Below are 57,524 nucleotides of genomic sequence, written 5' to 3' on the forward strand. Positions count from 1 at the left end.
TGATCAGCAGTGCCGCGGTTGCCGAGATCAACCAGCGAGGTGGGGTCTCCGACACCGTCTGCAGATCTGGGTCGAGACCCAGCATCTGCGCCAGACCCCCGAACGCGAAGAAGCTGATTCCACCCAGCGCGAAACCACCGTTCCGGAGTGTCGGTCCAAACGCCGACGTTGGCTTTGCCACCCTTGTCGCCGGAACGTGCCGCGACCACCGAGCCCAGCGGTCGTCGGGTCACCGGCCGCTGATCAGGGTCAGCCCGAACACCGTGTCGTGGTGACGGGCTGACCATCGGGTCCGGACGGCCGGAGCGCGATCAGACGGTGTATCGGTCGAGGATCTTCAACCGCCACCCTTGCCGCCACAGCTCGTCGTAGCGCGCCCGCAGGTCGTCGTACTCCCAGCCGTGCACCCATACCTCCGGTTCCCGCGTATTGCGCCACACCGCTGTAATGCGCGGGCCGTTCAGGTTGTAGGTGGAAATGAATTTCAGCCGCCAACCGCCGGGCCAGAGCTCGTCGTAGCGCTGTTCGAACTGCTCGTACGTGGCGCCGTAGATCTGGGTTTCGGCGACGGTGGACCGCTTCCACACCGCGGTGTAGCGCGGTTGCCCGCTCCTGGTGACGACGTCGATGAGCTCGAGCCGCCACCCTTGCGGCCACAGTTCGTCGTAGCGCGCGCGGTACTGCGCGTACGTGGCGTCATAGATCTGAATCTCGCCATGTGTGCCGGGTACCCACGCCGCGGTGTATCTGGTCTGACCGCGGTCTTCGTACCTGGTCAGCAGCTTGAGCCGCCACTTCCGCGGCCACAGTTCGTCGTACTGGGTTTTGTACTCTGCGAATGTGGCGCCGTAGATTTGGATTTCACCGCCACTGCCGGGACGCCACACCGCGGTGTACAGGGGTTTCCCGTTCACCGTGAGGACGTCGAGGCTGTGCAGGCGCCAGTTCTGGGGCCACAACTCGTCGTAGCGGGCCCGGTACTGCGCGTACGTGGCGTCGTAGATCTGGTACTCGCCGCTCGTGTTCTGCCCCCACGCCGCGGTGTAGCGGACCGATTCCCGCGGCGTGCTGGTGACCGAGCCGGTGAGCGTCCAGTCGCCTTCTCTGCGCCACCGCTGGGAGATGTCGATGACCTGCGCGGCCAGGTCGTCGTAGCCGAACACCCATCCCTGACTACCGATGAGGTCGTCGTTGTCACCGAACGTGGCGAACCAGACCTTCTCGGAGTCCGACATCGCGGCTTTCACCGCTTTCGTGACCTTGCCTGCCGCGGCGTCCTTGATCGCAGCGAGATCGGCCTCGATCTCGGCCTTCGTCGGAGCGGTCATCGCATGCCGGAACTCGGCGGCCACCTCGGTCACACCTTTTGAGACGGCTGACACCAATGCGGCGTAGGCCTTGCGTGGGACATCATCAGGCCAGCCGTCCTCCTCCATGAGCACGACAACGACCCCGGCAAAGCCGGGCAGATCATCCCCGAACCTGGCGCGCAACGTCTTGTCGAGGATGGGAATAGGTTTCAGGGCGCTTTTCCACACACCGATCCCGGCGGGTATGGCCACGTCGTGACCGGCATTCACGGTTTTCCCGTCCTCGGACCGGCCGAGGTTGCCGTGCCCGCCCTCACGAGACTCGATCACCGGCGACCCGGCGAGCCCGGCCGCTGCCGACCGCACGGCGTAGCCGTGGCCATCGATCTTGAAGAAGACCGGCCACAGATACGGTGCGGCATTCCCCGCGCCATCGCCTTCGTCGTGGCAGTGGAGGTTCTTCAGGGCGATCTTCAGATCCAGGGTTGCGCGAGTCATGATGTCGTCTCCTTCTGTTCGTGGAGACGGGGTCCCGGCTCCATCTGTCCGGTCGTCCGGACTGGTACCGATACTTGGGTCCCTGGGTTGCCATCGACTGGCGGAATCCTTGCAACAAGCAGCGACGCCGACAGTCCGAGCGGACAGCACGCGGGTGGTGACCGGCCGCCTGTGCGCAGAGCGAAGGAGCTGAGGCCCGGCTCGACTCCATGCCGTGTGTCTCGTCGACCGGTGTTGTGCAGCAGCCGGGGAGCCCGGTGGGAAGATAGTTGGATGGATGTGACCACGCAGCGGGTCGACATTCGTGTCCTCGGTCCCGTACATCTGTTCGTAGATGCGCGGGAGCTCTCGGTGGGCGGCCCCCGGCCGTCTGCCGTACTCGCTGTCCTGACCATCAATCGACGGCGGGTAGTGCCGATGGACGTCTTGGCGAATGCGGTGTGGGACCGGCATCCGCCCGAGGAATACGCCAACGGTTTGCACGTCTTCGTCGCGAGATTGCGCAGGTCCCTGGGTTCGGCGGGTGTCGACCGTAAGATCTTGCGAACCGTCACTCCTGGCTACCGCTTGGACATCTCCGACGCCGAGTGCGATGTCGGGCGGTTCGAATGCGCTCGCGAGGCAGGCAGGAAGGCCGTCGCATCCGGTGCCCCGGCCACCGCGGCCGCATACTTCCGGCATGCGCTCGACCAGTGGAACGGCGTGGCGTTGGCCAATCTGCGCGCCAATCAGTACGCGGACAATTTCTCCACCGCGATGGAGGAGGAACGCCTCGCGACCGTGTCGGATCGGATCAGCGCGGACCTATGCTGTGGTAGAGCCTCCGAGGTCGTCGGCGAGCTGCGTGCTCTGACGGCGGAGCATCCACTTCGGGAACAGCTATGGGGCCAGTTGATCACTGCGCTGTACCTGTCGGAGCAGCAGGCCGAGGCACTGAAAGCGTGCCGCAGGGTGCGTCAGATCCTGGCCGACGAGCTGGGGATCGACCCGTCTTCACCGCTTGTCCAACTGGAGCAGCAGGTGCTGCGGCAGGAACCGCTGGCCCTCGGAACGGATGGAGCCGCAGAGATGAAGGCCCAGACGATGACCTCGACGGTGGCCGAGATCGCCCGGACCCTTCGCAGTGGACGGTTACGGTTCGATGATGGCCGCATCGTCGCGGTTCCTTCGAAAGGGCTGCGGATCGGGCGGAGGCCCGACAACGATCTTCCATTGGATGATCCGAAGGTCAGTCGCCATCACGCTCGGATCTTGCCCAGCCGGGGAGGACTGATGATCAAGGACTTGGACTCGATCAACGGCGTATTCGTCGACGGCGTACAGATCGGGGCAGGCGTCGCGCTGTCGACCGGTGCGGTGATCCGAATCGGCGCGACCACGATGATCTTCGAGGAGATTTAGCCAGCGGACGAAGGCCACTCATGCGCGTCGACGGCGGATCATTGCCGGCGCAACGTCCCGGTGATGTCACCGAGGCCGATCCCCGACATGCGGAATCCGAGCGCGCCATCGGCAAAGAGTTCGAGCGTCGTCGTGGACCCGGTGTCGACACAATTGCCGGAGTTCGCGGAAAGTTCATCCTGGAAAGTCACCTCGGTGGAGGTTACCGATTTGAGCAGCACCCGGCTGTCGCAGCTGTCTTTCGACCCGAACTTCGCGGTTTGCCGCAATGTACCGACTTCCTCGCCGACCCGACCGGCGCGCAACGTGAGAAGGACGTCGAACGACAGGCCGGCGGCGTCGCGGATGGTCCCGTTCCAGACTCCGGCGTAATCGCCCGGTAGAGCATCGGGCGCGGCCGTGGTTTCGTTTCCGTTGACGGAATCGAAGACTTTGATCCCGGCCACCGCCATGCCGACGACGATAGCGCACGCAGCGATGATTGCGCCGAGGATGACCAACGTCTTACGTCGCCGAGGTGTATGCGCCGGTCTCGAAGCGGCCTGAACACTTTGTGGAAGCACCTCGTGGGGAGCGGCGGTGAATGATCGCGACGGCGGCTCGGGCCTGCCGCGCTGGGTCGGGGGCGGCATGGGGCGGGCGTGTTGCGTCGGTGACACCGAGGCGAGAGCTCGCTGGGCAGCTATCGCGAGCGCGCGGCAGCTCGGTGGACGATCGCCACGGTCCTTCGCCAACGCGTGGGCGATGACCTGGTCGAATGCCGGGGACAGCCCCGCTTCGCGCGCTGCGGGCACCCGGCTCGGCCGGGGTATCGACGCCTCGAGGTGACCGAGCATGAGTTGCTTGGGCGTGCCAGAATACGGCGGCGATCCGGTCAACAGGTGGTAGAACGTGCAGCCGAGTGAATACACATCCGCGCGAGCATCGAGGTCGACCTCCAGGTCGAATTGTTCGGGCGCGGCATAGGGGAAGCTCAGCAACCGCATGTCGGTTCTGGTCAGCCCCTGCGTGTCCTCGAGCGCCTTCGCGATGCCGAAGTCGGCGAGCACCACGATCTCGTCCTGGTCGCGGGGAGGTCGGCCGAGCAGGATATTGGCGGGTTTGACGTCCCGATGCAGGACCCCGATCTCGTGGGCGAAGTCGAGCCCTTTGGCGACCTCGGACAGGATCCGGACCGCCCGGTCGGCCGAAAGCGCACCGTGTGCGCCTAACACCGTGGCCGCGTCATCGCCATCGATGTATTGCATCGAGATCCACAGCTGGTCGGCTTCACGGCCCCGGTCGTAGATGGTGACGATGTTGGGGTGCTGAAGCCGGGCGACGTGGTCTGCCTCGCGCAGGAACCTGGCACGGATATCGTCGTCGCGGGTCAGGGTCCGATCGAGCAGTTTGAGCGCGACGAGCAGCGGCAGGCGCGGGTGGCGGGCAAGATAAACCGAGCCCATGCCGCCGGCGCCGAGTCGGCGCTGGATCACGTAACCCGCGAACACCTGGCCCGGGGTCAGTTCTTGCATGCCCGCCATTCTCGCCCCAGCACACTGCCCGCAACTTTGCGACAGGCGCTTTCGGTCGAAAATTTTCGCGCGCCGCGCCGCTGGTTCGTCTGCGGCACCCGTTCTCACCGGCTCGCACGGTTGCCGCCGAGGCGGTGGCGAGCGAGCCAACTCACGCGAGCTCGGCCCAAGCGGCTCGCGGCAGGGACGTGATAGCGCTTGACCGCGCCAACCGGCAGTGACTGCAACGCTCGACCCGGATCGGCGTGTCTTCTGCGCGTTCAGTCCGATGACCTGCCGGTATTTGACACAATCAATATGGATGCGCACCGGATCGTTTCCGCGTTGGCCCTTCAACCGGGAAAACCTACGGTGCGGGAATCGGCGATATCGAGCCGACGACTCAATACGGCGGGCGCGCTCGAAACCATTGCGATGAGACAAGAGATCAGCGAAGGAATCCCGGCATGGCTCGATACCTGTTGGCTGCGAGTCCATTACCTGGGCATGTGGCACCCATGCAGGCCGTCGCTGCCGACCTACGGCGGCGCGGGGATCAGGTGCGCTTGGTTACCGGGGCAGCGTTTCGCGCCTCCACTCGCGCGCTGGGTGTCGAATTCTCGGAGCTGCCCCGAGAGGCAGGGGTGGCGCGCGCTGCGCTGCCGCGCGGTCGGGCCTCGGATTTGGTTCGGCGCTGGCGGACCGGTCGGGCGGAGCTGCGGTCTGCTTTTCTCGCCCCGATATCGTCGCAATACCGGGCACTATGCTCTGAGCTGGATCGAACGGAATTCGACGCCGTTCTCGTCGATGTGATGTTCACCGGGGCCATTCCGCTGCTGTTGTCGCAGCGGAAACGTCCGCCGGTAATCGCCTGCGGCGTCGTTCCGCTGATGCTGTCCAGCGCGGACTGCCCGCCGTTCGGGATCGGCTGGCAGCCGCGAACGGGTCGTGATTACACGGCCATGAACCGGTTCGTGCAGCAAGTGCTTTTTCGTGGTGTCCAGGCCGAGCTGAATGTGCTCCTGCGCGCGCTCGACCTGGGGCCCGCGCCGGTTTTCCTGCTCGACTGGCCCCTTCTCGCCGATCGAATCCTGCAGTTCACGGTGCCTGGATTCGAATACCCGCGAAACGATTTGCCGCCGTCGGTGGTCTTCACTGGACCGATTTCCACCCCTGCGGCCATGAACGCCGCCATGCCGAGTTGGTTGCCTGCCCTGGGTGGCGCGCAAAAGATCGTTCATGTCACTCAGGGCACATGGGACAACCAGTGTCTCGATCAGTTGCTCCGCCCGACCCTGTCTGCGCTGAGCCAACGCTCCGATGTACTGGTCGTCGCGTGTACCGGCGACTCGCGCACACCGATCGGGCCCCTGCCCGCGAACGCGTATGCCACCGGCTTCATCCCATATGACCAGCTTTTGCCACGCGTCGACGTGATGATCACCAATGGTGGCTACGGTGGCGTGAACCAAGCACTCAGCTACGGGGTGCCATTGATCGTCGCCGGCGATACCGCGGACAAGCCTGAGACCTCGGCGCGCGTGGCATACACCGGAGCAGGCATCGATCTCGGCACCGCATGGCCGCGGCCCGCTGCCATCGCGGCGGCGGTCGACAGGGTACTGAGTTCTGGCAGCTTTCGCGACGCGGCAAACCGCTTGGCGTCGGAGACAGCGGATCGGTCACCCTTCGACGCAATCGCGACTGTTCTGTCGGAGGTGTGCGCGGGCCTCCAGCGCGCCGTTTCCGCACCCGCGGTCCAGGAGCGGCATCCGAGGGTAAGGAAGGACGAATGACAGTAGGTGCGTCTTTCGGCAGCGGCGCTCGGCCGATGCCTGCCGCTCCTGCTGCTGAGAGGAGGTGGAAATGATTCGCACGGAACTCGACGCCGCCGGCATAAAGGAACACCGACTCCGGCAGTCGTATCGGATCTGCCGCGAGCTCAACGCTCGCAATGGGAAGACCTTCTTTCTCGCCACTCGATTGCTCGCACCCGATCAACGGCCCGCCGTGCACGCGCTGTACGGATTCGCCCGACGCGCCGACGATATCCTGGACGAATTCGACCCGTATTCGTCAACGGCCGAACGCGCTGCCCGACTGGACAGGCTGGCACGGCAGTTCGAAGCCGGTGACACCGGTGGTGATCCGGTGCTGGCCGCGGTGCTGCACACCGCCCAGGCCTATCGCATACCGAACCACCTGTTCAGTGCGTTCCTGGCCTCGATGCGTCTGGATCTCTCCGTCACCGACTACCCGGACCGCGCCGCGTTGGACCGCTACGTCTACGGTTCGGCGGAGGTGATCGGGCTGCAACTGCTGCCGATCCTGGGCACCACGGACTCCGCGGCGGCCGCACCGTACGCGGCCGCCCTCGGGAAGGCATTTCAGCTGACGAACTTCCTGCGCGACGTCGACGAGGACTTGGCTCGTAACCGCGTCTATCTGCCCGCTGACGAACTGGCCGCCCACGGCGTGGACCGGGAGTTGCTGTCCTGGTGTCGCCGACATCGCCGGGCCGAGCCGCGAGTGCGTAGCGCGTTGGCGACACAACACGCCATAACCCGGAAGATCTACGATTACGCGCTTCAGGGGATAGAATTGCTCGCGCCCCGCTCGCGGCCATGCGTGACAACCGCGGCGACGCTGTACGCGGAGATACTCGACCGCATCGAATCCATGGATTTCGAAGTCTTCGGCCGACGTGCCAGAGTCGGAACAGGTCGGCGACTACGGGTCGGCGCAGCGGGACAGCTGCGAGCATGGCGGGTACGGCGACCAGCCGGACCGGCACGGCGGAACACGTCGCGCGCCACGCCGGACGATCCCGTATCACCGCTCGATTCCGCCGATCCGCGCGAACACACGTGAGGTGTTGGTATGGACAATTGGCGTTATCTCCTCGTTCTGGGCGCCTGCCTGGTGCTGACCGCTCCACTGGAGTTCCTCGGTCCCGGCGTCTACCGCCGACCGCGGCTATTGCTCGGTGCCCTGCTGCCCACCGTTACGTTGTTCGTGTTCTGGGACCTGGTGGCGATTGCCGCCGGCGTGTGGGATTTCAATCCCCGTTATCTCCTCGGTGTGTTCCTGCCCGGCGGGATTCCCCTGGAAGAGCTGCTGTTCTTCCTCGTTGTCCCGCTGTGCGCGCTGCTGACCTACGTCGCGGTCGAAACGCTGCTCGGCGCGGGCCGCCGCCACGGCAGCAGAAGCGTGACGAAAGGGCTGCACCGATGAGCATGGTGGGGCCGGGGTACACGCTGCCCGCCGTAGTGGCGGTCGTCGTGGCGTGTCTGGTCGAATGCGCGCTGTTGCGGACCGGGCTGTTCCGGCGACCCGGCTACTGGCTGACGATGCTGATCGTCCTAGGGTTCCAGATTCCCGTCGACGGGTGGTTGACCAGGCTCGACGCGCCGATCGTGCGGTACAACCCGAAACACGTCCTCGGACTCCGGTTTCCATGGGATATCCCGGTGGAGGACTTCCTGTTCGGCTTCGCCTTGGTGACATCGGCGCTACTCGGCTGGGAGTGGACACGGCAGCGGCAGCGGGATGTACGGCAATGAGGCTCGGTGCGTCGGCTTTTCGGCGCGGCGGGGATCCCCGGCGAGTGCGCTATCCGGCAGCCGCGGGGCACATGGATGTCGGCCGCGACGGACGGCAGCCGCGGGCCGTCGTAGTCGGTGCCGGGATCGCGGGCTTGGCGGCCGCGACGGGGTTGGCCGAACGAGGATTCCACGTCGAGGTGATCGAACGCGAGCGGTATCTGGGTGGTCGTGTCGGCGGCTGGACCGAACAGCTTCCCGACCGCAGCGCGATCGGCATGAACCGTGGCTTCCACGCTTTCTTCGCGCAGTACTACAACCTCCGGAAACTGCTGGCCCGCACCGACCCGCAGTTGCGCAGGCTACGCAGGCTCGACGACTACCCGCTCATCGATGCCGAGGGCCGCCGCGACACCTTTCGCGATCTTCCGACCACCCCGCCGTGGAACGCGCTCGCCTTCGCGCTGCGCAGCCCGACCTTTCGACTGCGTGATCTGATCCGTATGGACCCCCGGGCCGCCGCGCCGCTGGCCGCGGTCTCGGTGCCGGAGATCTACCACCGGATCGATCACCTGGATGCGGAAACGTTCCTGCGTCGCGTCAACTTTCCCGACGCAGCCCGCCACCTCGCGTTCGAGGTCTTCTCGCGCAGTTTCTTCGTCGCGCCCCAGCACATGTCCGCCGCCGAGTTGGCGATGATGTTCCACATCTACTTCCTGGGCTCCAGCGAAGGCCTGATCTTCGATGTGGCAGAAGACAATTTCGATGTCAGCCTGTGGACACCGCTCGCGGACTACCTCACCGCGCCACGAACGCCCGAGCGGCCGGGCACGGTCCATTTCCACACGGGTGTGTCCATCGACCGCATCGATACCGCCGACGCGTCCGGGTTCCGTCTCGTCGACGACACCGACGCCGAGATGACCGCCGACACCGTGGTTCTGGCCGTTGATGTCCCCGGGCTGCGCCGGATCGTCGCCGCGTCACCGACGCTCGGCAGTGCCCCATGGCGTGCACAGGTGATGCACATGGCTGCCGCACCGTCCTTCGCCGTGCATCGTCTGTGGCTGGACCAGCCGGTGCGCATCGACCGTCCCGGCTTCCTCGGCACCGGCAATCTCGATCCGCTCGACAACATCAGCGTGGTGGACAGGTACGAAAAGCAAGCAGCTGACTGGGCGCGCAGAAACGGTGGAAGCGTTGTCGAATTGCACGCCTATGCCGTGGCGGAAGGGACACCCCCCGACGCGGCACGCCAAGCGGTGCGCGACCGGTTGCTTGCCCGGCTGTACGAGATCTACCCCGAGACCGCCGAGGCCCGCATCGTGGGGGAGAGCATATTGTGGCGGCAGGATTGTCCACGGTTCGCGCCCGGGGACTTCGCTCGACGGCCCGGCGTGTCGACTCCACACCCCCGGTTGGTCCTGGCCGGCGATGGCATTCGCGTCGACCTGCCGGTAGCTCTGATGGAACGGGCCGCGACGACCGGCTGGATCGCGGCCAACACGCTGCTGCGTCAGTGGGCAGGCGCGGGGCACGATTTGCAGACGGTCCCCAGCCATGGCCGCTCGGCGATCCTGCGTACGCTCGCCACTCGCCAGAGGACGCCGTGAGCAATCGTCCCGAGCTCGGCAGATGGCCGAAAGGCATCCCGCTACAGCGATTCTCGCCCGAGGATTGGTCCCGGCAGCGGCCGACCCACGGGGATGCGAACCCCGGTCTGATCGCGGCCGCACTGCGATGGTCACAACAGCGGCCCGCAGGGAACTGGTACACCTTCGCCGCCAGTCGCAGTATCGGTCGCGATCGTCCGTTCAGCACGACCATCGGTGGGGTCGAAGTCGTTGCCTGGCGAGACGAGCGGAACGTCCTGCATGTCGGTCCGGGAGCGTGTCCGCACCTGGGAGCACCGCTTGCCGAGGCGCAGGTCGACGACGCCGCACTGATCTGCCGATGGCACGGCCTGCGGGTAGAAGCGTCCGGGTCCGCTCGATGGTGTCCCTACCCCAGTTACGACGACGGCGTGCTGGCCTGGGTGCGGCTGGACATGATCGGAGAGCAGACGCCCACCGAGACACCGATCATCGGCCCCCGCCCCGTCGACACCACCGTGCACGCGGTGACGCGCTTGACCGGCGTATGCGAACCCCGAGACATCATCGCGAACCGCCTCGACCCCTGGCACGGTTCATGGTTGCATCCATACTCGTTCACCCACCTGGAGGTCTCGCAGGCCCCACCGCGGCACGACATCACCGAGGAGAATCATCGGTTCCTGCTCAACGTGACTTTCCGTGTGACCCGCCGGCTCGGCGTGCCCGTCGAGGCCGAGTTCATCTGTCCGGATCCGCGCACGATCGTCATGCGAATCGTCTCCGGCGATGGAACCGGAAGCGTGGTCGAAACTCACGCGACCCCAATGGGTCCCGGCCCCGATGGCCGAGCGCGTACCGCGGTGATCGAGGCCGTGATCGCGAACTCGGAGCGGCCAGGGTTCCGGTTCGCGCGTCGGGCCCTGCCAGTGTTGCGTCCGCTGATGACTCGCGCCGCGACGCGGCTGTGGCGTGACGACCTGGCGTACGCCGAGCGCCGGTATCAACTGCGTACTCGACGTCCTGGATCTCGGTGAGTCGGCGCATGGTTGGGATGCTGTCACCCGGCTACGCCACAGCCCGGTCGCTTGTGGAGCGGCGATCAGGAATCGGCGCGGGTGATCCAGTCGAGGAGATCGTTCTCGACTTCGTCGCGGTTGAGTTCGCGGCCACCGCCTGGCCCACGCGATCAGTCGCCGGTATTCGGCCAAGGTGGCCTCTATCCGGACCGAACCGAGATCGATGTTTGTGCTCGGGTCCACCGCGGTGGCGGTGTGAGTGCTCTTGTGCGGATCGACACCGATGACGACCATGGGTAACGGGTCCCTCTCTGCTGTCCGGGTGGGGATCCGCGGCGGACAATCCGACTTCCAGTACCTTGCCCGTACTTGTGGTCATGCCTCTCTTCGGTCACGCCGCGAACGCAGGCCGGGTGGCGCGACATACCCCCGCAGAGTCAGCCGAGAATCATTCGGCGACAGGAACCTCAGGAGTCAAACCACCCGACCCGCTGCGGCACGCTACGGGCAGCTACCCCGACCACGAAACCGCTACCGGAGATATAAGTCGGAACCTCAGACCATGTCTCATAGGGATGCATGGTCTGTCAGTAGTGCTCTTCGCGGTAGACGTTGGCGTCGACGCCACAGCCCCACTCACCGAAGCCAGTGTTCGCCAGCTCCATGTTGACGACGAAGGAACCAGCCGCTGCGAGGGTGATCCTGAACGGATCGTCGTCAGCGTCGGGCAGGTTGTTCACGGCCAGCAACGGGAACTCTGCGGAGGCCAGTGCCCACTCGTCGGCGATCAGGACGAGAGTACTGTCAGGCCAGTCCTCGTCATCGCGCCCGATCCGCGCCTGGATCTGATCCACCGTGAAGCCCGTGTAGGCGCGGTTGTCGATGACGGTGATCGACTCGTATCGCCCTGAGTCTCCTTCGAGGGCCTGGAGCAAGCGCGCCCACTCATATGGCTGCTCGAAGGACGTCCGCACCAGGAGCGGACCGGCGGCCTGCTCGATCGTGGAGGAGGGCGGCTCGGGCTCGGCCTCCGTCCGCTCGCCGGGGATGACCTGGATGAGGAAGCGGGGCTTCTTGCCGTCCGACGACCGGTCACTGGCATGGACGCGGATCAGGTAGGGGCCGACTCCCGCGGTGGCGAGATTCTCTTTGCGCACAGGCGCGTATCCGCTGTCGCACAGGGCGAGGAAGCCGGTTGTGGAGATCACGGTGATCTCTTCGACCTCGTCCCATCCGCTGTCTGCTCCCGGATCATCTCCGGCGTAGAGGGTGACGATGGGGTTCTCCAGGGCGCTTCCGGCATCAATGTGCAGCCAGTCTTTCTCGGCGGCCAGGAATCCGCGGCCGCGCGGCGGCTTGCCGGCGTCGGGGTCCATCACGGCCAAATCGCCCCACTCCTTCATCTCGAGCGGCCGGGTGCGGCCGTCTAGGAGCGGCCAGTTGGAACGCTGCATGGAAAACCCCGTCCGTGCTTGCTGTGCCTATCGCGGCCCGTTCACTTTCGTAGTCGTCACGGTGCTCGATGACCAGCCCGACGGCCTTGGTCGCTTCGTCGTGCTCGGCAGGCATGATCTGCCCCAGAAAGAAGGCGGGCATCAAACTCGGGCGACTCGAACATCGTGCAGGACAGCCCGTTCCAGCGCAACGCCAACGAATCACCACCACGGAAGACATTGTCTCAGGCGGCGATGTCAGACCACCATCATCGTTTCGCGGTATCGGCGGGCGTTGTCCAGGTACTCGGCTACACCGCCGCCAGCATGGATACAAACGCGTCTGCTTCTCGATGAGGTTCGATGCTGGCCGGGGCACCCGATGCCCGAGAGAGGTCACCTCGGCCCGCTGGAGCAGGCACCGGCCGACGCTGTCGATGTGATCGCGCGCAGGGCGCACCCCGCGCTGACGGTACTGCTCACCCGCGGAGCCGACCTGTCGCGGGGATACGACATCGCCACCGAGATCACCGCGGCGCGGGCCGGGGACACCACGCCACTGCTGGACCTGCTGCGTCGGCACCCGATTCCCCTGAATCTGTTGCCGGTCCATGCCGGGGAGCCGGACCCGAACTACGTGCACGCGCCGATCTGGTGGGAACTCGTGACAGCGCGGATGAACGGCGAGCTGACCGTCGAACAGATCGCCGCCGAGGCGGGCTTGTCGCGCACCGCCTTTTTCCGGTACTTCGGCAGCAAAGAGGAGCTCGTCCTCGGCAAGATGGGTGAGTTCGGTCATGAGATCGTCACTGCGCTCGCGGCTCGCCCCGGCGACGAGGGGCATTGGGAAGCGCTGCGCCGCTCCTTCGACGTGATCACCGAGCCGGATGCTCGCGAGCCGCGGTCGTTTCTGGACCTGATGCGGTTGCTCGATGATGCCTGCGCCGTGATGACCGTCAGTGGGAGAAGACCCCCGGGCAGGGACGACCTTCGCGCGCAGGCCTTGGTGGCGTCGGCGTTGTGAGTGATGACGAGCAAGGCAGCAGTCGGTTGATAGGTTGCCGTTTCCCTATGCGGAGGCGTTGCGGTTACGAGCCGGGGGGTGTCGCGGACGAGGTGATCGCAGATCACAGCCCACCGCGACCCACCGATAGCCAGCCACAACGACGTGAGACACGGTCTGAGAACCCTGGCCCTTCAGGCTGCGTCGCTTCTACCCGCGGTGGTCGTCGGTTGGCAGCCTGATGTGCACGCATCAGTGCCGCGGCGTCGATATCACCTCCATCGCAATTGTCGACACCGTGGTTGCGGTGGAATGATTTTGCTCCAGAAGTCGTGGCGTACTGCATCCCACAACTTGGCCATTTCCGGAAGGAGTTCTCGTGCTTGTGCGAGATCCGGAAAGTCCTCGGGGCCGAAGGATACGATCGGCGTGGCACCGGATGTCTCGTGGACTGCCACGATGGAGATCAGGTGGTTCTGGAACGGGCGCCATGTCGCGCGCAATCCGCCGACTTCGGTTCGTCGCATATCATCCATTTCTATTTCCAACTCGTCGACTTTGTTCGAGAGTGATCCCCGACCGTTGTCGAGGTCGACCTTCCGTTGATGCTGTTGCGCGATTTTCCATCGGCCGGCTCCGGTGCGGTAACACGCAAAGTTACCTCGTTCACAAAGCGTAGACGTACCGGGTCGTAAAATCCTTCGATCGGCGGCGCTCTCCAGCGCGTGCGATGCCGTTCCGCGGCGCGAGCGGTCGACGCTGATCGACCGGAGTAATCCGCGCCCGCCCGCACCTGCTTACCTTCGGTAAGTGCGGGCAACCAATGCCGAGCGGAGACGCCATAGCCCGCTCGCCATGGTGGGATCGAATCCAGTTAGCTGATCGATCCGCTTGAGCCGGTAATCCACGGTGTTGGTGTGTACGTGCAGTAGCCGCGCGGTGCGCCTGCGGTTCAGGTTGTGCGCTATATGGATTTGCAGAGTCTCCAGCAGTTCCGGATATTCATCCAGTGGATCGAGCAGCGACCCGAGCTGTTCGCGGGCGGGGCCGGGGCGGGTGAGCTGGTATTCCAGAGCCAACTCGTCGAAGTGATACAGGCCCGGCACCGACCCGAGCCGGGTGACCATGTCGAGCAGTTCGTGGGCTTGATCCGCGGCAGTGGGCACGGTGTCGGTAGCGGCAGTGACCTCGGTCGCGGTGATGTGCACGCGGGCCGCCCGCGACAGATGCCCGATCAGTTCCTTCAGGCTGCCCTTGGTGATGTGATCGGCGGGAATGAGCAGGGTGCCGCCGTCGACCGAGAGCAGCGACAGCACGGTGTCGTCGCAGCGGGTGGCCAATTCCGCCTGCACACGCCGGAGTTTGCGACGGGCAACGACTTTCGCGTCCAGCATCGGGTTGGACTCGTCCGGGTGAGACGGGATGGCGAGCGCTATGACCCGATAGCGGTCGGAGATGTCGATGCCACACTCTCGGGCCATGGTGGAGGTGGGGTGTCCGCCGAGCAGCGCCGAGGTGAGCGTGTGCACTGCCGTGTGGTGCTCCGACACGACCGCGCGCAGTTCACGCACATAGGCCGCCGAGACCGCCGTGGTCATGGTGTCGAGCATTTCGACGACGAGTTTGGCGCCGTCGAGGATGCTTCGATAATCAGCCGTGCTGACGGTGGGCATCGGCTCGGTGTCAGCTGAGCCGGAGGCGTGCTGCTCGGCCAAGGCCGTGGACACCACCAGGTCGAAGCCGATCTTGAAGCCCTCATGGATAGCGTGGTGAATGGTACCGATGGGCACGCCTTCACGAGCCCATTGCGATGCAGCCTCCTCGAGTTGCCCGGTCTTCTCTGAAATATTGCTGCCGTCCAGCATGCTGACTGCCAGCTCCAAGCACACGCGGGTGATGATGGTGATGTCGCCATGGATCGCGTCACCAGGCAAGGTGCCGCAGGGGGCGACGGTTTCGACAAAATGCCCGACCATCTGCCGCGACAAGGCGCGCACGTCTTTCAGCGGCAGGGACATGGGCCGACCGGATACAGTGAGTCCTTGCCGTCCGGCGAAGGTGAGAGACATGGTGGAGCTTCCTTCCACCCCCGTTAACTGTGCTATTGCACCAGCGTAACTAGCGCAAGCACGTAGAGAATGGTTTACTCCGAGTAACGTGAATATCGGGAGAGCCGTCAGGCAGCGATGGTGATAGTTCACAATGACGGTTGGCTAGAGCCTCGACCTGATGTGCCGAGAGGCTGGTGAGCTGCGCAGCGCATTTTATCGGCTGTGCGCTCGCCTGGCGCAGGGGAGCGCACAGCGTCGGTGGATCACCCATCGGCGATCTTCTCCAGCAGATCCAGCGCTTCGTGCGCCTTGTTCAGTTCGTCGGACGGCAAGCTCTCCGACAGAATCGCGCGAAAGCATCGTGCAGTGCTCCCTGTTGACCCCGTGCCCAGGCAAGGCCGTCGTCGGTGAGCATCAGGTTCACGCGGCGTCTGTCGATCGGGTCGCGTACGCCGACGAGCAGCCCTTGATCTCGTAACCCGTCGATGACATTGCGCATCGTCCGCGGGCGCAACATCTCCAGGCGAGCCAGATCGGCAGCGGACATGGCTCCGCTTCGATGCAAGCGCCCCAGCACCGCCCACCCAAAAATTGGGAGCAACCTCAGCGACCTGACCCGCCGCTAATTCCGCAGGAGTGGAGTTGTCGGTGCCTGCTGCGATGCTGGTGGACAAGGAGTTTCGGCATGGAGGTCGGTGGTGGAAGACAACGCCCAGGACATGCCAGGGCTGTTCTCGATCGAGATCGCCGCGGACCCGATGCTGGCCGGATTCGCCGCCGCGCTGGCCGACCGCGACGACCTGGCCGCCCGGTCGCAGGAGACCTACCTCGAGCGGGTCGGGCACTACCTCGGCTGGCTGTCCGCCAACCGCGGTCACGACGACGCCTTGCACTCCCACACCGGCCGTGACCGCGCTGTGGACGCCTACCTGAGCGGCGGCGGTCGAGGAACGCGGGATCGTCGGCCGCACGGTCAATCTGACCCTCACCGCGCTCACCGTCTTCTACACCTGGCTCGGTCTGGGCGCCTCGGCCACGCCGCGGGTGGTGGTGGAGCCGATCAACCCCCGCACCCTCGGCCCCTCCGAACAGCGCGCACTGCTGCGCGCCGCCGCGGCGCGCGGGCCGCGCGCGTTCGCGATGATCGTCCTGGCCCTAGACGCCGGGCCCCGCAAATCCGAGATCGCTGCCCTAGCCTTGACCGGGCTGGATCTGGCCGACTGGCCCGGCACCCTCGCCATCACCGACTCCACCGGCGGCACGCGCACCGTGCCGTTGCAGCCGGGCACCCGCGCCGCGCTGGTCGCCTGGCTGGCCGAACGCCGCCGCCTGCTACGCGGCCAGCCCGAACAGGTCGCGCTGTTCCTCACCGAACACGCGCCGCACCGGCGCCTGGCGGTGCGGACCGTCGACGACGCCGTCCGCGCCATCGGCGCCGACGCCGGCCTCGACATCTCGCCGGGCACGTAAAGCCCCTCCGCCACCGGCTGGACCACCGTGGCGGCGGTCGTGGCGGGTATCTGGTAGTCCGCGGGCGCGGCAGCCGCTACCGCGGTGCCCGCGAAACGACACCGAACGGCACAGCCACCGCGAAAGCGATCGCCGATGCCAGTCGTGTACTTCTCATGTCATCCCCCGTCTGCTCGCGACCCCGTCCAGCGCAAACCTCTCCGGACGGCGATCTGTCCTGATATGGCGACGGCCGTCGAGTCCAGCGTCCATGAGGAAGCTCGAAGTCGTTGTCCGTCAATAAGGTTGGACAGCAAGACCGGGTCGGTTCCACCACCGTGCAGAATTTCTGAGTGATCTGGACCACGGTTACCTGAGCCTGCGGCTCAGGGCTACATGGCGATGTCCCCGAACAAGTCGAGCTGCTCACTACCGGTGAGCGCGAGGCGGGTACGCGGGCGCGCCGCCGTGCAGGACGCGGACCCGGTCGCGGTCGGGTGCCTGCTGCCCGAGCCGGGCGGCGACGACCGCCGGGGGGAGGCCTTCGCGCAGCATGCTGGAAGCATTTCTCGATCCGCCACCGAGCCCCCGCGATCCAGGCCAGGTCGGCGATGGTCGACCGGCGGGGTCCGTAGCAGACGTAGTAGGCGATCTCGCCGAGATTGGAGATGCTGCGTCGCGCCAGCAGCCAGTGCCCGGGTTCCCACCCGATACGGATCGGCACCCGCGCCCAGTCATAGTCGCGGGGTCCGTGCGCACCGGCACCAGCGGAGATCCGCTGCCACGCCTTGGCCGGGAGCGCGGCAACGAGCTCATCAGCACGGGCCTTGGTGAACAGGCCGGTGACCACGGTGTCGTTGCGGCGTGTGGCCAGCACGTGGGCGATGTCGTGTTGTTCGAGCCAGACCCGCAGATACTTGACCTGACCGTAGGCTTCATCCGCGGTGAACCACCGAAACGGCACCATCGCCGACACTGCCCGTTCCAGCATCGCCATCACCAGCCGTGGCTTGGTCGTGAACTCCACCTCGTAAGGGATGCCGACGGCGCGGCAGCGGTCACGGTCAACGAGGCACTGAACGTCCTCGACACCGAACACGACGTCAATCCGGCACCGTGCTGCTGGCCGAGTGGCTGACCAAGTACGTCAACAGCGCTCTCCTCGGGTGCGTGTCGGCGACGGCGAGGTTGAAGGCGTCCGGCTGAAGTCTGCTGTGGCGCGCCTGAGGATGCGTAGTCCGGGGTTCGCGACTGCGCCGAGCGGTCCGGTGAGGTCGGATCGGGGGCAGATGGAGACTTCGCGGCCGAGGCGTTCGCCGGGTTGCTGTGTGCCTGAGGTCATAGTGAATCATCGAAGTGAGGCACAACCTAACGTCGTGTACAGCTCTGGGGGTATCGAGGTACCCCGTCCGGGTTAACAGTGGCTCGTTTCGTTGCGTCGCCGCGCATGTCGGCGGAATTATCGCCTTACCGATCGACCCGTCGACTTGACAATTCGTCCGTGGCACGGGTGGTCGAGACACTGTCGAGAAGGTAGTCCTTTTCGGCTGGCCTCGGCCCGATCGGGCGGCTTTGCATCGGAAAATGCACTGGTCTCAGTCATCGAGAAATCATGGGATGGGCGGTCATGAGCGAGCTTTTCAAATTTTTCTCCCAAGAATGGTGCGACGCCGCACTCGACGCTGTAAACAGCAACCCGGCAATCTATGCCGGCTCGAAGTTGCTGATGGCAGGAAGGGTCAAGCTCGTAAAAGGCCCGATGGCGGCGGCCGTTCAAAATGCCAAGGTTTCACAATCGGCGCGACTGCGACATACCGAACGCAATCCAGCTGCTATCGGAGGAAGCTGAATTGACCAGGATCCAGAGCTCGGAATACCTCGTCAACCAGTACGACGAGGAGGGCGGCAATGGTGTGGCTAATAACGTTTCAACGTTACTTGAGCAGAATACTCAGAACACGCCGGGTCGTGCTCTTATTGCACGAAGGATGCGTCACGCCGTGGCGATCTACAGTACCCATACCGTTACGTCTTTCTCTGTTATGTTCGGTACGCCGGGGAATACTGTGTTCCACAGTATTGTCGGAAGTCCGCGCGTCATAGTCTTCGCGACTTTCGATCGGATTCTCGGCGTCTCCCAGTTGCGCATGTCGGCGGGCGGGTTGCTTCCCGTCAGTCTTTTGACCAAGCGAGGCATCACAGTCTTGAAGCAGATCCTTGCCCACCGTCGGCTGGTCGAAGGTCCACCCACGCACCCGGTCACTACGCTCCGGTTGCCGGCAGTGGTCTCGGTGATCGAATCATGACTGCGGTAGCTGTCCTCCTGCAGCGAACGGCCAGCAGGTCCCGGCGGGTGGTAATGCTTCGCGCCGGCGTCGCCCTGGCTGCTGTTCTGCTCACAGTCTTCTACTTGGCGCCGCGGGTCAACAATCTCATCGCGATGCCCAGCAGGCTGGATCGAGCCGTTGTGTCGGCGAACAATTACAACCCGGCTCTCGCGCAGATCGCCGCGCATGAAAAAGAGACAGTCGAGGCGTTCGGCGCCTTGGACCGAATGACCAGGTCGATCGATGATGTCAAACAGTCCGATGCGTCTGTCGCGAAAGAGCTGGAAACGCTGGTGAATCAGCTGCGAACCGATATTCGCGGTGCGCTGGAGAAATCCGCCGGCGAAGTCGATTCCCTCGTCGGCTCACTGAACGAACTGGCTGACCAGGTCGATTCGCTGCGTTCTCCTGTCGCTGGCGCATCCGAGGGGGTTGCGAAGAGCAGCGCCATGCTCGGGGCAGTGCTCGCCGATGTCCAACGTACGGCCGCGCATGTACACGCGACGAGTGCGTCAGCGGGCGCCACAGCCAACGATTTGTCGGGAAGGTGAGCGCTGTGCATTTCTTCGGACGCCCGGGCGGGCCCGCGCGAGCAGCCTGGAGCGTTGTCGCGGTAGGCGTGCTGTCGGTGCTGTTGTTCGTGCTGTTCAGCCTGAATCACCGGCTCGACAACCAGTACAGCGCCAACCGCCAGACTCTGCACAACTCGGTGACGGTGGTCCAGGTCAACGACCGACTCACCAGCCAGCTGAAGCAGTTGACCGATATCACCGCGGCGGCGAAAGGCGCGCTCCAGGCGACCGCGGCGTTGACGCCGGTGCTCGATGAGCTGGAAGCCGCCATCAAGCCCGCGGCGGACCTGCTGTCCTCTGCGGCAAGCAACACCCAGCTGTCCAACGAGCAGCTCACATCGATCTCGTCGGTCCTCGTGCAGGTTCGCGACACCGTAGTACCCCTTGCTGCAGCGACTCAGCATTTCGGTGACCTGGGTAAACAGCTTCTCAACACCGTGCAGACCCTGGTGTCCGATCTCGAGAACGCGGTCACGTCCGCACGGACGATCAACCAAATGCTGCCCTTACCGGGATGAGATCTCCGGCATTTCAACAACCAACAGGACCAGGCAAATGAACATCAGACAGAAGAGCCGGGCTGCGGTGTCGACACTTCGCCGGCGGGCCCACAACGAACAGCGTACTGACATCCCGGCCTCAGCGTTTCCTGACAGGCGGGCCCGGCGCGCCGATGCAGCTCCGGTCAACTGCTTCGCCCGAACGACACGAGCTTTGGGCTGGGTGTCCGCTGGTATGGCCGCGGTGCTTCTCGTATTGGTTGTGACAGCCATACACAATGGCCGGGAAGTGCGCGACAGCGCGACAGACATCGTCACGAACCTCCATACGGTCAATAACTACTTCGACAAGCGGGCAGACTTGACCGCGCCGCAGAGGGCGCGCGCAGAACTGGCTGAGCTCGCCGGAGTCCTCGGCGAATTGGATCGCCTCACTGCTCACAACGCGGACCGAGTCGCCGAGATGCTGCCGGATGCGAAAAAACTGGTCGCAGCCGGCAGCGGAGACGTCACCATCGCACACCAGCTCCGGGACCTCACCAGTGGCCTGGCCGGGGCCGCGCAGCAGATCAACTCGACAGCTGGCTCGGCAGATGGGTCGGTGGCTCAGATCGATACTGCCCTCGCCAAGGCAATCGAACTCGTCACCCAACTCAATTCCGAATTGAAACGGACAACCGACAAGCTGGCGCCCTTGCCCGCGCAAGGCGCCCTGATTCCCGCGCCAGGAGGCCAACGATGATCATCAGAGGACGAACCTTGGCCGGCGTTTTCGCCTTAGACCGTGTCTCATGTCGCTGATTTCGCTTTGGCCAGTTTCTTGTAGCAGGTCAGCGCGGCGGCAAGCGTCAGGAAGCCCAGGAAGTGGGTTCCTTTGCGGTCGTAGCGCAGGTTGAGCCGGTGGTAGCCGGTCAGCCACGAGATGGTTCTCTCGATCACCCAGCGGTGACGGCCAAGTCGTTCGGTGGACTCGATGCCTCTGCGGGCGATGCGCACCGACATGCCGCGGTGGCGAACCCACCGCCGCAGTTCGGGCTGGTCGTAGGCTTTGTCGGCGTGCAGTTTGTCCGGCCGGCGCCGCCGCGGGCCGCGGCGCGACCTCACCGCGGGGATCGCTTTCACCAAGGGTTTCAACGCTTGCGAGTCGTGCACGTTGGCCCCTGAAACCGCCACGGCCAGCGGAATACCCGCCGCATCGGACAACACGTGCAACTTCGAGCCGGGCTTGCCGCGGTCGACCGGGCTCGGACCGGTCATGTCGCCCCCTTTTTCGCTCGCACCGACGCCGCGTCGATCACCGCTCGCGACCAGTCGATCAAGCCTTGGTTGCCCAGCTCATCGAGCACGGCGCGGTGTAGCCGCCGCCAGACACCGGCCCTGGTCCACACGCTGAATCGACGATGAGCTGTCGGCACCGTCACCCCGAACGACGCAGGCAGCATCCGCCACGCGCAACCGCTGGTCAGCACGTACACCACCGCAGTGAACACCGCTCGCTGGTCGACCGGCGCGGTCCCGCCGCCCTGCGTGCGAGGGCTGAACTTCGGCAGCAGCGGCTCGGCCAACTCCCACAGCTCATCAGGAACCAGCCGCCTGGACAACTCATCGACCACGACGAGACATCATGCAACACAACACATCCCGATACACCGGATCGGGAGTCAGAGCGACATGAGACACGATCTTAGCCGGAATTGCTCCGGCAGTCGCACTTTGCGCGGCGAACGGCTTCGTGCCGGGCTGGAGCGACATCAGTGACCCGTTGGGGCGGCCCTCGCAACTGAGCGAGGACGTCATCCACTCCGCCGACCAACTCGACCAGATCACCGCACGTCTAGCTCCCAAGCATGCAGAGCTGTCCCGACGTGCTCAGGTGGTGACTGCGCTGTCGACGAGCCTTGGAGAACTCACCGACGCTGCAGGGCGTCTGCCTGGTGATGCGAGCAGGCTCAACACGACCACGACGGGGCTTGCCGCTGCCGCAATGTCGTTGCCGGGCCTCGTGGGCACGGTCACCGGCCGAGTACAGCAAGCGACACCGCAAGTGGACGCTTTGTCCGGCGGCGTCGGTACCCTCGCCGACCGGCTGGCCGTGCTCAACACCCGTCTCTCGACGGTTCAGTCGAATCTGAGCGAACTGGGGGCGAAAACATCGTCGATCGCATCGACCCTGGCCACGATCCAGGAAGAAGCTGCGCATGTCAGAGAATTCGGTCCCCTCCTGGCAATTGTCGGGCCGCTGGTCAACCAATTGGGCATCCCGCCTTTGGGATTTGAGGCTCCGCCACTGCCTGGATTACCCGAATAGAGCCGCGTACCGCGCGGAATCGAACTCCGATAGAAAGTAGTGCACTCCATGTTCCGGCTATCTTGGGCGCTCGCGCTCGCACTCACGGTCGCGGCCCTGACGGGGATTCTCATCGTTACTCGCGACCTCCATACCACGCGCGATGTCTTCGCGCGCGGTGTGGACGAGGGCCAGACGATTGAAGTGACAACCGACAAGGCGCTCGCGGGGGCCGCTCAGCTACCCGCAACAGTCGATTCGATCACTCGAGGGCTTCCGTCTGTCATCGGTGTATCGCAGTCGATGGCCCGGGCCGACAGTTCGCTGGCAGCAATGGCGACGAACCTCAATACCCTGGCAGCTGCTCTCGGCTCGGCCGATGGGCCGTTGGGTGCGGTAGTCGCGTCCAGTTCGTCTGCCGGCAGCGCGGCAACGGCGGCGGTGCCGCCCGTCGAGCACATCAGCGATACGCTTTCCGCAACCGACGCGAAAGCAATACAACTCGGTCGGCTTCTGGATCAAACCCAAGTTCTGAGTTCTACCATCGATTCGAAGCTGCGCGTAGCGTTGTTGCTGCCGAAAGTCGGCAGGTGACGGACGGTGCCAACGGAGGCGCCGGCAGACGGTCGAGAAGGCGCGAGCGGTGCCTGCGATCGCCGGAGGAGGTACTGAGCTATGCCGATTGAGCTGGCACTGCGTGGAACAGCGCCGACGTCACACGCCGAAACGGATCGCCGGATACGCGCCCGGGTGGCTCAAGCTGATCTGAAGGCCGCTTTGGGTGAAGCAGCCGAGTATCTCGAGCTTCCGACTTGGACACGACCCGACACCGGTAGGAAGCCGACCGAACTTCTGGAATATGTCGAATTCGTCATTGCGCAACTTCTCGAGAGGATTCAGACAACTTTTCTCGCACCTGAGAGGTTGAGCGAGGTCGCGCAATTGGCGGTCAGACTTCAGCGCATTTACGGAGATACGAGGCTAGCCGCGGCTGAAGCGCAGCTCAGAGTGTCGACCACGCCGCGAAGGATGGCAGATCTGTTCTCGTCCGATCTGCCGCCAGCTCGTCTGCTCGAGCACGCTGCGGCCGTTGCCTGTACCGCGTGCGGCCTCGATCGCGCGCTGACATTCCGCGTGTCCGATGGCTATGTACACGTCGCCGGAACGCATTTCATCGGCCACGACGACTGGGCAGCGGACTGTCATCGCTCTGTCATCGAGACGCCGGCCGACCTGAGCACGGGACTACTCGAGACCGAGATGGTTCGCCGCAAGCTGCCAGCGCTCATGACCGACACCCTGCATGATCCGCGTGCGTTCAAACCGATCGTCGAAAGGATCCGCACTCCGGGCTACGTCGCCGTTCCAATTGTGGTGACGGGCAAGGTGGTCGCAACGTTGCACCTCGACGCGTATTTCAGTGGGAGACCGGTAGACGCCACCGATCGTGACGTGGTATCGGTGTTCGCGGAGTCGCTCGGATGGGCGTTGGAACGGTCGATGGCCATCGATCAGTTGCGTCGCCAGCGCAATGCCCTGCGTGACCTGGTCGACCAGGCAGACAGCGGAATCGAGATCGCCACCGGAGCATCGACGGTGCTGAAGCACGTTCCGGCCTCCCCTTCCGTAATCGGCGCTGCTGCCGACGGCGTCGAGCTGCCGAACCGGCTCGTAGCGAGCCTAAGCCGGCGAGAGGTCGAGGTCTTGCAGCTCATGACAAACGGGGCTACCAACGCAGACATCGCTCAGCGGCTGGTATTGGCAGAAGGTACGGTGAAAACACACGTCAAGCGAATTCTGCGAAAACTGCGCGCCTCGAATCGGGGGCAGGCGGCCGCGATCTACTTGCGCTACTCCATGACTCGCCCCTGACCTCGTAGCAAATCGCTGCTTATCGTCTGCGAGGCCAGAGGTGCTCGATCGAGGCGCTACTTTCGTCGCGGATTTGCGCTGGTCCTGAGCAACTTTGCCGTCGGGCCCAGGATAGTTAATGGCCGGGCCCCACGAAGAGCTGGCAATCAAGCTATCGGTTACTGTCCGCGGAAGGTGGCTGCGCGCTTCTGGGTGACGGCAGATATCGCTTCGTTCACGTCGTGGGACGGCAGAGTTACTGCATTCCATGTGGCAACGTAGTTCAACCCGTTCGACACGAAGTCGTGGTCTGCCACATTGAGAATATGCTTGATTCCTTGCACTGCCAGAGGGGGATTGGCCGCAATCCGCTCGGCGACTTCGCGAGCATGATCGAGCAGCCGTTTGTGATCGGGAAGCACCAAATTGACGAGGCCCAGCTCGCTGGCTCGCTCGGCTGTCACATCATCGCCCGTCATTGCCAACTCGCGTGTGTGGCCTTGGCCGATCAATTGCGGAAGGCGCTGCAAGGATCCCAGATCTGCGACGATACCTATCTTCACTTCTCGGACGCTGAAGATCGCATCGGTCGATGCGAAGCGGATATCAGCGCCGGATATGAGATCGACCGCTGCGCCGATGCACCATCCATGGACAGCGGCGATAACGGGTTTGGGGCAATCCGCCAATGCAGAGGCGGCCTTCTGGGCAACGACGATGTTGCGGCGAAGGGCATGACGTTCAGTGGCAAGTCCGCCATCTTGAAAAGCGCGCCCGAACATCGACGTCATGAGAGTGAGGTCGATGCCGTAGGAGAAGTGCGGACCAGCCGCTGCGAGGATGATCGCACGGACCTCGTCGTCGCGGCCCAGTTGTTCGAACAGCAGCGGAACCTCGTGCCAAAAATCTGGCCCGAGCAGATTTCCCCGCTTCTCGGTGCTCACGATGACTGTGGCGACGTTGTCGCTTACCTCGACGATAAACGAGTCCCAATCGCTACGGATGTCTACCTTGGTCAATCGACGCTCCTACTTCGTGTCCGATGTCGTCGAAACGATACCACTGGACTGTTGTGCTACCGGAGGAGATAACACCATAGTCGACCTTCGGTGGACAGTTTTAACCATAAATAGATACAGGGCGCGCGGGAAGAATTGAGTGATCCACTCATGTCGGCAAAATTATCAGAGCCGAGCTCGAACGGCCGCATAAATTTTTTATTTCCGATACCTCGAACGGGGTAATTGCGTGCCTCGGGATAGGTAAAGAATCAACCGGTGTCTTGACTGAGGTGTATCAGGATTTCAACATCAGCTAGCAGTTCATGTGGTGCGCAAGGCGCCGACGATAGTTGCGATGCGCGGCATTGCAATCAGCCACGCGGATTGCCCGCGAGAATTCAACTTCTGGAGGAGTTCGACCAATGACGCTCAACCTGGACCACAGGACTCGATACCGCGATCACAACGTCGACCAGGTTTTGGGGCGGCACTTGCCTGGATCGCCGTCACCGATTCAGTATGATTCGGCGGTTATTGCGGGTAATGGCATCGGCGCTCAAGTTTTTGCTGCCCAACTGGCTAAGAGCCCCCAATTCGCCGGAAAGGTGACGATTGTCGCTCCTCCACTGATCGAGAGCAGGCGTCTGATCAACGGAGTGAGCCTGCGGGGTGTCGCAGCTGACTTCATCTCCTATGCCCTCGGCATCGATCACGCCACCCTCCTCGACACGATTGCCGGCCGCGGCAATATGCCGGTCGCACATCGTCAAATGGCGTCGATGACGGTGAGGCGCGGCGCCGATGTGCGGTTTACCCGCCCCGCCACATGGCAGGGAAGCCGCGGCGACGGACGTCCTGAGCCCATCCTCTACGGCGTGCGGAACAGCCGGCTCGTCGGTGGTATTCGTGAGTTGCTGGCTGGGAGTCCGGTCACCTTCGTCGACGAGAAGGTCGGTTCCAGCGACCATCTGCGAACCTTTGCGGCCGGCAAGAAGCCGTTGCTGGTGAATGCCACGACTATCCCGAGCCTGCTGGGTGGTAGCGCGGACAAACCGAAGCGGTTGGTGCTGGCAGTCCAGGCGCCTCTGATTGCCTCATCGCCCAAAGGGCCGGCCCGAGAAGCGACGGCGTTCGCGCCGTTGATTCGCAGGGAAGGCACGATCGACGTCGGCTACTTCACTCCGTTCAGCGACCCGGAATCTCCTCGGTCGACGTGGTACGGCATCTTCGCCCGGGTTGTCGACGCTGACTCGCGGTTCGACAAGGAGCGTGAGCACCGGATCATGGTCGATGAACTGGAAGCTGTGGCGGCCGGGATGGGGCTCACACTCGACGATCCAGACGAAACGCTCGCCAAGGCTTTGGTTCCGGCATCGCCGTGGGGGAAGATCCCGCCGTCGCAGCCGGGCACTTTGGACCTCAAGAGGATGTATTCAGGCGGCGCACCGTGTTTCTATGCCGATGGCATGGTTTCCTCCGCCATCGGCGGTGTCGTGGGCGCCCAGGCAGTTGCGACCGGAAATGATCCCGACGCCGCGATCAGGAACGCACTGAGGCGCTACCGCTGGCACAACTTCCTGTGGTGGGTCGAGACCAACAAGATCCCGATTCTGGCCGACGTGTTGATGCGCGTCAGTGGTCGCACCGCGATGTTCTACCCCCACACGGCCGGCCTTCGACTCTGGCGTTCGGCCGCATAGGCGTGAAATGGCGGGCGTGATAGCCCAGCGTAGTCGTGGCGGCGCAGTGAACCGTGCTGAGCGACAGCCTGAAGACCTCTGCACGAATTGGCCAAGGGAGCTCGAAGCCATGGCATCCTCCACAGTGCGACCGATCAACAGGGACGTGCATCTGCGCATTTGGCTGCGTGGTGCTGTATTCGACTATGTCGCGAATGTGGTCGCGGTTGGAAACCTGATCGGCGACTGGAGTCGAGAACGGTGGTTCGCAATCGAATTGCCGCTCGGAGCCACTGCCCTGCACCGACTACCGCGCTTGCCGAACGAGCGCCTTTACCTCGGCCCTGAACGTGCCCCCTTCTACCGCGCAACCCCGGTCGGCAGGGAAGCGGAACCCGAACCTGTTGGAATTCGCACACGAGATTTCTTCCGCAGATGATCGCTCAGGGACCGTTCTCGCCTGGGATCGAATCGGTAGTTACCGCCGCTCATACGGTACCGCAGGGGCTTTCAACCATCAAAGCGGATACTGTAGGACCAATCGCTAGGAAAGTGCTATGACCGCAATCGATGAAGATCTGTTCAAAGCCGGCATGCGGCGGCTGGCTGCAGGAGTAAGCATTATTTCCGCTCAAAGCTCTGTGGGGCCTGTCGGAATTACCGCCACTGCCGTGACGTCACTGTCCGCCGCGCCGCCGAGCCTGCTGTGCTGCGTAAACAAGAACCTGATGCTCGGTGAGGCGATCCAACACAGCGGCAGATTCTGCTTGAACATGCTTCGGGACGAGCAACACCCTCTCGCGCGTCGGTTCGCCGGCATGGAAGGTGCACGGGGGACAGAGAAGTTCTCCGAGGGAAGCTGGATCGAATCAATAGGCGGCACGCCCGCACTGAGGGACAGCCTGGTCTCTTTCGACTGTCGGCTCGATGGCGTGACTGAACACGGTACCCACTACATCGTCATCGGGCTGATAGACGAGGTGCGCCTCGGGCCGCCCGGAAGCCCCCTTCTCTATTGCGACGCAACGTTCTCCAGCCTGGTTCCGCTGCCGGCAGTGGATGTTTGAGCGCACAAATCACCGACAAACCATCTCCATGGAGACGATCTCATGACTGTCAGACCATTCACAAATATTCCGACCGAGCCGTCGAGCGTTTTTCAATCTCTCGACCCGCGTACCGGCGAACTCATCGAGGAGTTCCCGGTACACGACGCACGGGCGGTCGAAGAGGCAGTGGCCGAAGCACGCAATGCTGCCGAATGGTGGAGCGGCCTTGGCTTTCGCGGCCGGGAAAAACGGCTGAAGCAGTGGAGGCGGCTCATTCTGGAGCGTTTCGACGAACTTGCCGGCGTTATATCCAACGAGACAGGCAAACCGATCGCCGACGCGCGGATCGAGGTCGTCCTCGGCGTTGCTCACCTGCATTGGGCAGCAAAGAACGCCAAACGCGTGCTGGGCCGCCGGCATGTCGCGCCAGGGATGTTGATGTCCAACCACCTGGCAAGCGTGGAGTATCTGCCTTTGGGCGTTGTCGGCGTCATCGGCCCCTGGAACTACCCCGTCTTTACTCCGATGGGCTCTATCGCTTACGCCCTCGCGGCGGGGAATGCGGTGGTGTTCAAGCCGAGCGAGTACACCCCAGCAGTCGGCCAATGGCTGGCATCGACCTTCAGCGAGGCTCTCGGTGACGAGGCACAGTTGCGGTCGCCCTTCCAGACTGTCACCGGGACAGGTGAGACAGGTGCGGCGCTGTGTCGGGCCGGCGTCGACAAGGTCGCATTCACAGGCTCCAATCGCACTGGTAAGGCGGTCATGAGGGCGTGTGCAGATTCATTGACCCCAGTGCTGATGGAGTGTGGCGGCAAGGACGCGTTGTTGGTGGACCTCGACGCCAACCTAGCCGCCGCAGCCGACGCGGCCGTGTGGGGTTCTCTCGCGAACGCCGGGCAGACTTGCGTCGGTGTCGAGCGCGTCTATGTTGTTGAGCAAGTGGCGGAGCGATTCATCGAGCTTGTGTCCACACAGGCGGCTACGCTGCAAGTGGGCGGCGAGCTCGATAGCGATCTGGGACCCATTACGCTGCCCTCGCAGATCGAGGTCATTCGCAGTCATATCGACAACGCGATCTCTCGGGGCGGCCGCGCGATCCTGGGTGGCAGAGACTCTGTGCGAGCACCGTTCGTCGAACCGGTCGTGCTGGTCGACGTCCCTGAGGATTCGATTGCTGTCACTGAGGAAACGTTCGGGCCGCTGGTAATCATCAATCGTGTCAGGTCGATGCAGGAGGCCGTCGTCAGAGCGAATGCAAACGAGTACCGTCTCGGCGCAACGGTGTTTTCGCGGCGCGGAGCGAAGGTGGCTCGGGAGCTGAATGTCGGGATGGTGGGGGTGAACTCGGTCCTTCCCTACGTCGCGATGCCGAGCCTGCCGTTCGGCGGTGTCGGCAGCGCCGGCTTCGGCCGAATTCATGGTGCCGACGGTCTGCGTGAGTTCACCAGGGCGAAGTCGGTCGCCCGTAAGATCTTGCCTGCGACACTGAGGCCGACGTCGTTCAGTCGTCCGAAATGGACGGTCCAAGCGCTTGCCGCGCTGACGAAGGTGCTCTACCGCTGGTGATCGGCGTGTGTCCGGGAATCTGCACCATGTGGCTTTCCGGGCACATCCGTGACGAGGTCGAGGAATTCTACGTACTGGGCCGCGGCAGCAGGTTTCCATGTCCCATCGAGCAGGTCGTTTCGAATGCGGACCGCGATGCTCTGCATGGGCGAACCGATGTCAGCGACGAACCGCGAAAGTCGTCGCGGGGCACATACCTGCAGTGCGCTCGTCACTATGGATTGCGCCTGTCGTGCGTGGCCGGCGCATTCCGAGGACACGGCTCGGAGAAGATTCGCTTCCAATGCGGCCCGGGGGCGCGAACTGCGCTTGGTTGCTGCGCAGAGCAACTCGGATACCTCCGATGCCCGTCGCGCTTCACCCTGGGCGAGGAATTGACGGATCCTGCATTCAAGCCTGAGTTCGGAGACTATTGTCGACGTTCCGCGCACCGTATGCCCTGGCAACTTTGTATCGAGCGCTTCGTCGGAGGCTGGATCGGGACGAAACCCACATTTGTATCGGTCGCGGTCGAGTCGTGCTGCGAGGCGGGGAAGCTGCAACGTGTGGGCGATGTCGGTTCCTTCGTCCAGAAGCCGGCGAGCCGCATCGGTCTCGCCCCGCGCAACTAACAGGAGGGCGCCGGTTCCGTACGTGGCGCATTTGAATTCCACGATACCGCCCTCGGCCCCGAGCTCGTGGCTTTGACGGAGAAGCACTTCGGCTCGATCCAGGTCACCGACTTGGTACAGCAAGTCTCCGAGCAGGCCACCCGCTAAACGGGCGGCGTAGGAGTCGGGCCCGTCGAGACCCTGCTGGGCAAGGGCAACGGCATTGCGGAAGTACTCTTCAGCGCCGTGGAGATCGAGTTGTTCCCAAGCTGCCAGACCGGCCAGGCACGTTCCGTACACCACGCTGAACCGCGCGTTGGTGTGCTCGTGGTAGGGCACTGCCCATTCCTGCCATCGGCGAGCCCGGTCGAAGTCGAAGCCGGCCATCGCGGCGTACGTCGCAACGTTCGACGCCGCGGCGGTGACAAGGGGAGGTTGCTCATCGGGACGCGCCAAGCAGTCGGCTACCAGGGAGCTCACGCGGTCGACGCGATCGGAGAAGCAATCCGCAACAGCTTGCACGACCGAGATCTCGACATGCAATGGACTCGATTCACCTCGGTTGTTCTGCCCAGCGTCCAGCTGGGATTTGGCAAGCCGCAGAGCGAGCGATACATCGTGCGGTCGATGATGGAGAAGAGTATGCGCCCACGCTGTGTATACCTGAAGCGTGGGCTGGCGCTCGGCAAAATTCGAAGGGAGCTTGCCGATCAGTGCCAGCAGGCTGGCCATCTTCGATTGCTCGAGCAGTTCGCGGCCACAACTCTCGATCAGTCCGGCCGCGTGCTGCGTGTCGCCTGCAGCGACACCGTGCTCGACCGCGTCGTTGACAAAGCCGTTGCGAGCGAACCATTCGGACGCGGACCGGTGCAGTGCCCGATAGCGATCGGGTGCGGTTCGACGGAGCCGTTGCCGAAGAAATTCCCCGAATAGATGATGGTATCGATACCAGTCGGGGTCTTCCTCGGTGCGGCCTAGGAAAAGGCCTCGGCTGCAGATCTCCTCCAGCAGTTGGGCGCCGTTGCCTGCTCCGGACAGGTCGCAGGCGAGATCACCGCATGTTCGCGCGGTTACCGACGTAACGAGGATGAAGTCGAGTATGGCTGGATCGAGTGAGGCAAGGACATTCTCCGCCAAGTACTCGGCAATGTGTTGATGATCGTCGATTCGATCCAAGACCATCTGCGGGTTTCGGGAAGATTGTATGGAAAGAAGTGCCAGTTGCAGTGCTGCGGGCCAACCATCGGTCGCTGTGTGCAGGGTCTCGATATCCGCAGCCGACAAACCGGTATCGGGACGTCTCAGCAGAAATGACTGTGATTCCGAGGGACTGAACCGCAACGCAGACGAATCGATCTCGACCAGTTCGTCACGAACCCGCATGCTCGCCACAGGCAGGCCTTGGTGGCTGCGGCTGGTGATGACCAGTTGAAGGTGGTGGCAGCCCTTGTCGATCAAGAAGCCCATGGCCTCCGTAGTCTCAGCGCTGGATACCGCGTGCCAGTCGTCGACGATTAGAACTGTTCGCTTACCTTCCTCGTGTACGGCGGCCAATAACCGCGTCAGCACAGCGCGACTCCCGTAACGTCCCTGGCTCGCGAGCTCTTCGCTGAATACTTCCCGCAGACCCGAGCGTAGGCGAGACAGTGATTCGGACAGATGATCGAGAAACCAGACAACATTGTCATCGTCGTTGTCCAGGCTGAGCCAGGCGGTCCGCACCCCCTCGCGAGCGAGACGAGCCTGCCATTGCGCCGCGAGTGTGGTTTTCCCGAAGCCCGCAGGCCCATGGATCAACGTGAGTCGTCGGCTCCCCCCGGCACGAAGGCGGTCGAGTAGCCGATCCCGAATGACCACTGTCTCGGGGCTTCGAACTGGGCGATACTTTGCGACGACAGTCGGCGGCGTAGGTTCGTGGGCGGGATTCGCCCTCTCGCTTCTGTGCGCAGCGATGGACGCCTTGGGGCCGTGGACGGGCCCGGTACCGGGAATCAACATCGGGTCGGGCTCCAAGCCCAGTTCAGCCTGAAGTTGCTGCACTAGCTGGCCGAGACAGAACGCGGATGACGGGCGGTCCGAGGGATCGCGCTGCATCGCGAACTCGACCACCGCCTGCACACGGCCGCTGGCGTCGAAAGCGCGATGGACAGGCGCCGATGTGTCCGTCACCCGGATGAATTGGGCGATCAGGCTCTCGCCGGTCCGGCGCTCGACCACGGCATGCCCGGTCAGCATGCAGAACATGACGGCACCGAGGCTGTATATGTCCGCCGCCGCGGTCGCCGCGTGTCCTTCCATCACTTCGGGCGCTGTGAAAGCTGGTGAGCCCAATACAATGCCAGTTCGCGTCAGGAGTTCGCCCTCGCGCCGCGCGATGCCGAAATCGGCGAGAACGGGATCGTCGAATTGGCTGAGCAAAATATTCGAGGGTTTTACGTCGCGATGCAGGATCCCGTTCCTGTGGGCGAACTCCAATGCCGCGCACAATTTCACACCGGAGCGCAGGATCTGCTCGGTCGAGCATGGGCCTTGCCTGCGTATCGATTGGTCGAGCGAACCGCGCCTATAGTGCGGCATCACGAGGTACGAGCGGCCTGCCGGCGTGGTGCCGACGCGGTAGATATCAATGATATTCGGATGTCCCGACAGCCGCCCCATCGACTCCTGCTCGCGGATAAATCTGTTGTGGCCTTCGCCGGAGGCGCTCACGTCCAGAAGCACCTTCACGGCCACGACCCGTCCGAGAGAAGGCTCAGTGCACTGATACACCGCTCCGAACCCGCCGGCACCGATCTTCTCGGCATCGTGCAGCCCGGCGCTGAGCAGGTCGATGGCTATATCGGGAACGTTCATCTCATCTCATCGAGACCCGGCGGCGACGAGTGTTTCTACCCGCATAATAGTACGTCACACGTGCCGAATCGGCGATCCTCGGGCCCGGGAGCCTGCACGGTGAGGCGTTGAGCCCGGCGGGGGCGGGCCACGGTGAGGGAAGTTCGCACCGCCATCCCTTGCGTATGGAGCATATGTCGCCGACGGGGACGTGAGTACCCAGACAGAGGTACATCGGTAAGTGAAAGTGGGCATACTTGCCGAATAAATTGCCGCCACTCGCAGCATTCCGGCACACTGCGATGAAATACCGATCGCAAGACACAGATATGCGAACCGCGAGTCGAGCACGTGCAGAGGAGCCTGCCGAACCGTTTTCCGGATTACGTTGCGGCAAGGCGCTGATGTTCACGGCGGGGACGTGAGTGGAGGAAAAAGATGACTAATTTGGCGCATTATATCGAGCGGTCACGCGCCGCAAATCCGCACGGTACGGCAGTTAGGCTGGACGATGCCGCCCTGAGTTATGTCGAACTGGACGATTTGTCTTCCCGCGTGGCCGGCTGGCTACACCAACGTGGTATCGCGCCGGGCGATCGAGTCGCGTTGCTCGTGCCGAACGTCCTGGCATTCCCTGTCCTCTATTACGGAATCCTCCGGGCAGGTGCGGTAGTCGTGCCGATGAATCCACTTCTGAAGTCGCGAGAAGCGGCATATCACCTGGCCGACGCAGGCGCCATGCTTGTGTTCGCCTGGCACACCGCGCTGAGCGAGGTTGTCGAGGCGGCATCGGAGGTTGGCGCCGAGGTATTGGCCATAGCAGACGACACGCTTCACGACATGGCCGAATGGCCTACGTCGCCGCAGATCGAAGCGCGGGGTGACCACGAGCCTGCGGTCATCCTGTATACCTCCGGCACGACCGGAAAGCCGAAAGGTGCGCAACTCACCCACGCGAACCTGCGGAAGAACGCTGAAGTGACAGCGTCGGAAATTCTCCACCTACAGTCGAATGACGTGATCATGGGATGCCTGGCGCTGTTTCATTCCTTCGGGCAGACCTGTGGCTTGAACGCCGCGGTCAGTGCGGGCGCCTGCCTGACACTCATTCCGCGCTTCGACCCGATTGCCGTGCTCGAGATCATCGAGCGCGATCGGGTCACGGTGCTGGAAGGCGTCCCCACGATGTATGTCGCAATTCTCAGTGCCGGGCCGCATGTTGCCGACACCTCGTCGCTGAGGACATGCATATCCGGTGGTGCTGCCATGCCGGTAGAAGTATTGAGGGGTTTCGCAGAAGCTTTCGGTGTGCAAATCCTAGAAGGATACGGTTTATCCGAGACGTCGCCTGTGGCGACATTCAACCGCCTGGAAAAACAGAAGCCGGGATCGATCGGGTACGGGATCGATGGCGTCGAATTGGCGCTACTCGATCCGGAGGGCAGGCCTGTCGCTCCCGGGTCTGTCGGAGAACTGGTCATCCGCGGACACAATGTCATGCGCGGTTACTGGAACAGGCCTCAGGCTACTGCCGAAGCGATGCGAGGCGGTTGGTTCCACACCGGAGATCTGGCAAAGCAGGACGAGGACGGATTCTTCTACATCGTAGACAGGATCAAGGACCTCATCATCCGTGGCGGATACAATATCTCTCCGCGCGAGATCGAAGAAGTATTCTACGAACACCCGGACGTTCTCGAAGCCGCTGTCTTGGGGTTTCCTCATCCATCCCATGGTGAAGAAATAGCCGCAGCGGTAGCTCTGAGAGATGGCGCTTCTGCCACCGTCGAGTCGCTGCGTGAGTTCATCAAGGAGCGCGTAGCGGCGTACAAATACCCGAGGGTAATATGGCTTGTCGAATCCCTACCGAAAGGGCCGTCCGGAAAGATTCTCAAGCGCCAACTCGTTGTTCCGGAAACAAGTGATCAGTAGGGATTCGCCGCGCCGACGGAACCTCGACGATAGCGCTCGAGGGTCCACCGGTTGATTACGCCGCCGAGTGAGTTCCCATCGGGAGCGAACAACGACGACTCGGAGATACCACGAATAATTTCCGGCATTCCGGCATGCCTCCCTCTAAATCTTGATCCTGCGCATCAACCGACCACCGCGCCGCAACTCTGTGGCGAACACTGGCGCTGCACCGCATCAAACTCTGTACAACTGGCCAATTTGCGACAGCCCTGCCCTGCAGGAGCACTGGCCACGACCGAAGGACTCCCATGACCCTGCCTCCAACTCTCGCCGGCCGCCTTGCGCTTCCCGTCCTGGGCTCGCCGCTGTTCATTTGCTCCGGCCCCGAGCTGGTCATGGCGCAATGCCGAGCCGGCATCATCGGCTCGTTTCCGGCGCTGAACGCCAGGCCGGCGTCGATGCTGTCCGACTGGCTCGACCGCATCGAAGATGAGAACGCGGCCTACCAGCGCGCGAACCCGGATGCGGTTGTCGCTCCGTATGCCGTGAACCAGATCGTGCATCGCTCCAATGATCGACTGGAACTGGATATGCAGGTCATTGTCGATCACCGGGTTCCGATCGTCATCACATCGCTGGGGGCCCGACCGGAGATCAACGAAGCCGTGCACTCCTACGGAGGCATTGTGCTACACGATGTGATCAGCGACGAGTTCGCCCACAAGGCGGTGGACAAGGGAGCAGACGGCATCATCGCCGTCGCCGCCGGAGCAGGCGGACATGCCGGCACCCAGTCCCCGTTCGCGCTGGTTCAGGAAATTCGCGCGTGGTTCGACGGCCCGGTCGTACTGTCGGGCGCAATCGCGCACGGCAGGTCCATCTTGGCCGCCCTCGCCGCCGGCGCGGACCTGGCGTATATCGGGTCGGCGTTCATATCCACCGCTGAGGCGAACGCCGACCCCGGTTACAAGAAGATGATCGTGGATTCGGCTGCCAGGGACATCGTCTACAGCAATCTGTTCACCGGTGTCCATGGAAATTATCTGCGTCCCAGCATTATTGCTGCGGGCCTGGATCCGGACAACCTCCCGGAGTCGGACGCGTCTGCGATGGACTTCGGTTCCAACGGCAACATGAAGGTGAAGGCGTGGAAGGATATCTGGGGCGCGGGACAGGGTATCGGAGCTATCCACGACAGCCTGACCGTCGCGGAACTGGTGGCTACCTTCAGAGCGCAATACAACGAAGCCCTCGACCTGCTCGAGGCCAGGACGCTGGTGTCGCGCTAGGTTCTGTGTCCCAATCGCCTGATCAGTCAGCTCGAGGTGGACCGGTGGTGCATTATGTCCGCTGTAGCGCGGTCGGTTGGTGAGTGGTTTGCGGTGTTGACGGATAGGCAGTGGGAGTTGCTGGAGCTGCCGGAGGTGTTCGGGCCGCGGCAGACGGCATGGAAGCGGCGCCGCTGATACGCTGCTGACGGCACGTGGGATCGGGGTGCTGACCGCGTTGCTCGCGCTGGCTGATCCGACCGGTGACCTGGACTGGGTGGCCTCGATCGATTCCACGGTCGTGCGGGTGCGCCAGCACGGCGGCGGTGCCAGGCGCGACTCGGTGTCCGGGTTACAAACCCGCCGATCATGTGATCGGGCACTCCCGTGATGGGTTGACGGCCAAGGTGCATCTGGTGACCGACGGTCACGGCCGGGGCTTGGCGGTGCTGTTCGCACCGGGACAGGCGGGCGACTCGCCGATACTCGCGCCGCTGTTGGAGGCGGTAGCGGTACCTCGCTTCGAGGGCGGCCCTCCACGGCGCAATCCGCAGGTGTTGATCGCCGACAAGGCGTATTCCTCGGCCGCCGACCGGGCCTTGTTGCGGCGCAAACGTATCCGCACCGTTATTCCCGAACGGTCCGACCAGACGGCCAACTGTCAACGTCGAGGTCGCCGTGGTGGCCGAGCGCCGGACTTCGACCGAGAGACCTACAAGCGGCGCAATGTCATCGAACGCGCCTTCAACAAGGCCGAGCACTGGCGCGCCGTCGCCACACGGTATGACGAGTGTGTCGTCGGCGGCCTGGATTTCTGCCTCTGTCATCGTTCTCGTCGGGTGTGGCGGAGGGTTGAGGAGAGCGACGTCCGTGGGTCTTGGGTAAGTTTTCACCCACGGCTTGTCGTCGTAGGATTGCCCGCCCACACCATGGATGCGATCAAGACATGGAAGTCGGCGACCGTCCCAACCCGACGGGGCTGTTGTACCCGGCCCCGAAACGGGTCGCTGCGCGACCCGAACAACTTCGGCCGGGCCTGCCGCGCGGCGCGCGGGGAGAACTTCGCTTGTGACCCCGCGCACCTCCCGCATAGGCGCGGCCACTGCCGTTGACCATGCCTACGGCGACCCCGAGCGCGCCGCGCGCCAGTTGAGCGAAACCCGCGCGGTGGCCAAGGCGCACTTGCGCAGCAAACCTTGACTTGGCGTATTCGACGGGCTTCTTGCCCTTGAGTATGAGCGCAGCCGAATCGCCGGGCTGGCCGAGCGTTTCCTCACGCCGTCGCGTCGACAGTTCGTGATCCTCGGTGAGCCCGGCTGAGACACCACCGCGTCTGCGCTGCTGCCAGGGGCGCGCACCTCGCAATCGAATCCGCTGCGAGACAGCCAGGTCTGCACCGACTCGATCTCGATAGTGCCCACCCTATGTAGGCCGATCGCACGCAAACGCTCGATCACGTCATTGGCTGCCTCGCGCGCCACCTCGGCCACCAGCATGTCACCCTTGGGCCGCAGCGCCGCGCCGCGCATCACCGCCAGGCCACTGACGGCATCGTCCTGCTCGAGGATTCGGATCACGTCATCGGTCAACTCGCTCGGAGCCAGCATTCGCAGTCGCAGCACCTCGATAGTGTGCCGCGTCTTTGCGGTGGCATCGGCACCATCCGTCTCAACGATCGACTCGACCTGGTCGACCGCACCAGGACGTCACCCCAGCGGCCAGTCGATCTACCCGGTGGACCGCTCGCACGCCGTTACGGGCATCTTGCCGCGGGTGAACAGACGCCGGACCGCACGCGTACCTCGCCGACAAGCCCGCGCAATGGCGACTGCCCGAATACTCGACGTTCAGGTCGTAGCGCCGCATCTGGCCTCGTTCCCGGCGTGGGACCGACCGTCTCGCTCGGCTCATGAGACCGTGATCGGCCTGCCCGGGGGAGCGGTGGCCGCCGGGTCAGGGTCGGTCGACGCGTTCGGGGCGAAGCTGGCCAGATGGGTGGAGATGATTTCCGGTTGCCCGCCGGATTGTCTCGCCGCGGCGGTGAGTACGTCGAGGTGGTGGTAGCCGGGGGCGGTGACGGTCTCGCCGTGACCACGCCACCCTGTCGCGAGGACGCCCCCGGCGCCGCCGATCAGGTTGATTGTCGGATTCGCGAATATGCCGCCGGGATGAGTGCGGTGCCGCGTGATCTCGGGCGCCTGGACTGGAAGACATCCAGCGAGAGTTTCGTCGGGAAGTACCACTCGGTGAAGTCCAGCGGTTGGGCTGCCAGGCTGCGCGAAAGGTCGGCTATGTCGGTGACCTCATGTGTCGCGTCGGCGAACGGTGCGCCGTGCCGGTCCGAAGCGGCCGCGGCTGTTTCGTCGCAGTCGCGCCAGGTGTAGAGCGGGCCGTGCGTTCCTGAAACTGCTGGGCACATACCGCGCAAAGTCGGATTCGGCGTCGGGCGCGAGATAGGCGGCCAGCCCGGCGATCGAGTAGGTTCATCGTCACCGGGTTGATCACCGCGGGCAATGCCAGCACGCGTGGCAGCGCACCGGCGTCGAGCGCGGCCGCGGCGCCCGCCGAGCCGATCCCGCCGACGGACAGTTCGAGCATCTCGGGGATGCCGTTGAGCACGGACAGCGAGGTGTCGATCGAGGAGTCGAGTCAAACTCGGATCATGACCGATATTCTGCTTCCCGTCGGTGAGGTGGCCGAGATGTTCGGCGGGGTCGAGCCCGCGCGCTGATGAGCCGCCGCGAGCGTCGCCATACCTGCTGAGGCCAGGAAACTGACCGAGGCGAGGTCGATGATCAGCGCCGCGGGTTTGCCGCTGAGAATGGCATCGATCGCGTTCGCCAGCGCAGGGCCGTCGCCGCTCAACGAGTGGGAAACTCGTCAGCTGACCACCGACGCCGCGCACGACGAAACGCCCGCGCATCGGAATAACCGAGCCGGCGTGCAATGTCATCCTGGGACATGCCCGGAGCCGGCTTCTGTTTCTCCGACCACACCCGGCGGGCGCGGTCGAGTTCGCGGCGCCAGGTGGTGCCTTCTCCCGCCAGTTCTCGCTGCAGGCTGCGGGCACTCGTCGCCATTCGGCGTGCTGCGTGATCGACGGGGATCGGACCGTTGCCGAGCATCCCGAGCAGTATGTGATGAAGTTGCTCGGAGCACGTCACAGCAGGATGCCGCACCGCGGCGGTTTCCGCGTGCCGGAGCAAAATTTCGGCCAGCATCGGGTCGGCGGTTGTGAGCGGCCGCGCCAGGTCGGCTACACGGAACACCAGCTGATCAGTCGGGGCGCCGAACTCGATCCGCGTCGTGCCGAAGGTCTCGACGAACTGATCGTGCCGTCGAGGCGCGGCCTGCCGGAAGCTGACCCGCACCGGCTTCACGACCCCGCCGGTTCCCAGTCGGGTCCGCGCGACCATGGCGGCGAACGCGGCCTGCATCGCCAACTCTCTGCCTCGTCCCTCACCAACAACCATGCCCTGATCGAAGACGATCTCCTCGGTCTTATCGGCCATCGACAAGGTGAAATTGGTGGTGAGAACGTTGACGTGCGTACCTGTTCGGCTGAATCCCGCCGCTACGGTCGGCGCGGTCATGAAAAGATAGTCGTTCAATCCCAATCGCCCCGGAACATACGATCGCCCCGCACGCAGTGCCACGTGCGGATCGGTGATCTCGTGCTCGACCAGCTCCCATAGGCGGATGTTCCGATCGCTGGGTACGGCCACCTGCGTGCTGTCCAACATCCATTCGGGTATGTCCGCCTCGCGCGCGAGCCGCCGTCGCACCGGACCGGACAGGCCGGTGCAGTCGAGGGCAAGTTTGGGCAAAAGAATGAGATCTGCTGTGTCCATCATCGTGATTCTCAACCGGGAATTGCGGACTCGACATTACATCGGCGCGGGCCCCTCAGCCCTGGGGTGACGGTGATCGGCCACGGTACGCGCCGGTAGCCATGACCCACTTCACACTCGGAGCGGAAACCAGTGCGGTACTGGCGCGTTCTGTCCCCCCGTCCGGCGCGTTCGGTCCTTCCCCGGTGCGTCGGCGGCGGTGATCATCTACGAATCCGTAGGCGGCCGACCGTGGTCGCCGAGAACCAGAAAGGTATCCGTCGCACAAAATTTCGATCGGCCCGACACAGATGGCACTCCGCAGTCCGCCTCGACGAAGACGTGGTCGATAGCGCTGTCGACCGCGCATTTCCAGGTAATCACAATGACCGGTGGAATCCGGCGGCAGAATCCGAGAAGGAGTTGGTTGTCGGTGACGATGGAACACGTGGCGGCACAATTGTCCTGGCCGGTCCCCGGGTTGGATGTGGCGGCATTGATTCGCGACGGCTGGGAGCCGATGGCATTCACGGAGTATGTCGTCAAGATTCACAGTCGCTGCAACCTTGCCTGCGATTACTGCTATATGTACGAGATGGCCGATCAAAGCTGGCTGGAGCAGCCGAAGGTCATGAGTCGCGGAGTTTTCGACGATACCTGTCGAATGATTCGCGAGCATGCGCTGCGGCACTCGCTGCCAGCCGTCGACATCGTGTTCCATGGCGGCGAACCGTTGCTGGTCGGGAAACATAGTCTGGAGTACTTTGCGCGGACGGCCCGAGCCGCATTGGAACCGGACATACAGGTGCGTCTCGGTCTTCAGACCAACGGTGTGCTGATCGACGAAGAGTTCCTCCGCATCTGTGATCGGTGGGGTGTCCGAATCGGCGTCAGTCTGGACGGTAGCGAGCGCGGACACGACCGGCACAGGCGGGACCGCCGCGGAGAGGGTAGCTACCGACAGGTCGTTGCCGGGCTGACGCGACTGCGGGCTCCCCAGTGGCGGCATCTGTTCTCGGGGATTCTGTGCACGATCGATCTCCAGAACGATCCGGTGGAGACCTACGAGGCCGTGGCCAGGTTCCAGCCGCCGGCGGCAGATTTCATGGTGCCGCACGGCAACTGGGTGACGCCGCCACCGGGCAGGACCGCCGACGAGTCCGTCACACCCTACGCCGACTGGCTCATCGCGGTCTTCGAGCGCTGGTACGGCGCACCGGAATTGGAAACCACGGTCCGACTGTTCGGAAAGATCATCGAGCTCCTCCTTGGCGGCCGGACGTCGTCGGAAGCCGTTGGGCTCGCGCCCGTTCGGTTGGTGGTCATCGAAACAGACGGCAGCCTGGAGCAGGTTGACGAACTGAAATCAGCATTCGCGGGTGCTACCAAGCTATCGATCCGCGGAGGTCGCGGCAATCCGCTCGAACTGGCGCTGCGTGACCCTGCCATCGCGGCCCGGCAGATCGGCCTCGCCGCCCTCGGCGACACCTGCCTGGCGTGCTCGGTCCACACCGTGTGCGGTGGTGGACACTACGTCCATCGGTATCGAGAAGATACCGGATTCCGCAATCCGTCGGTGTACTGTGCCGACCTCAAAAAGCTGATCCAACACATCGAATCGCGCGTCCGGGCCGAGATCAGGCCCGTTCTCGAGCGCTAGCGACAGGGGACGAAGTGGCTGTAGCAGCCGATCGGATCGATGACGTCATCATTGATCCCAGCTCCGGCATCAGCACCGCGGGCAATCTTTCGGCGCTGATCGACGGAATGTCGACCGCGCGTGTGATCCTGCTTCGTACCCTTATCGCAGAGGTCACCACGGCGACACCCGAAATGGCAGGTAAAGCCGGACTTCTCGACGCGTACCGGGTCCTGGCGGATTTACAGAAATCCCACCAGGGCGAGGTGGCTGCCGCATTTTCCTATCCGCATACCGGGATCTGGCTGAGCCGGGTCCTCCGTCGAATCCGGGCGATCACCGATGATGCCACAGTTCCGCTGTGGGCGGACTGCGGATATCTGGGCTGGCTCGCCGCGGCGGTCGGCATCAGATGTCGGCCGGAGGGCTCGATGAAACTGGTGGTGCGCAACGGCGCCGTGATGCTGCCTGGGATCGGCATGGCACTACTCGGCGCCCCGGATCATTTCGGACACTGCGTACTGCGCTGGTCTGGCAACGGTTCGCTGCACTTCACCGGGGAAACCGCCGTTGTTCGGGTCCCGTCTGTGCAGCACGACTCCGCGCCGGAATGGCTGCCGCTGCGCCGGGTATGGGGAGCCGGTCAGACCTTCGAGGTAGTCCTGGACGACCTCGACCCCTTCCGTGAGCTATCGGCAGCCCGCCGGGAGGCGCCGCGGCTCAGCACGGCACAGGTTGAGCAGTGGCAAGCGGACTTCTCGGCGTCCTGGGAGCTGCTACACCACAGTTTCGACCGGTATCTGGCGCCGATCCGGGAATGCCTGAAGATGCTCGTCCCACTCAGTGCCGAGCCACTCGTGGCCAGCATGAGCCACACCGCATATGACGGAGTCGGTTGCGTGTACACGACCGCACCAGCCGATCCGTGCCAACTGGCGCTCACACTGATTCACGAAATCCAGCATACGAAGTTCACCCTGCTCACCGATCATGTCCTCCTGCTGACCGAGCCCAATCCCCCCTTTCGCTGCTACGCGCCTTGGCGTGACGACCCACGACCGATCTTCGGGCTGCTGCACGGGATCTACGCGTTCGCCGGCGTCACGGATTTCTGGCGAGTGCACCGCCATGCAAGCTGCCACTGGTCCACGCGCTCGCACGTCGACTTCGAACTCGGACGCATGCAGCTGGAAACCGCGATGGCACAGGTGGTCACGTCAGGACTGCTCACCACCGAAGGGGAACACTTCTTCGACGCGCTCGCCGCCGTCATCCGGTCATGGGCCGACGAAGACATTCCAGCGGAAGTCGGTCTCGCTGTATCCGAGGCGACGATCGCGCATCGGACCTTCTGGCAGGTGCGAAACCGGCGGCCGTCCGCGGACGATATCGCCGAGCTCGCGGCGCGGTGGGCCTCGGGGCGTCCCAGCCCTCGGAGCCTACCTCCCGCGACCTGGACCGATCAGGACCATATTCCCGATCGCTATCGTCGCCTTCGTCTTTCGGCTCAGCTGAAGTCGCTCGACAGTGCCGACTTCGCGGAGCTGTCGAGCCCGGACCAGCCCGAAGGCGACCGCCTGTACCTGGCGGGTGATGTGTCGGCTGCCTGCACTCGGTACTCCCGAGAGCTGCGACAAGATCCACGTCGGCCGCAGCTGTGGGCCGGGCTGGCACTGGCGCTTCCCAAATTGTTCCCGGACAGCGACTTCGAGATCCTCACCAGGCGTGCCGAGATAGCGGCATACCTCTATCAGGCGGTAGATCGAGATACCGACGTCGTGGATCTGGTGCGATGGCTGTCGAATCCCAGATCCTCCGATGAATAACTCACAACTGACCGGCAATCGGAGCTTCTTTCTGCTCTGGACCGGCAATGCGTTGTCACTGGTCGGATTTCACGGAGCCCGAATCGCCTACCCGCTGCTCATCCTGGCCACGACGGATTCGCTCGCCGCGGCAGGATGGGTCGGCTTCGCCCTCGGTGCGCCGAATCTGATCTTTCCGATTCTGTCCGGGATAATCGCGGACCGATTCGAGCGACTGCGCATCCTGATGATCTGCCAGGTTGTCGGACTGCTGGCCGCCTGCGTGGTAGCCACCGCGGTGCTGGCCGAGGCGCGGCATCTCGCTGCGCTGGTCCTCGCGGCGGCATTCGTCGAGGGTGCGGTAAATGTCTTTGCCGAGGCGTGTGAGCTCGGTGCGATATCGGATGTGGTGTCCCTGGAGCAGCGCCCCCTGGCCTTCGCATTTCTCGAGGCCGAACAACCCATTGCCCTGCTCCTCGGACGGGCCGCAGGCGGGGCGATCTTCGGTCTGGCGCGCTGGCTTCCATTCATCGTCGACGCCGCCACGTATCTGTACTGCCTCATCGCCTTGGCGCTGATTCGCCCGAACCGGACCCGCCGAGATCCCGTCGCGCCGGCACCTCGACCTCGGTCGCACGACCTCGGCGCCGGCATCCGTGTCGTGTGGCGAGAGCCGTTGCTGCGAGTAACGACCGCGGCGCTCGGCATGTCCAATCTGATCATCCAGATCGTCCTGCTGCTGATTCTGTTCGAGTTACAGACGACCGGACACGCGGCGTGGACCGCCGGTGTCGTGCTTTCATCGGCAGGCATCGGAGGCATCCTGGGTGCGGCCTGCTCCCACTGGTTCACTGCTCGATGGTCGGCGCGATGGATCTACCGCGCCGGACTGTGGGGGTGGACAGGGCTGCTTTTGCCGATCGCCTCGAGCGACAACCCGATTGTCCTCGCGGTGTGTTGGGGTGGAGTCGGTGCAGTCGGTGTCGTATCCAATATCGCGTTGACCTTGTACCGGACGGCGGTCATTCCCGAGCACATGCTCGGCCGCGCGCTCGCTGCGATGGGTCTGGTCAGCAGCGGTGCGGTCGCGCTGGGTGCGCTCGCGGCGGGGTATCTGCTGGCCATGTTCGGGTCCAGTGTGGTCGGGTGGCTGACCCTGACGGCAATGCTCATCCTCGCGATCGGCGCCGGCTACGAACCCGGACGGGCGGAAACCCCGCTGGTAGCGGCGTCGAAACAGGTTCCGGAAATCCGATGGGGTTCCGGTTCGGTTTCCCACGAGCATGAATAGGAGACTATGCAGAAATCTGTACTGAAAAATTCTTGATGTGACTTGATCGTCTTAGGTCCGCAGCAACATAAATCGAAGGAGTTCGTGATGTTCAATCTTTCGGAAATCACCGATGTCGAGGCCGGGCGGCTTGTAGAAAATGCCAGCCCAGCTCTGCGTTCCGCGCTGGAACGTCAGTTGACACCTGCCCGCGACGGCCACCGCGAGGGCAGCTTCAAGTCGTTCATCAGCGGCTCCAAGTAGTCCGAACGTTTTGGGAGCGGTCACGGGCGGTGGAGCCGGCGGCCGGACCACCCGTGGCCGTTCCCCCAATCGAGAGAACACACAGCATGAAACCGACGTCAGTGTCATTGGGCCTGCCTGTGGTGCGGAAGACTTGGCCGGAAAGCGGAGTGGATGTCGCCGCGCTGCTCAGCAAAGGCTGGGAACCCCTTCCGTTCCTTGATTACATCATCAAGCTGCACAGTCGATGCAACCTGGCTTGCGACTACTGCTATCTCTACGAGATGGCCGACCAGAGTTGGCGTGACCAGCCGATGACGATGAGTCACGAAGTCTTCGACGACACCTGTCAAATGATCGCCGATCATGCCAGGCGGTTCGAAATCCCGGCAATGAGCCTGAACTTCTTCGGCGGCGAACCGCTTTTGGTCGGCCACCGTAACTTCGAGTACTTCGCATCCCGCGCCCGAGCGATCCTGGATCCGATCACCACAGTCCGAATCGTCTTGCAGACCAATGGCGTGCTGCTCGACGACGAGTTCTTACGTATCTGCGACGAGTGGGACATCTGTGTGACCGTCAGTCTCGACGGAGATGAGCAAAGCCATGATCGGCACCGCCGGGATCGACGCGGCGACGGGACCTACGCGAGGGTCACGGCCGGGCTGGAGAAGCTGATGGCGGGGGATCGGAGCCACCTGTTCGCGGGTCTGCTCTGCGTGATCGACCTGGCGAACGATCCACTGCAGACCTACAAAGGCATGCTCGGCTTCCAGCCGCCTGCGGTCAATTTCGAGATACCACACGGCAATTGGACGGCACCTCCGCCCGGCTCCTTCGGCGATCCCGACAGCACCCCCTACGCGGACTGGCTGATCACGATTTTCGACCACTGGTACGGCGCACCGCAGTTGCAGACTCGAATCAGGATGTTCGAGAACATCATCGACCTGCTCCTGGGCGGGACGGCGAGATCGGAAGTGTTCGGGCTGGAACCGATCCAGATCGCCGTAATCGAAACCGACGGGACCGTGGAACAGATCGACGATCTGAAGTCGGCTTTCGCGGGAGCCACCAAACTGAATACGACCGGTCGCGGCAATCCGCTCGATCAAGCGATGGTGCACCCAGCCATCGTGGCCCGCCAGATCGGGGTGGACGCACTGAGCGACACCTGCCGGAGCTGTCCGATCCACACCGTGTGTGGCGGCGGACATTACGTCACCCGATATCAGGAAGGCGAAGGATTCCGCAACCCCTCGGTGTACTGCGCGGACCTCACCAAACTGATCCGGCACATCGAATCCCGAATCCGGGCAGACGCTGCCGCAGCGGTCGGGAGGGCGGGAACTCGACCCTGACCAGCACCGCGAGCAAGGTCCGCGCGTGCGCGTCAGCGACGGACTGATCTGAGGCGCCGCGCTCATCATGCGCGGCCAGGCGCGTGGCGGCGCGGTCGTCGAGCGGCATCTCATCGACGCTGAGCGCGAGAAGTCCGCAGGCGTGCGAACATCGCCAAGATGACCGTGCGCTGGTCAGGGTCGCGATCGAGATTGCCCAGGTCGAATCCGGTCGTGTTGCAGACCGTCGCCGCCAGCAGCCCCAGTTCGTGGGCGCGAGCGGCGAGGAGACCGTTGAGGCGCAGTGACGGTGTCACCGGCGGGTAGTCCAGGTCATTGTGCAGCGCGGTACCGACCCACCGCGCGGTGGCGGTGGCTGACCACCGCGTGTGGCAGCTTCATCAGGCCGGCCAGTTCACGCAACCGTTGGTGATTCTGTTCGGGGTCGACATCGGCGGGGATGACGCTGAGCAGTCGATCACGCTGCTGTGGAGTCACGCCGGGCAGATATACGTCGGTGAGCGCGGTTCGCAGGTTCGACGTGATCACCGACCTCGACGTGCACACCGGTGGCGTCGACGCACTCGCGAGTCACACCGTCGTTCTGACGGGATCGCACCCCGAGTACCACTCCGGTCGTATCCTCGACGCACTCGAGCAGTTCCGCGACACCGGCGGCCGGATCGGATACCTCGGCGGCAACGGTTTCTACTGGGTGACGGGCGTTCTCGATGATGAGGCGCCGGTAATCGAGATCCGCCGCGGTCACGTCGGCATCCGGACGTGGGCCTCCGAACCCGGGGAGACCGACGTGGTCAGCAGTTGGGAGCCCGGTGGGTTGTGGCGGTTCCGGGGGCGCGCGCCGCAGCGACTCGTGGGTGTCGGCATGGCTGCTCAGGGCGGTGACTCCCGCCTGTATCGGATCCACGACGATGCCCGGGCGGCCGCACCGTGGTTCTTCGAGGGGATCGCCGGGTCGGTGATCGGGGACACCGGGTTCATCGATGGCAATGCCGCCGGTGACAAGCTCGACCGCGTCGACGCCGACTTGGGCACTCCGCCGGGAACCGTCGTCTTGGCCTCCTCCGGTAATCACCCGGAAGGAATCCAGCGCGCGGCGGAGGAGTTGCTGCAGCTGTTCCACGGCTCCGCAAGCGGACCGAACGATCCGGACGTGCGCGCTGACATGGTGTGGTTCGAGACGCCCGGTGGCGGCGCCGTGTTCTCCGCCGGATCCATCTCGTACCTGTCGTCGATCATGGCCGACGACGGTGACAACTCCTCCTCCCGGGCCCTTCGCAATGTCCTCAACCGGTTCCTCGCTTGAACCGTCGACTCCACGGACGTGGCATACGCAATGGCTAGTAATCCAGCATCACTTCGTGATGTAATCGGTGTCGCTGCTGGTAGTGGGCTTGTTTCGCCTGGTGCTGGTGTCGTCTGCGCCAGGTCGACCAGTGCAGTGCTGTAGTGAGGTTCGGGATCGGATCGTCAGGTGTGCCAGGAGACGTCTGATCTCACCGAGTGTGAGTGAAATGAGGCCGTTGCCAATGCTTTAGGGAAACAGCGGCCGTCACGGCGAAGTAAGTGCTGCTACGTCAGCGTGCCCAGTTGGCCCGACCAACTCGCCCGCTACCGCGCTCATCCCGAGGAAGCCTTCAAACATCTGGTCGACGAATACTGCGCGCTGGCGCTCAACCACCGCAGCGGGCTGTTCGGGCCGGGGAAATCGTTGCACGACAGACTCAGAGCGGACGGCGCGTACGAGGTCCACGCCCTGGCCGAGGCGGCGATGGACGCGTGCGAGTGGGCCGTATATCGGGTGCGGCGCTGCTACAGCGCCCGCGCGAAGCTTGGCGCGCGGTCGAGGTAACCCACCGCGCCGACCGCGCCGGAGCTGAGCGGTTCGTCCTCGATCTCGCCGATAGCCTGGGCATCGCTGTGCGGACCGCACGGTGAACACGCCCGCCTCTGGCTGACCACCGAGACCGAGAACTATCCGCGATTGGAGGAGTTCTTCGTCGCGGCCCCGAACACGATCAACCCGAAGAAACGTTCAGGGTTCGTAACCCGTTGGGGCGGGCACGCCGACCAACGATTGCTGGCACTCGAACACGCCGCCCTGCACGACGCGCACTCCGCTGTCGCCGCCTGAACACCGGTTCCACAGCCTGTCACCAGTTTCGCAGCCACGGCGCCGGGCCGCATCCGGTCACACCGCCCCGATCATCGCGGCGCGCGGCTCGGTGGTGTCGTGCCGAGGGCTCTTTCCCTCTCGCTCTGGATGCGGTCCAGGCGCCTCACGGCCGACGTGGGTTGCCCCACGCAGAAAGGACGCTTGTGTTCCCGATCAGGAATATGTTTACCGCCGAGGAGATCGAATCCCTGGTGTGCAAGGCCGCGCAGCTGTGGGCTGCTACCGGTGACCCCACGACGTCCTCAGCGCGCATCAGAAGGATCTGCTGGCACGTCCACATGAGCCGCTCACCGACGACCGCGACGACACCGCTGTGAGTGGTGCGCCCGAGACCGCCTTCGTCATCGCCCACTACGGTCCGGCCCCGTTCGTCCTCGACGAACCCGCGTTCAGGTGCTGGCTCGCGGTGGACGCGGACCGGGTCGAGGGCCTCATCCCGGGCAGCCACGACGCCCAGCCCGCCAGCGACCTGGTCGCGTTGTTCGACGCCGCGCGCGAGGCCGATGTCCTCACCGAGGACATCGTGCTCTTCGGCACGACCTCGGGGCTTGCGCCGGCGTGGAGCCGGTCACCGGGGGCGGCAGGTCTGTCGTGCTCGACGCCGTTTCTGGGTGGGTCCTCCGGTGGCGGGCGAGTAAGGCGGTGGCGATGCGGTCACAGCCGCGGCCAGCACCACCATCCTGACGGGTGCGTCCAGGGCCGGGGTGCAGGCTTGGGCGATCAGCGTCGTCCCGGCGGCCGTGGTTCGCCTAGGCTCCGATGACCCTTGCGAGGCGCCCCTGCCGGTAGTGCTTCATGCCGGTTACGGCCGAGGCTGTCGAACTTGCCCTTCTGGCTGTTTCAGCCTGGAGGCGAGTACCGCTGCTTGAGTGCGGCGTTCGACGCCGAGTTTGGTGAGCAGTCTCGAGACGTAGTTCTTGACGGTCTTTTCTGCCAGGAACATTCGGCCGGCGATCTGCCGGTTGGTCAATCCTTCTGCGAGTAACGCGAGAAGGGTGTGTTCCTGGACGGTGAGGCCGGCGAGCGGGCTGGTCTCTGCTTCGGCACGGAGCTTGGCCGTGAGCGCGGCGGCCGCACGATTGTCCAGCAGCGATCGACCGTCTCCGACGACACGGATGGCATCGATGAGCTCGAGGCTCTTGATGTCTTTGACGACGTACCCGCTCGCACCGGCCAGGATGGCATCGAGCTTGGCCTGTTCGTCGGTAAAGGAGGTGAGGATCAGGCAGCGCAGGCCCGGATCTGCCGCGAGCAGTTCACGGCACAGTTCGATGCCGTTGCCGTCGGGCAACCGCACGTCCAGCACGGCAACGTCGGGGCAGAGCGCGGGAATGCGGGCCAATGCTTGCGAGTAGCTGCCCGCTTCACCGACGACATCCAGATCGGGCTCGAGGTCGACGAGGTCCGCAACACCACGGCGGACGATCTCGTGGTCGTCGACCAGGAATACCTTGATCATGGACAACCCCTTCATGTGGTCACCCACAGATTACGGAGTCCCCGGCCGGCGCACCTGTGATGTTGGAACCTCAGATTGGGGACCGAGGTCCCTTGACAGAGTTCGCGGCGCGTCCGCGAATCCGCCGGGTAGGGACGGCCTCCGCTATAGGTCTGAACGGTGGTGACTGTGCGACTCCGGCATCAGGCTCGCGGCAATGCGACCTATTCGGTATCAGGGGCGGGACGCGACTCGTTGCAGTTCAGCGGCCGCCAGCCGTTCCGCCCACGTGCGAGCTCGTTCGAGCTCGCCGCCGACGAGGGGGCCGGTGACATCGGTGACAAGGAAATCCATCGGATCGGTGGCCAGCTCGTAGCCCGCTCGGCGCAGCCGTCTCGCCACGCCGCGCGCGGCTGACCCGGGCAGCCAGGAGGGAGTGGCAGCTTTGGTGCCGAACGCCGCAGCCCTGCTGCCCGTTGGGGCGGCGAATGCCGCGTCGAGCCATTCCCTGACACCGATATCGACCGCGACCGGTGCTGTGGTCCGCTTGGCGGCGTCGCGCCGGGTACGTTGTCTGCTCAGGCCGAAGGCGTGGGTGGGCGCACCGACGATCAGCAGATCCACCTGCGGCGCCGCCGCATCGGCAGCAGTAGCGACGTCCAGTACCTCCACCGTGCCGTATCCATCGAGGCCCTGGGCGATGGCCCTGGCGACGGCGGCAGTGTTGCCGAACATTGATTCATAGACGACCCGGGCGAGCATCTCGATCTCCTCTGCGCTTATATCTGCACGGTGGTGCCGCCGCCGACGTTACGGATGGGGCCGGCAGCCACGGCAGTGCTGAAGCGACTCTTACCGAGGGACTTTCGACCGTGTGCCGCACGAATGCGTCGGTTGAACGGGATTCGGGGATATGTGTCCCCCGTGTCATGGACTTTTGGCCCTACGTGCCGATCGGTTGCCTTGGTGGCATGAGAACTCAGGTTTGTTCACCCGAGAAAGTGAGGCCGGTCCGTGTCAGTGATCGAGCGGCTATCGCCCCCGGTGGATCCGGTGATAGCGATGGAGACGCGTGGGAAGGCGTTGGATTGCGAAACGGCTCGGTTGTCGCGCGTGCTGGCCAGGGTGCTGCGCCGCCACCACATCACCACAACGGCTCGAGTTCGTCTGTCCGTGCCAGGCGCAGACGAGCTGGCTCTCGTGCAGGCCAACGTCCGGTTTCTCGATGCGCTGGCCCGGGTCCAGATCAGCGGCCCGCGCGGGTTCGTCGCCAGTTTCGCAGGTGAGCGACTCGATCGGCAGTTGGCCCGGCTGGCCGGGCGAGGAGAACCGCGGTGCTGGCCCGACCCCGCTCGCCCGCCGCTCGGGCGGGTGTCGCACGAGCGGCCGATCGTGCGGCGCAAGGTATGCGACCCCATCGTCACCAACCCGGCCGAGGCCGCGAGGATCATGGACGCGATGGACTACGACGCTCATCTGTTCGTGGACGACCGCACCGGCGAGGACGCCATCGTGTTCTGGGCAGGTCCGTCCGGCGTACGGCTGGCCCGGCAACATCAGATGTTGCCTCGAGTGCCGACATCAGCAGCGACATTCACCGTGCATCCGCGACCAGCACCGCACCTGACCGATCAGGAAGCCGCCGCTCGGCTCTGCCGATACGGCCTCCCGTTTCTGTTCTACACCGATCCTCGCGGCCGCCGTGGGCGGCTGGTGTACCGCAGGTACGACGGGGATCTGGCGGTTGTGATACCTGCAGGGTCCGAATCACGCGGTGCGGCGAAAGGGCTATCGTGATCGAACAGGAGACCAAAGGCGACGGGTCACGTGATGTCGTGGATCTCGGCCGCGCCGAGGCGCTACGGCTGTTGGCGTCCACTCCGCTCGGCCGAGTCGTCTACACGCGCAACGCATTGCCTGCGATACGTCCGGTGAATCACCTGGTCGACGGCGGGCTGATCGTGATACGTACTCGTCTGACCTCCCGGCTGGCGGGCGCCGTGCGCGGCAACTCCCCGGTGGTCGTCACATACGCCGCCGACGACATCGACCCCATCCGACGCGTCGGATGGTCGGTCTCGGTGACGGGGCTGGCGCATACGGTGACCGATGTGGAGCGCATCGCGCGATACGAGCAGTTGCTTCGGCCGTGGGTCGAAGGGGTGATGGACAGCGTCATCACAATCGAGCCCGATATCGTCTCCGGTATCAGACTCATCGAAAAACGATTCACCGCGCTCGACGTCCCTTCGTCTGAGCGCACCGCGTGAACCAGGCCAAGGCAGGACTCGGGCACGGAGATTGGTGGACATCGTAACGGCGTGCGGCTGTGTCGCAGCGGGATCTATTTCTCGCGTAACCACCGTCTGGCTTTGTTCATTTTCTGCGACGGCAGTTGTCCATGAACTTCGACAGCGTTCGGCCGCAGTAGGGGCCTGACTTGTTCGCGAATATCGACGGCGCTGGGGCTCTAGTTCTTGGTATCCGTCAGGACTTCCAGGACGACGGGTTCGGCGAAGTGTCCGGTGGCATCGATGGCTAGCAGTGTGTTGGTGACTGCGTCCTCGAAGGCGGTCCGCTGGCCGCCGAGCAGGCGGCGAAGTGGCAGGGATGTCGAGTAGAGACACCCGATGGCCTGTTCGATGGTCCATGGCCGTAGGAATTCGTAGACCTGCCGATTCACGTGTCGGAAGGGCGAGTCGGCCAGTACCTGCTCATGCGTTTGGCGTGCATCGGCTGTGGGTGTCGGCCCGTGCTGTCGGTCCGGTGGAAGGAATCGGCGTTGGAGGTCGTCGATGGTGTGCTGCCATGTCGTGGTCGGCCGCCCCAGGCAGCTGTCGTTGGCGATGACCCGGCTGCCATCGTCATCGACCATCTCGTTGAGGGCAGTGAGGACTTGTGCGCGGTCCATCCAATGGAACGATCGGCCCATGGTGACCAGCCTGAAGTGACCGAGGTCGACGTGTCGGTCGCTCGGCAACTGGAGGTCGGATTGTTGGCTCGTTCTGTTGCCGGTGGCGGCCAGAGCGGCAACCCTTTCTTGATCCATTCGCATTTGGCGAGGGTGTGCATTATGACGGCGTCGATGTGCGGGTTGGCGTCGAAGTCGAAGGCCCGCAGCGACTTCTCGCGGGGGAATCCCGTGCGAGGGTGTGCAGAGTGCCGTGACACCGGAGGATCCAGACTCAGCGGGCATGGCCCGAGGAACGCGCTACGGCGACGTCGTCACCGCTCATCACCGCCACCCACCAGGAACTCAGCGGACTAGGATCAGGCCAGACCACTGGGCCGTGGGTGTCTTCGAACTCGCGTCGTACCTGTGGTCTTTCGTTCATCGTTTTCTCCGGAGGTGAGTGATTCGGGGCCGGCTCCGCCAGCGTCCGGTTTGCGACGGCGTCCCGCTCCGCCTTCGGTTCCGGCGTGACCCATGCGGGTGACTATTGATCCGACTGCTCGCACCCTTTCGAGACCCACCAACGGCGTGGGATCAGTGATCGGGAGTGTGGCGGGCTGTGTGTCAGCGGTCGGCGAGGGCGTGCTCGAGGATCAGTCGGCGTTCAGCGGCGGCGACAGCGCGCCGAGCGGCAGGAGCTGCGTCGGGTGTGACCGAGATGGAGGTGATACCCGATCGGACGAGGTGTTCGGCGAACTCCGGATGGTTGGAGGGGGCTTGGCCGCATAAAGACGAGGTGATGCCGAGGCGGCGGGCGGTGCCGATGATGCGGGTGATGGCGTCCAATACGGCGGGGTCGGATTCGTCGAAGAGTTCCGCGCAGTGTTCGGAGTCGCGGTCGACACCGAGCATCAGCTGGGTGAGATCGTTGCTGCCGATGGAGACGCCGTCGATGCCGAGGCCGACGTATTCGGGAAGCCAATGGACAACCGACGGTACCTCGGCCATCACCCACCGGTGCAGGCCGCGTTGCCGACCCAGCGGGCTGCCATCGATGATATGCAGACAGGCCTCCAGCTCCCAGCGGGTACGCACGAACGGAATCATCAAATGCAGATTCGGGGTTCGTTCGCGTACGCGGGCCAGAGCGGTCAGCTCGAGGGCGAAGACCTCGGGTTCGCGGACATAGCGGTAGCAGCCACGGTAGCCGATCATCGGATTGTGTTCCACCGGCTCGTATTCGGCGCCTCCGACAAGGGCGCGGAACTCGTTGCTGCGCAGGTCGGTCGCACGGTAGATCACCGGGCGTGGCGCGAAGGCGCTGGTGATGCGCAGCAGGGAGTCTGTCATCTTCTCGATGAAGCGGTTCTCCTCGCCGCGCGCGATCAGATCGCGCGGATGTCTGCCATCCAGCGCCTGGGTCAGGAGGGTTTCCGCGCGCAGCAGGCCCACGCCGTCGACATCTGTTTTCGCGACGCGCTCGGCGGCCTCGGGAATGGCGAGATTGACGTAGACATGAGTCCCGGTCGGTACGTTCGCGTCGACGGTTCGCGCAGCGGCGGGAAGCCGAATCGCGGGTGCTTCCGGACCTCCCGCGCGGACTTCGCCCGTCGATCCGTCAACGGTGACGACAGCGCCGTCGGTGAGTGCGGTAGTCGCGGTGCGTGCACCGACCACGCAGGGTACGCCGAGTTCGCGGGCAACTATTGCGGCATGGCAGGTCATGCCGCCGCTGTCGGTGACGACGGCGGCGGCCCGAGTGATGGTGGGCAGCCAGTCCGGGTTGGTCATGGGAGCCACCAGGATCTCACCGTCGCGCAGAGTGTGCCCTTCAGTGGGGGAGGAGAGGACACGCACCGCCCCGGTCGCCAGGCCGGGCGCGGCGGCCAGGCCGCGCACCAGCACCGCCTGCGGCCTGGTGACCGCCGCGGGCTGATCGGCGGGCTGATCGGCCAGCACGGTGATCGGGCGGGCTTGCACCAGCCATAGATTCTCGTCGTCGAAGGTCCATTCGACGTCCTGGGGTTTGCCGCCGTGGTGTTGTTGTACGGCCAGCGCGAGCCGGGCCACCGCCGTCGCCTGCTTCTCGTCGAGCACCGCAGTTCCGGCAGCGTCGGCGGGTAGTGCGACTTTCCGGTCGCCGTCCGGGCCGGCCACGATCGCGAAACCTTGTTTACCCGTGTGTGTTTCCAGCAGTGTGGGGCCGGCGGCGTCGAACAGGTAGGTGTCGGGCTCGGTGCTGCCGGACACGACCACCTCTCCTTGGCCACGCGCGGCGTCGATCACGATCCGATCTCGGCGCCCGGTCGCGGGGTCGGCGGTGAACGCGACACCCGCGCTTCGGGAGGTGACCATGCGCTGGACCACGACGGCCATCACTGGATGGCCGTGCATGCCGCGCCGTGCGCGATAAGTCACCACTCGAGGTGTGAACAGCGACGCCCAGCAGTCGATGATGGTCTCGAGCAGTTTCTCGTCACCGTGCACATTGGTGCGGGAGATATTCATGCCGGCGAACGACGAGGTGGCGCTGTCCTCTCCGATCGCGGAGGAGCGTACGGCCACCGGCACTTGGTCGCCGAGTGCGTGATAGGCGTTCAGGATCGCGGCGCGGACCCCGTTGTCCAGCCGGGCTTCATGGACCAGGCTGCGCATCCGATCGCACAATTCGGTCACCCGCGTGTTGTCGGCGGCCGCATGAAGCGCCTGGTCGTGTAGCCGATCCAACTGCGGACCGTTGGGGCCGGCGGCTATCACCTGCTCATAGCAGGCACGCAGGATCACGAATCCCGGGGGGACCGGGAGCTTCGCCGCCACCAGTTCGCCCAGGTTCGCGCCCTTGCCGCCGGCGCGGTCCGCATCCGCCAGACGCAATTCCTCGAATCCCGCCACGTAGTCGCCCATAGGTCGGCTCCCATTCCTTTTCCCAATTCGAGCGTCTTCGTCTCAGGGTCGTTCGCCTCCGGCGCCGGCCGCTACGGCCGAAGTGCCCGCCCTGGTCCGTCATTGGTCCCCTGACGCGAGACCGGCTTCGATGTCGTGTCGCGGCTGGAGCGAACGCGACTACTACGATTTTTTGGTCGAAATGTAGGTGGATACGATCACCATCACCGCGAACGCGATGGCGATGATGACGGCGGCGGTAGGCCAGTCCATGACGGCTCCTCTATAGGATGAGTGGTACATCCACTTTCGGTTGTTCGCCAGGACAGGTGTAGGGGAATAAGTCCTGTAACTATGGCTTCAGGCCCCTGCCCTTGTGCCGGAATCGATGACTACCATCGAACGCTGGGATGGGTACAGCGCTCGACTCCGCTACCTGGGGACACCAGAGCGCCGGGCCGAGCGCGGACGGGTGACTCCCCGGGGAGTCTGCGTATGCGGGCAGCCCGTAGTCCGAGGGAGCGGTCAGTCGCCTGGTGGCCGTTACGGCAGCGGAGCTACCCAGCGCAGCACGGTGCCGCCTTCGGGCCGGTTCGCGAGGCTGAAGCTTCCGCCGGCGTTCTGGGCCCGCGTCGCCAGGTTCGCCAGTCCGCTGCGGCGGGCAATGTCTTCCGGAATGCCCGCGCCGTCGTCGGTCACTTCGATCGTGACGTCGTCGTTGACCTGCAATTCGACCGCCACGGTGCTCGCGGCCGCATGCCGCACCACGTTGCTCACCGCTTCCCGCAGCACTGCTTCGACGTCGTCGGACAGTGGTGGTGTCAGCACGGTGACTGGTCCGGCGAGCCGGATGGTGGTTCGCAGGCCGGTCTCAGCGGTCATGTCGACAACGATGCCGTGCAGGTATTTCCGGTACTTCGACGAGTCCGCCGTCGTGTTGCTCTGCAGGTCGAAGATCGAGTGGCGGATGTCCTGAACGATGCTTTGCACGTCATCGATGGTGTCTGTCAGCCGGGACTTGACCTCGGGAGCACGTGCCCGCTGCGCTGTGCCCTGCAGGGACAGACCCACCGCGAACAATCGCTGGATCACATGGTCGTGCAGGCCGCGGGCGATGCGGTCGCGGTCGGAGAGGACGTCGAGTTCACGCATCCGGCGCTGGGTGTCGGCCAATTGCAGTGCCACGGCCGCCTGGTCGGCGAAGGCCGCCATCATGGCCTGGGTGGCGGTATCCAACGGTGCCGCTCCTGCCGGCCGCAGAGAGCCCAGGACGCCGATCACCGAGCCACGCGCACGCAGCGGGATGATCAACACGGGTCCGGTCTCGGGCACCATCTCGGCGAACGTCTCATCGCGCAGTTCATCGACGGAGACGGGCTGTCCTGTCCGGAACGCGTTGCCCGCATGCGAACCCTCGACACCCACGAACAACCCGTTCATCGCTTCCGAGCTCGGCCCGGCGGCGGCGGTGACCAAAAGTTCGGTCACTTCGTCGTGGGGAATGTCCGGGTCCTCGGGCAAAGCGAGGAAGGTGATCGCGGAGTCGGTCAGTGTCAGTGCGCGTTCGGCGACGAGTTGCAGGACTTCCTCCGGTTCGCCCCCGGCCAGGAGCTCGGTCGATACGTCGCGAATAGCTTCGAGCCATTGTTGCCGGATTCGGGACTGTTCGTAGAGACGAGCGTTCTCGATGGCGATGCCTGCCGCGGCGGCCAACGCTTGAACCACTACCTCGTCGTCATCGGTGAACTCTTGCCCA

At 64.1% G+C, this 57,524-nt stretch carries 53 protein-coding genes and 2 pseudogenes (1 of these 55 running past the window's edge); 35 read left to right on the plus strand and 20 right to left on the minus strand.

All coding sequences use genetic code 11. The features are described 5' to 3' along the window. Window positions 1-311: 311 nt before the first annotated feature. A complete protein-coding gene (locus LTT66_RS31820; RefSeq protein ID WP_233062222.1) occupies window positions 312-1,808 on the minus strand; it encodes a hypothetical protein in 1,497 nt (498 codons plus the stop codon). Between the two features lie 273 nt (window positions 1,809-2,081). Between LTT66_RS31820 and LTT66_RS31825 the strand changes: the two genes are divergently transcribed. After that, window positions 2,082-3,209, plus strand: coding sequence for a BTAD domain-containing putative transcriptional regulator (locus tag LTT66_RS31825; RefSeq protein WP_233062223.1), 1,128 nt, complete (start codon window positions 2,082-2,084; stop codon window positions 3,207-3,209). A gap of 38 nt (window positions 3,210-3,247) precedes the next feature. On the opposite strand, the gene LTT66_RS31830 is transcribed toward LTT66_RS31825, so the two are convergent. Continuing rightward, on the minus strand, window positions 3,248-4,831 hold the full coding sequence (locus LTT66_RS31830) for a serine/threonine-protein kinase (protein WP_233062224.1): 1,584 nt from the start codon (window positions 4,829-4,831) through the stop codon (window positions 3,248-3,250). Window positions 4,832-5,169: 338 nt separating this feature from the next. On the opposite strand from LTT66_RS31830, the gene LTT66_RS31835 reads away from it, so the two are divergent. The 6 genes from LTT66_RS31835 to LTT66_RS31860 all read left to right on the plus strand — a co-directional run bounded on the left by LTT66_RS31835 (window position 5,170) and on the right by LTT66_RS31860 (window position 10,873). Further along, window positions 5,170-6,498 (plus strand): glycosyltransferase, encoded by a 1,329-nt coding sequence (locus LTT66_RS31835; protein WP_233062225.1) that lies wholly within the window; start codon window positions 5,170-5,172, stop codon window positions 6,496-6,498. 70 nt (window positions 6,499-6,568) lie between these two features. Next, window positions 6,569-7,573, plus strand: a complete 1,005-nt coding sequence (locus tag LTT66_RS31840; protein WP_233062226.1) for a phytoene/squalene synthase family protein — start codon at window positions 6,569-6,571, stop codon at window positions 7,571-7,573. Between the two features lie 9 nt (window positions 7,574-7,582). Then, the gene (locus LTT66_RS31845) at window positions 7,583-7,936 is read left to right on the plus strand and encodes a lycopene cyclase domain-containing protein (protein ID WP_233062227.1); all 354 of its coding nucleotides are present in this window, start codon (window positions 7,583-7,585) and stop codon (window positions 7,934-7,936) included. A 2-nt stretch (window positions 7,937-7,938) separates the two neighbouring features. Next, window positions 7,939-8,265, plus strand: a complete 327-nt coding sequence (locus LTT66_RS31850) for a lycopene cyclase domain-containing protein (RefSeq protein ID WP_233069464.1) — start codon at window positions 7,939-7,941, stop codon at window positions 8,263-8,265. Beyond that, on the plus strand, window positions 8,262-9,857 hold the full coding sequence (locus tag LTT66_RS31855) for an FAD-dependent oxidoreductase (protein ID WP_408638698.1): 1,596 nt from the start codon (window positions 8,262-8,264) through the stop codon (window positions 9,855-9,857). Before LTT66_RS31850 ends, LTT66_RS31855 begins: the two co-directional genes overlap by 4 nt. Next, window positions 9,854-10,873, plus strand: a complete 1,020-nt coding sequence (locus LTT66_RS31860; protein WP_233062228.1) for a DUF5914 domain-containing protein — start codon at window positions 9,854-9,856, stop codon at window positions 10,871-10,873. The genes LTT66_RS31855 and LTT66_RS31860 overlap by 4 nt, the downstream gene beginning before the upstream one ends. Window positions 10,874-11,002: 129 nt before the next feature. On the opposite strand, the pseudogene LTT66_RS37600 reads toward LTT66_RS31860, so the two are convergent. Together LTT66_RS37600 and LTT66_RS31865 are read right to left on the minus strand one after the other, a co-directional pair. After that, window positions 11,003-11,149 (minus strand): annotated as a pseudogene (locus LTT66_RS37600) (IS110 family transposase); the annotation flags it as partial. Window positions 11,150-11,442: 293 nt separating this feature from the next. Next, window positions 11,443-12,309: a DUF6924 domain-containing protein gene (locus LTT66_RS31865; RefSeq protein ID WP_233062229.1), complete on the minus strand. Its 867-nt coding sequence runs from the start codon at window positions 12,307-12,309 to the stop codon at window positions 11,443-11,445. Window positions 12,310-12,670: 361 nt separating this feature from the next. Between LTT66_RS31865 and LTT66_RS31870 the strand changes: the two genes are divergently transcribed. Next, a complete protein-coding gene (locus LTT66_RS31870) occupies window positions 12,671-13,312 on the plus strand; it encodes a TetR/AcrR family transcriptional regulator (RefSeq protein ID WP_233062230.1) in 642 nt (213 codons plus the stop codon). Between the two features lie 776 nt (window positions 13,313-14,088). Here the strand turns inward: LTT66_RS31870 and LTT66_RS31875 are convergent. After that, entirely contained in the window at window positions 14,089-15,309 is a 1,221-nt protein-coding gene (locus LTT66_RS31875; protein ID WP_233062231.1) for a PucR family transcriptional regulator, read from the minus strand. Window positions 15,310-15,655: 346 nt separating this feature from the next. Further along, entirely contained in the window at window positions 15,656-15,889 is a 234-nt protein-coding gene (locus tag LTT66_RS37555) for a hypothetical protein (protein ID WP_408638699.1), read from the minus strand. 500 nt (window positions 15,890-16,389) lie between these two features. Here LTT66_RS37555 and LTT66_RS31880 point away from each other — a divergent pair, with 500 nt between their 5' ends. Next, window positions 16,390-16,812: a site-specific integrase gene (locus LTT66_RS31880; RefSeq protein WP_233062232.1), complete on the plus strand. Its 423-nt coding sequence runs from the start codon at window positions 16,390-16,392 to the stop codon at window positions 16,810-16,812. Between the two features lie 529 nt (window positions 16,813-17,341). Here the strand turns inward: LTT66_RS31880 and LTT66_RS31885 are convergent. Then, a pseudogene (locus LTT66_RS31885) lies at window positions 17,342-17,857 on the minus strand (IS701 family transposase); the annotation flags it as partial. Between the two features lie 561 nt (window positions 17,858-18,418). On the opposite strand from LTT66_RS31885, the gene LTT66_RS31890 reads away from it, so the two are divergent. The 5 genes from LTT66_RS31890 (at window position 18,419) to LTT66_RS31910 (ending at window position 20,932) form a co-directional block, all read left to right on the plus strand. Then, complete coding sequence (locus LTT66_RS31890) at window positions 18,419-18,640, plus strand: hypothetical protein (protein ID WP_233062233.1); 222 nt, start codon at window positions 18,419-18,421, stop codon at window positions 18,638-18,640. A 1-nt stretch (window position 18,641) separates the two neighbouring features. Then, window positions 18,642-19,097, plus strand: coding sequence for a hypothetical protein (locus LTT66_RS31895; RefSeq protein WP_233062234.1), 456 nt, complete (start codon window positions 18,642-18,644; stop codon window positions 19,095-19,097). Continuing rightward, the gene (locus LTT66_RS31900; RefSeq protein ID WP_233062235.1) at window positions 19,094-19,669 is read left to right on the plus strand and encodes a hypothetical protein; all 576 of its coding nucleotides are present in this window, start codon (window positions 19,094-19,096) and stop codon (window positions 19,667-19,669) included. Before LTT66_RS31895 ends, LTT66_RS31900 begins: the two co-directional genes overlap by 4 nt. Before the next feature lie 68 nt (window positions 19,670-19,737). After that, the gene (locus LTT66_RS31905; protein WP_233062236.1) at window positions 19,738-20,208 is read left to right on the plus strand and encodes a hypothetical protein; all 471 of its coding nucleotides are present in this window, start codon (window positions 19,738-19,740) and stop codon (window positions 20,206-20,208) included. Window positions 20,209-20,245: 37 nt separating this feature from the next. Further along, complete coding sequence (locus LTT66_RS31910; RefSeq protein ID WP_233062237.1) at window positions 20,246-20,932, plus strand: hypothetical protein; 687 nt, start codon at window positions 20,246-20,248, stop codon at window positions 20,930-20,932. A gap of 47 nt (window positions 20,933-20,979) precedes the next feature. Here the strand turns inward: LTT66_RS31910 and LTT66_RS31915 are convergent. Further along, window positions 20,980-21,791 (minus strand): IS5 family transposase gene (locus tag LTT66_RS31915; RefSeq protein ID WP_408638841.1). Its coding sequence is split into 2 segments (ribosomal slippage): window positions 20,980-21,455 and window positions 21,455-21,791, totalling 813 coding nucleotides; the frame shifts between segments, so codons are not numbered across the junction. Between the two features lie 131 nt (window positions 21,792-21,922). Here LTT66_RS31915 and LTT66_RS31920 point away from each other — a divergent pair. The 3 genes from LTT66_RS31920 (at window position 21,923) to LTT66_RS31930 (ending at window position 24,349) form a co-directional block, all read left to right on the plus strand. Then, a complete protein-coding gene (locus LTT66_RS31920) occupies window positions 21,923-22,498 on the plus strand; it encodes a hypothetical protein (RefSeq protein ID WP_233062238.1) in 576 nt (191 codons plus the stop codon). 48 nt (window positions 22,499-22,546) lie between these two features. Beyond that, on the plus strand, window positions 22,547-23,071 hold the full coding sequence (locus LTT66_RS31925; protein ID WP_233062239.1) for a hypothetical protein: 525 nt from the start codon (window positions 22,547-22,549) through the stop codon (window positions 23,069-23,071). 81 nt (window positions 23,072-23,152) lie between these two features. Further along, the gene (locus LTT66_RS31930) at window positions 23,153-24,349 is read left to right on the plus strand and encodes a LuxR C-terminal-related transcriptional regulator (RefSeq protein ID WP_233062240.1); all 1,197 of its coding nucleotides are present in this window, start codon (window positions 23,153-23,155) and stop codon (window positions 24,347-24,349) included. Between the two features lie 158 nt (window positions 24,350-24,507). Here LTT66_RS31930 and LTT66_RS31935 read toward each other — a convergent pair whose 3' ends face one another. After that, a complete protein-coding gene (locus tag LTT66_RS31935; protein WP_233062241.1) occupies window positions 24,508-25,347 on the minus strand; it encodes a crotonase/enoyl-CoA hydratase family protein in 840 nt (279 codons plus the stop codon). 404 nt (window positions 25,348-25,751) lie between these two features. Here LTT66_RS31935 and LTT66_RS31940 point away from each other — a divergent pair, with 404 nt between their 5' ends. The 4 genes from LTT66_RS31940 to LTT66_RS31955 all read left to right on the plus strand — a co-directional run bounded on the left by LTT66_RS31940 (window position 25,752) and on the right by LTT66_RS31955 (window position 29,626). Beyond that, the gene (locus tag LTT66_RS31940; protein WP_233062242.1) at window positions 25,752-27,029 is read left to right on the plus strand and encodes a hypothetical protein; all 1,278 of its coding nucleotides are present in this window, start codon (window positions 25,752-25,754) and stop codon (window positions 27,027-27,029) included. 109 nt (window positions 27,030-27,138) lie between these two features. Continuing rightward, window positions 27,139-27,447, plus strand: a complete 309-nt coding sequence (locus LTT66_RS31945) for a hypothetical protein (protein WP_233062243.1) — start codon at window positions 27,139-27,141, stop codon at window positions 27,445-27,447. Window positions 27,448-27,565: 118 nt separating this feature from the next. Beyond that, window positions 27,566-28,075, plus strand: coding sequence for a flavin reductase family protein (locus LTT66_RS31950; RefSeq protein WP_233062244.1), 510 nt, complete (start codon window positions 27,566-27,568; stop codon window positions 28,073-28,075). A gap of 42 nt (window positions 28,076-28,117) precedes the next feature. Further along, on the plus strand, window positions 28,118-29,626 hold the full coding sequence (locus tag LTT66_RS31955) for an aldehyde dehydrogenase family protein (RefSeq protein ID WP_233062245.1): 1,509 nt from the start codon (window positions 28,118-28,120) through the stop codon (window positions 29,624-29,626). Here the strand turns inward: LTT66_RS31955 and LTT66_RS31960 are convergent. Beyond that, window positions 29,614-33,069, minus strand: coding sequence for a serine/threonine-protein kinase (locus LTT66_RS31960; RefSeq protein WP_233062246.1), 3,456 nt, complete (start codon window positions 33,067-33,069; stop codon window positions 29,614-29,616). The two genes, LTT66_RS31955 and LTT66_RS31960, sit on opposite strands and share 13 nt — an antisense overlap. Before the next feature lie 417 nt (window positions 33,070-33,486). Here LTT66_RS31960 and LTT66_RS31965 point away from each other — a divergent pair, with 417 nt between their 5' ends. The 3 genes from LTT66_RS31965 to LTT66_RS31975 all read left to right on the plus strand — a co-directional run bounded on the left by LTT66_RS31965 (window position 33,487) and on the right by LTT66_RS31975 (window position 37,342). Then, window positions 33,487-34,980, plus strand: a complete 1,494-nt coding sequence (locus LTT66_RS31965) for a long-chain-fatty-acid--CoA ligase (RefSeq protein WP_233062247.1) — start codon at window positions 33,487-33,489, stop codon at window positions 34,978-34,980. Window positions 34,981-35,270: 290 nt separating this feature from the next. Beyond that, window positions 35,271-36,251 (plus strand): NAD(P)H-dependent flavin oxidoreductase, encoded by a 981-nt coding sequence (locus LTT66_RS31970; protein ID WP_233062248.1) that lies wholly within the window; start codon window positions 35,271-35,273, stop codon window positions 36,249-36,251. A 386-nt stretch (window positions 36,252-36,637) separates the two neighbouring features. Then, complete coding sequence (locus LTT66_RS31975; RefSeq protein ID WP_233069466.1) at window positions 36,638-37,342, plus strand: transposase; 705 nt, start codon at window positions 36,638-36,640, stop codon at window positions 37,340-37,342. 6 nt (window positions 37,343-37,348) lie between these two features. On the opposite strand, the gene LTT66_RS31980 is transcribed toward LTT66_RS31975, so the two are convergent. Continuing rightward, window positions 37,349-37,852: a hypothetical protein gene (locus LTT66_RS31980; RefSeq protein ID WP_233062249.1), complete on the minus strand. Its 504-nt coding sequence runs from the start codon at window positions 37,850-37,852 to the stop codon at window positions 37,349-37,351. Between the two features lie 285 nt (window positions 37,853-38,137). Continuing rightward, complete coding sequence (locus LTT66_RS31985) at window positions 38,138-38,473, minus strand: hypothetical protein (protein WP_233062250.1); 336 nt, start codon at window positions 38,471-38,473, stop codon at window positions 38,138-38,140. 254 nt (window positions 38,474-38,727) lie between these two features. Here LTT66_RS31985 and LTT66_RS31990 point away from each other — a divergent pair, with 254 nt between their 5' ends. After that, complete coding sequence (locus tag LTT66_RS31990; protein WP_233062251.1) at window positions 38,728-38,961, plus strand: hypothetical protein; 234 nt, start codon at window positions 38,728-38,730, stop codon at window positions 38,959-38,961. 130 nt (window positions 38,962-39,091) lie between these two features. Here LTT66_RS31990 and LTT66_RS31995 read toward each other — a convergent pair whose 3' ends face one another. Further along, a complete protein-coding gene (locus tag LTT66_RS31995) occupies window positions 39,092-40,096 on the minus strand; it encodes an AraC family transcriptional regulator ligand-binding domain-containing protein (RefSeq protein WP_233062252.1) in 1,005 nt (334 codons plus the stop codon). 403 nt (window positions 40,097-40,499) lie between these two features. Between LTT66_RS31995 and LTT66_RS32000 the strand changes: the two genes are divergently transcribed. From LTT66_RS32000 to LTT66_RS32020, 5 genes are all read left to right on the plus strand, one after another. After that, window positions 40,500-41,720, plus strand: coding sequence for an FxsB family cyclophane-forming radical SAM/SPASM peptide maturase (locus LTT66_RS32000; RefSeq protein WP_233069467.1), 1,221 nt, complete (start codon window positions 40,500-40,502; stop codon window positions 41,718-41,720). Window positions 41,721-41,734: 14 nt separating this feature from the next. Further along, window positions 41,735-43,525: an HEXXH motif domain-containing protein gene (locus LTT66_RS32005; RefSeq protein WP_233062253.1), complete on the plus strand. Its 1,791-nt coding sequence runs from the start codon at window positions 41,735-41,737 to the stop codon at window positions 43,523-43,525. Further along, window positions 43,518-44,795, plus strand: a complete 1,278-nt coding sequence (locus LTT66_RS32010; RefSeq protein ID WP_233062254.1) for an MFS transporter — start codon at window positions 43,518-43,520, stop codon at window positions 44,793-44,795. Before LTT66_RS32005 ends, LTT66_RS32010 begins: the two co-directional genes overlap by 8 nt. An 87-nt stretch (window positions 44,796-44,882) precedes the next feature. Next, window positions 44,883-45,038 carry a hypothetical protein gene (locus tag LTT66_RS32015; RefSeq protein ID WP_233062255.1) on the plus strand — a complete coding sequence of 52 codons (156 nt, stop codon included), beginning with the start codon at window positions 44,883-44,885 and terminating at the stop codon, window positions 45,036-45,038. 29 nt (window positions 45,039-45,067) lie between these two features. After that, window positions 45,068-46,378: an FxsB family cyclophane-forming radical SAM/SPASM peptide maturase gene (locus tag LTT66_RS32020; RefSeq protein ID WP_233062256.1), complete on the plus strand. Its 1,311-nt coding sequence runs from the start codon at window positions 45,068-45,070 to the stop codon at window positions 46,376-46,378. 110 nt (window positions 46,379-46,488) lie between these two features. On the opposite strand, the gene LTT66_RS32025 is transcribed toward LTT66_RS32020, so the two are convergent. After that, entirely contained in the window at window positions 46,489-46,674 is a 186-nt protein-coding gene (locus tag LTT66_RS32025) for a hypothetical protein (protein ID WP_233062257.1), read from the minus strand. A gap of 16 nt (window positions 46,675-46,690) precedes the next feature. After that, the gene (locus tag LTT66_RS32030) at window positions 46,691-46,906 is read right to left on the minus strand and encodes a hypothetical protein (RefSeq protein ID WP_233062258.1); all 216 of its coding nucleotides are present in this window, start codon (window positions 46,904-46,906) and stop codon (window positions 46,691-46,693) included. Between LTT66_RS32030 and LTT66_RS32035 the strand changes: the two genes are divergently transcribed. The 3 genes from LTT66_RS32035 to LTT66_RS32045 all read left to right on the plus strand — a co-directional run bounded on the left by LTT66_RS32035 (window position 46,899) and on the right by LTT66_RS32045 (window position 48,512). Further along, window positions 46,899-47,684 carry a N,N-dimethylformamidase beta subunit family domain-containing protein gene (locus LTT66_RS32035; RefSeq protein WP_233062259.1) on the plus strand — a complete coding sequence of 262 codons (786 nt, stop codon included), beginning with the start codon at window positions 46,899-46,901 and terminating at the stop codon, window positions 47,682-47,684. The genes LTT66_RS32030 and LTT66_RS32035 overlap by 8 nt on opposite strands. A gap of 276 nt (window positions 47,685-47,960) precedes the next feature. Next, the gene (locus tag LTT66_RS32040) at window positions 47,961-48,230 is read left to right on the plus strand and encodes a hypothetical protein (protein WP_233062260.1); all 270 of its coding nucleotides are present in this window, start codon (window positions 47,961-47,963) and stop codon (window positions 48,228-48,230) included. A gap of 132 nt (window positions 48,231-48,362) precedes the next feature. Beyond that, window positions 48,363-48,512, plus strand: a complete 150-nt coding sequence (locus LTT66_RS32045) for a hypothetical protein (protein ID WP_233062261.1) — start codon at window positions 48,363-48,365, stop codon at window positions 48,510-48,512. Window positions 48,513-49,356: 844 nt separating this feature from the next. Here LTT66_RS32045 and LTT66_RS32050 read toward each other — a convergent pair. Together LTT66_RS32050 and LTT66_RS32055 are read right to left on the minus strand one after the other, a co-directional pair. Then, complete coding sequence (locus tag LTT66_RS32050) at window positions 49,357-50,013, minus strand: response regulator (RefSeq protein ID WP_233062262.1); 657 nt, start codon at window positions 50,011-50,013, stop codon at window positions 49,357-49,359. 213 nt (window positions 50,014-50,226) lie between these two features. Then, window positions 50,227-50,754, minus strand: a complete 528-nt coding sequence (locus LTT66_RS32055; RefSeq protein WP_233062263.1) for a flavodoxin family protein — start codon at window positions 50,752-50,754, stop codon at window positions 50,227-50,229. A 300-nt stretch (window positions 50,755-51,054) separates the two neighbouring features. Between LTT66_RS32055 and LTT66_RS32060 the strand changes: the two genes are divergently transcribed. Continuing rightward, complete coding sequence (locus LTT66_RS32060) at window positions 51,055-51,789, plus strand: sigma 54 modulation/S30EA ribosomal C-terminal domain-containing protein (RefSeq protein ID WP_233062264.1); 735 nt, start codon at window positions 51,055-51,057, stop codon at window positions 51,787-51,789. Further along, window positions 51,783-52,262 carry a pyridoxamine 5'-phosphate oxidase family protein gene (locus tag LTT66_RS32065; protein WP_233069468.1) on the plus strand — a complete coding sequence of 160 codons (480 nt, stop codon included), beginning with the start codon at window positions 51,783-51,785 and terminating at the stop codon, window positions 52,260-52,262. Before LTT66_RS32060 ends, LTT66_RS32065 begins: the two co-directional genes overlap by 7 nt. A gap of 200 nt (window positions 52,263-52,462) precedes the next feature. Here the strand turns inward: LTT66_RS32065 and LTT66_RS32070 are convergent, their stop codons facing one another. The 3 genes from LTT66_RS32070 to LTT66_RS32080 form a co-directional block, all read right to left on the minus strand. Then, a complete protein-coding gene (locus tag LTT66_RS32070; RefSeq protein WP_233062265.1) occupies window positions 52,463-52,903 on the minus strand; it encodes a PHD finger domain-containing protein in 441 nt (146 codons plus the stop codon). 606 nt (window positions 52,904-53,509) lie between these two features. Next, window positions 53,510-55,789 carry a phosphoenolpyruvate synthase gene (gene ppsA / locus LTT66_RS32075; protein ID WP_233062266.1) on the minus strand — a complete coding sequence of 760 codons (2,280 nt, stop codon included), beginning with the start codon at window positions 55,787-55,789 and terminating at the stop codon, window positions 53,510-53,512. A gap of 522 nt (window positions 55,790-56,311) precedes the next feature. Then, window positions 56,312-57,524: the 3' portion of a GAF domain-containing sensor histidine kinase gene (locus LTT66_RS32080; protein ID WP_233062267.1), read on the minus strand. Its footprint extends 533 nt past the window's final position; the window shows 1,213 of its 1,746 coding nt (coding positions 534-1,746); its start codon lies beyond the right edge, outside the window — the gene reads right to left on this strand; the stop codon is at window positions 56,312-56,314.

Source organism: Nocardia gipuzkoensis, assembly GCF_021183645.1.
GTDB lineage: Bacteria > Actinomycetota > Actinomycetes > Mycobacteriales > Mycobacteriaceae > Nocardia > Nocardia abscessus.

What these genes read in the sequence shown, in the direction of transcription:
- LTT66_RS31820 (WP_233062222.1), bottom strand. Translation starts at nt 1,808, where the DNA reads ATGACTCGCGCAACCCTGGATCTGAAGATCGCCCTGAAGAACCTCCAC.
- LTT66_RS31825 (WP_233062223.1), top strand. Translation starts at nt 2,082, where the DNA reads ATGGATGTGACCACGCAGCGGGTCGACATTCGTGTCCTCGGTCCCGTA.
- LTT66_RS31835 (WP_233062225.1), top strand. Translation starts at nt 5,170, where the DNA reads ATGGCTCGATACCTGTTGGCTGCGAGTCCATTACCTGGGCATGTGGCA.
- LTT66_RS31840 (WP_233062226.1), top strand. Translation starts at nt 6,569, where the DNA reads ATGATTCGCACGGAACTCGACGCCGCCGGCATAAAGGAACACCGACTC.
- LTT66_RS31845 (WP_233062227.1), top strand. Translation starts at nt 7,583, where the DNA reads ATGGACAATTGGCGTTATCTCCTCGTTCTGGGCGCCTGCCTGGTGCTG.
- LTT66_RS31850 (WP_233069464.1), top strand. Translation starts at nt 7,939, where the DNA reads ATGGTGGGGCCGGGGTACACGCTGCCCGCCGTAGTGGCGGTCGTCGTG.
- LTT66_RS31855 (WP_408638698.1), top strand. Translation starts at nt 8,262, where the DNA reads ATGAGGCTCGGTGCGTCGGCTTTTCGGCGCGGCGGGGATCCCCGGCGA.
- LTT66_RS31865 (WP_233062229.1), bottom strand. Translation starts at nt 12,309, where the DNA reads ATGCAGCGTTCCAACTGGCCGCTCCTAGACGGCCGCACCCGGCCGCTC.
- LTT66_RS31870 (WP_233062230.1), top strand. Translation starts at nt 12,671, where the DNA reads ATGCCCGAGAGAGGTCACCTCGGCCCGCTGGAGCAGGCACCGGCCGAC.
- LTT66_RS31875 (WP_233062231.1), bottom strand. Translation starts at nt 15,309, where the DNA reads ATGTCCCTGCCGCTGAAAGACGTGCGCGCCTTGTCGCGGCAGATGGTC.
- LTT66_RS37555 (WP_408638699.1), bottom strand. Translation starts at nt 15,889, where the DNA reads ATGTCCGCTGCCGATCTGGCTCGCCTGGAGATGTTGCGCCCGCGGACG.
- LTT66_RS31890 (WP_233062233.1), top strand. Translation starts at nt 18,419, where the DNA reads ATGAGCGAGCTTTTCAAATTTTTCTCCCAAGAATGGTGCGACGCCGCA.
- LTT66_RS31900 (WP_233062235.1), top strand. Translation starts at nt 19,094, where the DNA reads ATGACTGCGGTAGCTGTCCTCCTGCAGCGAACGGCCAGCAGGTCCCGG.
- LTT66_RS31910 (WP_233062237.1), top strand. Translation starts at nt 20,246, where the DNA reads ATGAACATCAGACAGAAGAGCCGGGCTGCGGTGTCGACACTTCGCCGG.
- LTT66_RS31925 (WP_233062239.1), top strand. Translation starts at nt 22,547, where the DNA reads ATGTTCCGGCTATCTTGGGCGCTCGCGCTCGCACTCACGGTCGCGGCC.
- LTT66_RS31930 (WP_233062240.1), top strand. Translation starts at nt 23,153, where the DNA reads ATGCCGATTGAGCTGGCACTGCGTGGAACAGCGCCGACGTCACACGCC.
- LTT66_RS31940 (WP_233062242.1), top strand. Translation starts at nt 25,752, where the DNA reads ATGACGCTCAACCTGGACCACAGGACTCGATACCGCGATCACAACGTC.
- LTT66_RS31945 (WP_233062243.1), top strand. Translation starts at nt 27,139, where the DNA reads ATGGCATCCTCCACAGTGCGACCGATCAACAGGGACGTGCATCTGCGC.
- LTT66_RS31950 (WP_233062244.1), top strand. Translation starts at nt 27,566, where the DNA reads ATGACCGCAATCGATGAAGATCTGTTCAAAGCCGGCATGCGGCGGCTG.
- LTT66_RS31955 (WP_233062245.1), top strand. Translation starts at nt 28,118, where the DNA reads ATGACTGTCAGACCATTCACAAATATTCCGACCGAGCCGTCGAGCGTT.
- LTT66_RS31960 (WP_233062246.1), bottom strand. Translation starts at nt 33,069, where the DNA reads ATGAACGTTCCCGATATAGCCATCGACCTGCTCAGCGCCGGGCTGCAC.
- LTT66_RS31965 (WP_233062247.1), top strand. Translation starts at nt 33,487, where the DNA reads ATGACTAATTTGGCGCATTATATCGAGCGGTCACGCGCCGCAAATCCG.
- LTT66_RS31970 (WP_233062248.1), top strand. Translation starts at nt 35,271, where the DNA reads ATGACCCTGCCTCCAACTCTCGCCGGCCGCCTTGCGCTTCCCGTCCTG.
- LTT66_RS32000 (WP_233069467.1), top strand. Translation starts at nt 40,500, where the DNA reads ATGGAACACGTGGCGGCACAATTGTCCTGGCCGGTCCCCGGGTTGGAT.
- LTT66_RS32010 (WP_233062254.1), top strand. Translation starts at nt 43,518, where the DNA reads ATGAATAACTCACAACTGACCGGCAATCGGAGCTTCTTTCTGCTCTGG.
- LTT66_RS32015 (WP_233062255.1), top strand. Translation starts at nt 44,883, where the DNA reads ATGTTCAATCTTTCGGAAATCACCGATGTCGAGGCCGGGCGGCTTGTA.
- LTT66_RS32050 (WP_233062262.1), bottom strand. Translation starts at nt 50,013, where the DNA reads ATGATCAAGGTATTCCTGGTCGACGACCACGAGATCGTCCGCCGTGGT.
- LTT66_RS32055 (WP_233062263.1), bottom strand. Translation starts at nt 50,754, where the DNA reads ATGCTCGCCCGGGTCGTCTATGAATCAATGTTCGGCAACACTGCCGCC.
- LTT66_RS32060 (WP_233062264.1), top strand. Translation starts at nt 51,055, where the DNA reads ATGGAGACGCGTGGGAAGGCGTTGGATTGCGAAACGGCTCGGTTGTCG.
- LTT66_RS32070 (WP_233062265.1), bottom strand. Translation starts at nt 52,903, where the DNA reads ATGGACCGCGCACAAGTCCTCACTGCCCTCAACGAGATGGTCGATGAC.
- ppsA (WP_233062266.1), bottom strand. Translation starts at nt 55,789, where the DNA reads ATGGGCGACTACGTGGCGGGATTCGAGGAATTGCGTCTGGCGGATGCG.